Source organism: Pseudoxanthomonas sp. GW2, from assembly GCF_000283075.1.
In the GTDB taxonomy this organism is placed as follows: Bacteria; Pseudomonadota; Gammaproteobacteria; order Xanthomonadales; family Xanthomonadaceae; genus Pseudoxanthomonas.
The window spans coordinates 1-52,484 of record NZ_ALIP01000124.1 but is presented as its reverse complement, the minus strand read 5'-3'; the positions used below and the strand labels follow the sequence as shown (position 1 = coordinate 52,484).

Below are 52,484 nucleotides of genomic sequence, written 5' to 3'. Positions count from 1 at the left end.
CGTTCGATCGAGGGGAAGTAGGACGCGGGCCCGGTGGCCCCTGCTGGATTGCCCATGGCGTGCTCCGTGCGCGGGGATGTCGCCGGTACGACGTCCCGGGCGCGCCCCGATCGACATTGCGGGCGCGCCGCCTAGCGCAGTCCGTAGTGGGCGAAGTACAGCAGCGGTGGCAGCAGGGCCAGGACCAGCAGGAAACCGATCCCGAACCACCCCGGACGCACCAGGAAGGCGCGGTGGTGGCGGGTCGGGTGGTGCAGCACCCGCACCCGGTCGCCGTCCGCGTGCACGCCCAGGCGCTGCAGCTCGAGCAGGCCGCGGAGGGCGCCGGAGGCAGCCAGCGGCCAGGCCGTCACCCGCGAGCCACGGTAGCGACGGCCGTCCACTTCGTACTCATAGTCGGCCTTCATGCGGTAGGTACGCTCCGCCCGGAGCAGGGCCACGCCGATCTGGCGCTGTTCCAGCATGCGCAGGGTGCCGGCCACCGCGGGCCAGCGGCGGATGCGCAGCAGGTACCACGCGCCGTAGCCGCAGCACAGCGAGGCGTACATCCACATCCAGAACAGCAGCGCCTGCCTGTCGCCGGCGGCCGCGCCGTGCCACATGCGCACCAGGTACTCCGCCACGCTCACGTGCCGGCCTCCGCGGCCGGGCGCACCCTGCGCCACGCGCGCCGTTCCAGGTACAGGCACAGCAGGCCAAAGCCCATGAACGCCAGCCCGCCGAACAGGGGCAGGCGGGCGGCCGCGGTAATCCCCGGCTGCAGCACCGCAAGCTCCGGCCGGGCGGGGTGGTGGAACACGGCCACCTTCCGCCCCAGTGCCAGGCCGGCAAGCATGGCTTCGGCGCCCTTGCGGTCGCTGGAAACCGGCAGGCCGGAGAAGTACAGGCGGGTGGACTCGTAGGACTGCCCGCGCACCTGGTAGCGGTAGTGCACGCGCGGGAGGAAGGTGTGGGAGCGGCGGACGTCCAGCCCGGCATCCAGCACCACGCCTTCCACGGCCGGCCAGTCGCGCGAGGCCGCGGCGTGGTACAGCCCGTGCAGGCCCGCGGCCAGCAAGGCCGCGCCCAGCAGCACGAACAGCGCGCAGAACAGCTGCTTCAACACCTGTGTTGCCCGTCCCCTTGTGGCCCCGGGCAGGCGACCACCAATCCCGTGGCGGGGCAACTCCCCCCGCCCCGCGCCTGCCCTGTCGGCGTCGGATCATCCGGCACCACGGCGGCCGCTGGCAACGGCCGGGGATGCTCAGTGCAGGGTCAGGACGATGGGCGCGTCGCGGGTGATGACCAGGGTGTGCTCGTACTGGGCCGAGCGGTTGCCCGGCGCGCCCAGCAAGGTCCAGCCATCGCCGGCTTCCTCGACCACGCGGGTGCGGGTGGAGATGAAGGGCTCGATGGTGATCACCATGCCCTCCTCCAGCACGCGCGCGTCGGTCGGGTCGTAGTAGCCGGGGATATGGTCCGGCTCCTCGTGCAGGCTGCGGCCCACGCCGTGGCTGCCCAGGTTCTCGATCACCCGGAAGCCGAACCGGCGCGCAGTGGCCTCGATGGCCTTGCCGATCAGGTTCAGCGGCTGCCCGGCGCGGGCGACCTTCAGCGCCTCCGCCAACGCAGTGCGCGAGGCGTGGCACAGCCTGGTATCGCGCGCCGAGGCCTTGGGCAGCACGCGGGTGCCGCCGGTGTCGGCATAGTAGCCACCCAGCTCGGCCGAAACGTCCACGTTGAGCACGTCGCCGGCGCGCAGCACGCGCGGGCCCGGCACGCCATGCGCGGCCTCCTCGTTGACGCTGATGCAGGTCGCGCCCGGGAAACCGTAGACCGCGCGTGGCGCCGGCGTCGCCCCGGCGTCGGCCAGCATGCGTTCGCCGATGGCGTCCAGTTCCGCGGTAGTCATGCCCGGAACGGCCGCCGCCAGCATCGCCTCGCGCACCCGCGCGACGATGCCGCCAATGACTTTCAGGCCCTCAAGGTCGGCAGGAGATCCGATGGTCATGCGCGGAGTCTACTCCTGGCGTGCGGCGGGGAATGGAACAGCGCTGCCGCGCGGGAGCGACCGGCCCTGCTGGTGGTGCAGGCCGCCCAGGCGGGGACCGGGCTGCACTTCAGGCCGCTTCGATGCGGTTGCGGCCGGATTTCTTGCCGCGGTAGAGCGCGGCGTCGGCGGCCTGCATGGCCTGTTCCAGGGCGGCGGTGCTGGCGAAGCTTCCGGAGATGCCGATGGTGACGGTGCAGCGCAGGGCTTGATGGGCCGGGTCATGGCCCAGGGCCTCGGCCTCGACCGTGCCACGGATGCGCTCGGCCAGGCTCCACGCGGCCTTGGCGTCGATGCCCGGGCAGACCACCGCGAACTCCTCGCCGCCCATCCGGCAGACCAGGTCGCCCGGGCGCACGGCACCGCGCAGCACCGTGGCCACCGCGCACAGCACCGCGTCGCCGGCCTGGTGGCCGTGGCGGTCGTTGATGCGCTTGAAATGATCCACGTCGATCATCAGCAACCGCGCATCGGCGCCCGGGCGCTGGAAGCAGGCCTCCAGCGCCTCGGCCAGGCCGCGGCGGTTGAGCAGCCGGGTCAGCGGATCGCGCGCAGCCATCCCGCGCAACTGGTCGGTCAGGCGGCGCAGCACCAGCCATACGAACGACGGCGGCATGATCGTCGCCAGCGAGCACATGTAGATGTAGAAGACCATCTGGAAGCGCGCGTCCATGTCCAGCGCCTCCAGGCCGCCGTCCACGAGCTTGCCCAGCTTCATCAGGTTGAGCACGAGGATGCCGCCGATCAGCAGCACGAACAGCACCACCTCTCCGCGCAGGTTGCGCGCGTAGCTGCGCAGGCCCAGCAGCAGGGCCACGATCATGAAGGCGAAGCACAGCGAGCACACCGCCGACAGCAGGGCATAGCGCGCCACCGCGCCCAGGCCCCAGTGCACCACCGCCTGCAGCGCGGCATATCCCAGCACCACCGCGCACAGCGGCAGCAGCAGGGGCACGCGCTTGCCGAAGAAGCGCGCGCCGCCGATGCAGTACGCCACCAGCGCGCCGAGGGTGAAGCAGTGGTTGACCACCCCCATCCAGCCCCATCCGGGCGACTCCATCAGCTGCAGCACGTAGGCCACGCCGAGGATGAGATTGCCCGCCGCGAACGCATCCATGCCCATGCGGTCGCTTCCCAGGCGCCGGCCGATGAGCAGGAACATCACCGCGAAGCTCAGCGAGTAGACACACAGCATGCCTACGAGGACGGTGGCAACCATCGGTCAGTCCCTGGACGGATGTGGACGCGCGAACCATCGGGCTGCCAGCTCCGGACCCGCGCTGGCGCGGGCCCCTTCCGGCGCGCGGGAGGTCGGGCCGTGTCGTGGCAACGGCCACCCCGGGGTACGGGACACCCGTGCCCCGGTGTAATGCAACGCAGCCGGATCCGGCCGCGCGGCTGCCTGCGGTCAGTTGCTGGGCAGCCAGCCCTTCTCGGTCTTCTCGAAGTTGTGCCAGGCGTGGCGCTCGACGCCGTCGCCGACCTGGAAGTCGTCGGCGAACTGCATCTGCTCCAGGTGGTTCCAGGCGACGATGAAGGACACCCGCCGCAGCTCGGCCTGCTCCGGCGCATCGGCGCTTTCCCAGAACGCACGGCACGGCGCACAGGCGGCCAGCATCGCGTCGCGACGCGGCGCGAATCCGTCGCCCTGGGCGTTGATCCACTGCGAGGCGACCATGACGGACTGCATCAGGTTGACCCCGTCCTGGAGCGCGCCGAAGTCCATGTCCGACTGCGCCTGGCGCGCCGCCGACTGCTGCAGCTCCTCGTTCAGGCCGCGGGCCAGGCCGAGGATGACCTCGCCGTAGGGCTTGGCCAGCTGCAGCTTGTAGGTGTAGGTCACCCGGTAGCGGTTGGCCGAATCCGGATCCAGCTGGCCATTGCTGCGCTGGAAATCCACGATTTCCAGGCCATCAGCCAGGTCGGTCTCGGCCAGCTTGCGCACCACTGGCTCGGCCACCTTGTCACTGGGCCGGTCCTCGCCGCAGCCGGCCAGCAGCAGCACCATCAGCGCCGCCGCCGCGGCCTTGGACAGAATTCGCTTCACGGATCACCTGCATTGGGGGGACGCCCTGCGCGCGGGCAGGGACAAGGCATCCGTTATCGGCCGGGCGGAGGCAAACCTTAGCCATGGCTAACGCCGCCGCTCGACCCGGAAGCGGAACACGTAGTCCTCGTCGTTCCAGTGCGCGACCACGTCGACCTCGTACGGCGCCCGGCCCCTGGCCTTGCCGACCACGATCTGCCCGCCCCAGGACTCCTGCGGGCCGACCGTGGTGGTCTGCAGGATGGTATTGCCGAGCCGTTCCAGGGTCGCGTGCAGCTCGCGGTCGATCAGGTAGATGCCGCCGGCGGCCAGCGCCGTGGCCGCGGCGGTCCCGGCGGCGGCCGCCGCCGGGTCGTACCAGGTGGTGCGCGCCAGGCGCGGACCGCGCGGCGTGTAAACCGTGGTGTCCACGCTGGTATAGGCGTTGTTGGTGGCCGCCACCGCCGTGGCCACCCCGGCCAGGGCCACGGCGACCGCCGCCCAGGTCGCCGCCGACTCCGCCTCCCGCTCCAGGTCCTCGTACGAATAGACCGGCACCCAGGCCCCGCCCACCCGCGCGGTGAAGTTCCCGGGCCCGAAGTCCGAAGGCATGTCCAGCTTGTTGTAGCCGGCCACGGCAAAGCTGATCCGCCCGTTGACCTCCACCCCCAGCGGCGTGACCCGCACCGCCCCGTTGCGCAGCTCCAGGTCGGCCGTCGGCCGCCCGTTGTAATAGCTCAGCTGTGCCGCGCCGGTATCGACCGGCGTGATCGTGTACTTCGTCGTCGCGCACGCAGTCAGCGCGAGCGCCGTCATGGCGCAAACCAGTGCCTTTCCAGCCATCCCCCTACCCCCCCACTCTGGCGCGTTCCGCCATGGGGACTCTATTACCTGGCCGGGCCGCTTGAAACGGACCACGGATGGCACCGTTGGGCGGCCAGACAGCCAGGACATCAGCCGGCAAACGGGGTGGCAAACACGGCAGACGGGGTCAGGTTCGCCTCCTGCAAGGCCGGTTGGATCTTCCGGAACCGGCCGGACCCTTGCCGCGCCGGACCAGGTCCAGGCCGCGGAAGTGGACCTGACCCCGCTCAACCCCGTTCGCAATCCGGCCGTGCCTCCACCCCAGTGGCGGACCCGCACCACCCCGTTGCGCGGCTCCAGGCCGGCCGGCGGCCGCCGGCGCGCGGCGCCCGCCGCACTGCCCCCGGCGCAAATAAGATGTATCCGGTGCCAGGGGCACCATCCCGGCCTGCCAGGATCGGCTCCCAATGGATCCCCGGCACGTCAGGGCCGACCTTTGCCGCACCGGTCGTTCCGCAGCGCGCAGGACCACGCCGCGCTGCTCCTGGCGCAGTTCCCGTTCCACGTTCCACGACCAAGGGAGTGAACGGATGTCACGCGTGCTGATGTGTGTCTTGCTGCTCTTCCTTTCCGGATGCGCCTCGGTGCCGAGGGAGGAAGCCCTGAAGCTCGGTGCTGCCGGACAGAAGGCCGCCGAAGCGGGCCAGGCCGCGCTGGCCGACCTGGCCGGCGAGGTCGGCGGGTTTCCCGAACGCAGCGCGGTGCTGCTGACGGTTGCCACGTGCACGGCGCCGGCAACACCCTCGCCGTGCGGGATCAGCCAGGCACCAGGCGATGTGCTCACGGCGGACGAAAAGCTTGCAGGGGTGATATCGCTGAGGGCCCGCGCCCTGTCCCAGCTGCATTCGGCCTATGGCGTCTTCCTGGAGGAAGCGGAGTACGACGCCGCGGTCGATATCGACCAGTCCCTCGGCGAGCTTGCCGACAGCGTCAACAACCTGGCCGGTGCCATGGCCTTGCTGTCGGGCGGGACCAGCTTGCTGGCGCTTCCGGCCACGAAGATCGCGCGCAAGGCGGCAGGGGAATCGGCCAGGACCGCGCAGAAGCGACGCCTGCTGGAAGCCAGCCGGGCATTGGGGGAGATAGACCAGCGGCTGCTCGAACTGCTGCGCGAGGAAGCGGAGGTCTACCAGGGCATCAGCGAAATCCTGCACTCCAACCGCCTGCAGCTGGCCGATGTCCTGCTGCAGGCCGGGCTCCTCGATCCCAGGCCGCTGGTCGACGATTTCCTTTCCCGCAACCGGCTGGGAGCGGCCATGGAACTGGAGGCCAGCGATCCGGTCGTCCTCGCCCTGGCGCGCACCGTCCACGCACACCAGGCCGGCCGCCTCGCCGCCGCGAGCCGCGCGGCCTACCAGTCGCACATCAGCGCCTTCGAAGCCCTTATCGCCCTGCACGAGGACTTCGAGGCCGGCAAGCCGCTATCGCTGGACGACGTCGCCAGGGCCCTGGGCGAGATCAGGCTGTGGGCTGAACTTCTCGAGGAACCCGACGGGCAGGCCGCGGAGGAAGCGCCGTGACGATCAAGGACACCAGGCTCAGGGAATTCCAGCGCGCCCTGCAGGACGCCACCGAAAACCTTGCCGCGGACATTGCCGCCGCCCAGGGCAACGCGGAGCTGATCCAGAAGATCCAGGCCAACTACTGGAAGCACCACGCCAACTGGTCCATGGCCGCCACCGCCGCGCTGGAAAAGAACAACGACAGGATCCAGGCGCTGTTCGACGACGCCAAGGCTGCGAACAAGGCGATCAGGGAGGCGCGCAAGAAGGCGGAGGACATCGCCACCATCGTCCGCTCCTCGTCCAACGTCGCCACGGCGCTCACGCAGCTGCTGGAGAACGTGGCCAAGGCCTAGGCACCCGCCCGCCACGCTTCCTGGATGACGAGGATCGCGTGCGCTACCGCCCCGGAACAAAAGGGCCAGAACCGGAGGAAACCCGACCCTGGCCCCTGTTTCCCATCTGAACCACCCGGGCCACGCCACGCAGCCCGGGTGGCACCGTTACACAATGCGCAACGGCGTCAGCCTTCGATGCCCATCTTCGCCTTGACCAGCTGGGCGGACTGCGCGCCGTGGCGGTCATACGGACGGGTCAGGAAGTACTTGTCGGCCGGGAAGCCGGCCGGCAGGATCTTCTTGTCCAGGGTCACCAGCACCTCGCCGGTGCCCGGCACCAGCAGGTCGAACGCATCCGGGAACACGACCGCTTCCAGCCGGGCGCTGTTGACGGTGGCCTTCTCGCCGCCGTTGTCGGACATGGCCGAGGCCAGGAACACGTACCCCTTCACGACCAGCGGCACGTCCGCGTTGCCGTTGCCGTCGCGCTTGCCGGCCAGCTTGGCTTCGACCTCGCGTGCGGCGGCCTCGTCCATCGGCAGCCAGAATTCCGAACTGTTGGCCAGGTCCATCGACGGCACACCACCAAGGCCTGGGTGACGCAGGGCGGGCGGCAACGAAGGGGCCGCCCCATCGATCAGCAGTACATCTTTGCCCTGCTGCGCAACCGGATCTACCTGGGTGAGATCCGCAACAAGGGTGTGTGGTACGCCGCTCAGCACCAGGCCATCGTCCCGCAGGAACTGTGGGAGGCGGCCCACGCCTTCATCGAGCGCCGCAAGCAGGCACCGCGTGAGCACCGCGCCAAACATCCGGCCCTGCTGGCCGGGCTGCTCTTCGCGCCCGATGGCCAGCGCATGTTGCACACCTTCGTCAAGAAAAAGAACGGGCGCATGTATCGCTACTACGTGCCCTACCTGCACAAGCGCCGCAATGCGGGCGCGAACCTGACGCCGGATGTGCCCGACATCGGCCACCTGCCCGCAGCCGAGATCGAGAACGCAGTGCTGACGCAGATCCACGCGGCGCTCTCGGCGCCGGAGGTGCTGATCGGCACCTGGCGCGCCTGCCAACGTCACCCCGCTGGCGCGGCTCTCGACGAAGCCCAGGTGGTCGTGGCGATGCGACGCATCGGCGCCGTGTGGGCGCAGTTGTTTCCGGCCGAGCAGCAACGCATCGCGCGGCTGCTGATCGAGCGGGTCCAACTGCATGAGCATGGGCTCGACATCCTTTGGCGCGATGACGGATGGATCGGACTCGGCCCGGACATCGCGGCACATCCCCTCGTCGAGGAGGCGCGCGCCAAGCCCGAGGAGACCTGTGTATGACCGACAAGCGCACCACTGTCGTTGGCAACCCGCGCCTCCTCACCGTCCGCATCGAGGTCGGGGCCGAGACCCGCAGCTACGTGAGCGGCCGCCAGCGCGTGACCCTGGTGCCGCTCACGATCAAGCGCCGTCAGAACCGCAAGCTGCTCATTCCCCCGGCGGCCGGGGATGCCGCGCGGGCATCGGGCGGGCTCGACGTCCCGATGATCAAGACCGTGGGCAAGGCCTTCTACTGGAAGCGCCTGCTCGACGAGGGGCGCTACCCGACCGCCACCGATCTCGCACGGGCACTGAAGCTGGAGCCCGGTTGGGTGGCCGAGGTGCTGCGGCTCACGATGCTGGCGCCCGACATCATCGAAGCCATCCTCGATGGCCGGCAGCCGCGACACCTGAACTTGCAGACCCTGCGCGGCCGGCACGATCTGATACCACGGGATTGGTCCGAACAGCGCGAAGTCTTGGGGTTTGCGAAGGAAAATGATCGCAGTTTTCATCATTTCACTGGAAACGGGTGAGGGCGCAAGCACTGCGGGCGCAATGGGGCACCCACTCCGCTTCGACAAAAGTGGCCTGAGGAACCTGTCAGCGGTGAAAATATGGCAATCGTCCTGCCGCACTCATCACCCCGCATGTCAACCCCAATGAAGCCCCAGTGGTGGTGTCGCACCTGGCCCGTGGCCCTCGTGGGCTGGGTGGGCGTGCTCGCCTTGCTGGGCCAGCCACTGCCCACCGTGCCCGCGGACCTCGCCGCACAGTGGGCCGCGCTGCCGCATTGGGCCCAGCGGGCGGTCTTGATCGTCCAGCCCGGGCTGCTGGTGCTGGCCGCCAGCGCGGTGGGGGCGGCCTTGGCCCATCGGGTGGGCTTGCGCAGCGCGCTGGCCGGCACAGGCACCTGCCCGCCTGGCCAGACATGGGCAGGGGTCTTGCTGCTCGGTGCGTGCGTGGGCGGTCTCGTACGCGGGCTTGATCGGATCTGGGCGCCGCACTTGGGCACCGCCTGGCAGGCCTTGGTGCACGCCCAGTCGGCCCAACCCAGTTCCCGTGGTGGATCGGCCCGCTCTACGGCGGGCTGGCCGAGGAGGTGATCGCGCGCTGGGGCGTGATGAGTTTGCTGGCCTGGGGATTGGCCCGCGTGTGGGGTGAGCGCCGCCAGCGGCTGGCTCTGGTGCTGGCGGTGGTCGTCTCAGCGCTGGCGTTCGGCGCGGCCCACCTGCCGATGCTGGCAGCACAGATCGACTTGAGCCCCGCCATCGTGGCGCGCACGCTGGTGCTCAATGCCTTGGGCGGCGTGGTGTACGCCGTCGTGTTCATCCGTCACGGCCTGGAAGCGGCCATGGCCGCGCACGCCAGCACCCACTTGGGGCTGCTGGCGGCCCGCGCCTGGGGATGATGCCCGCCATGCCAGCGGCCTTCACCCTGCTGCCTGGTGCCTTGAAGGGCGTGCGCGCCGTCGTCGGCGACACGGCGCGGTCATTTGCGCGCCACACGCATGACGAGTTCGGCATCGGCCTGATCGACCGCGGCGCGCAACGTTCGGCCTCAGGGCGGGGCCCCGTCGAAGCATGGGCGGGTGATGTGATCACGGTCAATCCGGGTGAGGTGCACGACGGCGCGGCGCTCACCCCTGCCGGGCGGCGCTGGCGCATGCTGTACCTAGACGTCGGCGTTTTGCGAGCCTGGGCTGACGACATGGGCGCCGATGGTGTGCGCCTTGCCGCCGAGTTCACCCAGCCGGTGCTTCGAGACGCCCGCCTGGCAGCCGGTTTTCGGCAGGCTTTCGCGTGCGTGACCGGCCCCACACTGCCCGAGCAGGCACCTGCCCAGGCCATGGCTGCCCACGAGGCCTTGCTGAGTCTGTTGGGCGCGCGCTTGGCTTTCACGCAACGCTGAAAGCGTCGTCTGATTCATGTTCATCATGCAAGGATCTGCCATGGAACTTCACACCACCCCGGTCATCCCCGTGCTGCGCCGTCGCCTGACCGTGCGGCTGCCGCAAGTGGCGCAGATGGCAGGGCCCTGCTGCGCCGAGCTCGAAGCCCTGGCTCGCGCCCAGGGCCGTACCGTGCAAGGACCGCCCATCTTCGCGGCGCACGGATTGCCGCACGACGGGCACACCCCCTTTGATCTCGACATCTGCCTGCCGGTGTCCGGCCCGGGCACCGAGGAGTTGCCGGCGCTGTCTTGCATGCGCACGGTTTACTGCGGGCCATTGGAGGGCTTGTTTACGCAGGGCTACCAAGCCCTGCTGGACGCCATCGCGGCAGCAGGGCGAACCCCCAGCGGACAGACCCGCGAGGTCTACCACGCCTGGCACGGCCCCGACTCGTCCGACAACCGCATCGAACTCCAGATTGGCCTCGCCCCGTGACGCCCGAACCCAAGCTTGAAGTGCGACGCTTTGCCGCCGAGGACTTCCCCACCTACCGCTCCTGGTACGCCGACGCGCGCTTGAACCGGCATCTGGGCCCGATGGACGAGGATTGGCTGGCCCATGTCCTGGCCGACACCGAGGGCGAGCAATGGGCGGTGCGATCCGATGCGGCGCTGGTCGCCGTCATCGGCCTCACCCCCGATCCCGAGCAGAGCGCTTGGGTCATCACTGACTTTGCCGTCGATCCGACGCGCCGCGGCCAAGGCTGGGGACGGCGGGCCTGGGCGGCCTTGCTGGCGCAGCCTGCGCTGCGCGAGCGCCGATCCTTTCGTGCCTACGTGGCCGAGGACAACCCCGAGGCCCTGGCCTTCTTCGAGGTGCTGGGCTGGCAGCGCCTGGCCGCGCCGAGCCGCGAGGATCCATTCTGGGCCTTGGCCTGGACGCGATGAGGCCCGGTGCGTCGAGCGGCCGGCGTCGTGCCGAAGACCTCGCGGAACACGGTAATGAAACTGCTGCCTCAGTCCTCGACGCTGGATATCCTTGCCTTGCCGTGCTTTCAGGTTTCGCACCTACGCCACCCATTTCTGCAGCCGCTTGCCAGGCAATAGCTCGTACGGCGACTTCCAGCCTGGCACTTGCGCCAGCCGATCCAGCCAGGCCGCAATGTTCGGATATGAGGCCGTCAGGTCGATCCCTGTCTCATCCTCTGGGTAAGACAGGTAAGCGCACATCGACATATCTGCAATGGTCAGGCGTCCGCACGCCACAAAGGGGGTCGCGCCAAGGTGTTGCTCAAGGATGCCCAGAAAATCCTTCACCCGGGCCAGGTGCCAGGCCAGCACGGCCGGATCACTCTGTGGCGTGAATGTGCGCAAGAAGCGATAGGTCGCCATTCCACCGGATAGCTTCTGGTTGTCCCAGAAGAGCCAGCGAAGAAGCTCGTAGGTCTCCTCGTCATTGATCGCCCCGAACTTCTCATACTGGGCCGCAAGCTGCAGCAAGATTGGCGCTGTCTGCGTCAATTTGCGGCCATTGACCTCCAGCACCGGAATTTCACCCATCGGATTGACCGTGCGCCGCCACTGCGGCGTCCACGTCACGCGCGATCCGAAATCCGTCCAGACGGGCTCAAAGGTTTGGCCGCAGAGCGTCAGCATCAGCGCCAGTTTGTAGCTGTTGCCTGACTCGGGGAAGTAATGGAGGCGATACGTGTCCATCGCAGTTCCTTCTTTGGCGGGGCGACTGGTGAATAGCAGTTCTAGGCCGGCTTCACGATCGCCAAGATGGCGATGACCAACATCGCAACGACGATGCCGAGTTCAGCACCAGGAATTTTCTCTACAGATGCTCCAGTTCGAAGGCAACGTCGTATTCGACCGGAACGTACGCCGTGAAACGCCGATAGGGCGACGACGAAGATCAGCTTGACGATCAGCCATGGGGATGACAGCCATCCCGCGCCGAGCGCCAATGACAATCCGAAGATCCAGGTCAACAGCAATGCGGGCGTGGTGACGGTACGTTCAAAACGCTGCAGCGCGGCCAACATCCCCGCTTGTTCTTCTGGTGGTGACAGCGAGATGGCGTTCACCATCCGTTCTTGCGCAAGCAAGCCGCCCACCAGAAATACCACCGCCGTGACGTGTGCTGCCACCAAATAAGGGTAAATCGCTGCCAAGCTCATCGAGCCTCCTTGCCATCGGCGAGCGTTTTCGCCCGTTCGCGCAGCCACCGGAGATTGGCGTACCCGCCGAATGGCACAAACGCGACCAGAAACAATCGAGCCACTTCACGGCCATGCCAGCCGCCGCCGGACACGGTTTGCAGTACCGTCCAGATGTACGCCAGAAATGCGATCCCATGTATGGGCCCGAGGAACTTCGAGCCATACGGCCAGCCCCAGAGATGGCGCAGAGGGACCGCAACGAACACCAAAAGAACCAGCGTTGTTGCCTCGATGATCGAGGCCATCTCAAGGCGCTTCAGTTGCTGGCTCTCAAGAGCCGCGATGGGTTCATGTGGATGACGCGGGTCCTTTTCTGCTTGTCCGTCTTTGACCATGTGGTTTCTCATGAAAGGCTCGCATTCATGAAAGTCACGTCGGGCATTTCTCACCGGGCCGCAAGGTCAGGACCCGGGCACCGTGAGCCGTGACGGCAACGGTATGTTCGAATTGAGCCGACAATTGCCCATCGCAGGTGACCACCGTCCAACCATCCTCCTCGGTTCGAACGGTGCGCCGTCCTTGATTCACCATCGGCTCGATGGTGAACACCATCCCTTCGCGCAGTACTAGCCCCGTTCGCGGTTTGCCCCAGTGCAGCACTTGTGGCGCCTCGTGCATCTCACGACCGATGCCGTGGCCACAGTATTCCCTGACGATCGAATAGCCATTCCTGCGGGCATGTCGCTCGATGGCGTGGCCCACGTCGCCAAGCGTGGCACCTGGGCGCACGGCCTGAATGCCTTTCCACATCGCCTCATAAGCCACGTGCACGAGCCGCCGCGCCGGCTGCGACACCTCGCCCACCAGATAGGTTTTGCTGGAATCGGCGATGTAGCCGTTCTTCTCCAGTGTGATGTCGAAATTGACGATGTCCCCGTCTTGCAAGATGTCTTCGGCAGAAGGAACGCCATGGCAGACCACTTGATTGCGCGAGGCGTTCAGCGCATAGGCGTACCCGTATTGCCCCTTGCTGGCCGGGCGCGCGACGAGCTCGTGGACGATGAATGCATCGACCAGATCGTTGACCTGCAGGGTCGACATGCCGATCAGGTTCAGCCGATCGAGATAGTCGAACACCAGCGCCAGCAGTCGGCCCGACTCCGCCATCAGCGCGATTTCTTCGGGTCGCTTGGTCATGTCGAACCCATCTTGATGGGTTGCGCCACTACACCCGCGGCCCGCAGTTCACGCGTGACGATGTCGTTGAAGCTCAGTGTCGGGTTCATTTCGCACAGCATGCCGATCCGGATCCAGAAGGCCGCTTGCGCGTTGATCGACCGGCACGACACCGCGCTGGCCTTGCGCAGTTGGTCATGCAAATCGTCGTCGATGTTCACGATGCCCATATGCCGTCCACTTTATACGAAACATATACGTATCATATACTTTTCTGACTGCGGCGCAAGGGAGCCGCAGGCCTGCCCGCGCCCGTCAAAACAGCGTCGAGCGATGCGCGGCCAGGCCCGCCAGTGCGCCGTCGCCCACGGCCAACGCCACGCTGCCCGCCGCTCTTGCGGCATCGCCACAGGCGAAGACCCCTGGCACGCTCGTCTCCTGTGCAGCGTTGACCTTGATGAACTCGCCCAGCGGACCTTTCTCGATCTCGCAGCCCAGTTGTTGCGCCACAGGGCTGCTGAGGTGGGCTCGTGTCTGGGTGAACAGGCCATTCATCGACAGGATGCGTCCGTCTGCCAGCACCACGTCAGCCTCGCCTTCGATGCGCTCGATGGGCGTTGATTCGACACGCGTGCCCCTCCTGGCGAGCGCGGCCAGATCCTCTGGCGTCGGCGCATAGGCGTCGTTGAGGAACAGTGTCGGCTTGCCCCAGTCGGGCAGCATGAGGCCGTGGTGCTGCGCCATCGGCGACGCGGCCACGATGCCGATGGGCCCGGCGTCCAACTCGTAGCCATGGCAGTAGGGGCAATGGAATACGCTGCGGCCCCAGCGCTCGGCCAGGCCCGGCACCGGTGGCAGCTCGTCGCGCACGCCAATGGCTAGGATCAATCGACCGGCGCTGACCACTTGGCCTGAGACGCAGAACTCGAAGCGGCCATCCGGGCCGCGACGCGCCTCCTCGGCCAGAGCGTCCAGCCAGCGCACGTTCGGGTAGCGCAGCAACTGGCTGCGGCCCTCGGCCGCCATCGCGCCCGGGGACTGGCCGTCGCGCGTGAGGAATCCATGCGAATGCCCTTGCGCCTCGTCAACGAAGCGGTTGCGGCGCTGTCCGGCATCGACCACCAGCACGTCGCGGCGCGCCCTGGCGAGCTGAAGCGCGGCGGACAGCCCCGCATAGCTGCCACCGATGACCGCGAAATCAACCTTCATGGACGTGCTCCACAAGCCGGTGCGGGGCATGGCGATGAGCCTTCAAGCGTCGCCGGAAGTCGCTGGCGAGATCGGCCAGCGTCACCTCACCGAGTCGCTCCAGCAGCAATCGCTCGGCGTCCTGCACCGCCACGCCCAAGGCTTCGTTGACCGCCTGTGCGACGAGGCACTGCGGGTGGTTCTCCCGGAAACCCAGCGAGACGAGGGATGGCTCGCCGAGCGCTTCGTAAACGCTGCGCAGCGTGACCGCCTCCAGCGCGCAGGACAGCACCCAGCCGCCGCCGTGGCCTTTGGATGATCGGACGAAGCCCTTGTCCCTGAGCCCGGCCATCAAGCGGCGCAGCACGACGGGGTTCGTCTGCATGGCCGCGGCAAGCAACTCCGAGGTCGCGGGCCCTTCGGCTTGCGCCATATGCAGGAGGACATGCAAAACGTCCGAGAGTTGGCTATTTTTCGTCATGCAACATTATGAGTTGCATGATATGCCTTTTGTCAAGCAACGAACTTCGCCTGATCAACCTGGAAGGGCGTGAAGTGGACGCTGGCTTTCCTGCGTGATGCTCAAAGGCACGCCGGAACGCATCGGCGAACCAGAAGTTCCCGCGTGGTTCGCCATTGCGTCCCTCGTATGTTCGCCACCCGAAGCCTGCAATGACACCTGTTCCTCAACAGCGTCATAGGAGGCTTCCATGCCGACAACGGCAAGCACCATCACCCGGTCGCCGGTCGATGCGATCAATAGTCTGTCTCCCGGCGACCGTCGGGGCCTCAACGAGAACGAGCTCGCGCAGCGCTGGGGCCTGAGCCCCAAGACCCTGCAGCGCTGGCGCAGCGAAGGTCGCGGCCCGCGCTACCTGAAGCTGTCCAAGCGCGTCAGCTACCCCCTGGAGTCGGTCATCGAGTTCGAGCGTGGCGCCCTGCACGACTCGACCTCCGAGCGCGTGGCGCGCTGAAGGGGGGGGGGGCGATGAGCGATTTGACCCTTTACCCCGCCGACATCGCCGCGATGTCGGTGGCCCAACTCGCCGCGCTGCCACCCGAGCAGAAAGCCGAGATCAGCCGCCATCTCGATGAGGCGATCGCCTGGCTCAAGCAGTATGGCCATAGGTTTCTTGGGCCTGGCTCTCACAGCGTGCGCGTCATCATCCGTGCTCGTCGGAAATGCGCGCCGAGCGATTGACCCAAAGGATGTCAAAATTTATCTGGAAGCGCCTACAAAATATGAAACAGTAGCGCTACTGGAAGCATCCGATATCGACGCAAATGGATTCTCCGCCCAAATCCGAATAAACAAGGTTATGAAGCGCCTGAAATATGAGGCCGCGGAGCTCGGTGCGAACGGCATCCTCTTGCAAGGCATAGACACGCAGTACACCGGCTCGATAGGCAGCGGCGTTGCAAACGCCACAATTAATGGGAATAGGGCTTTTGTCTCCGGTTTTGGATACTCCGCAGCTCAGCACAGCAAGGTAGGTCGCGCCATTGCAATATATGTCCCTGCAGGCGACACAACTGCCACTATAACTTCACCCATTCCGGAAGAGCATCAGAATCCGGCGCCAGAACCACGGCAGCTAGCTCCTCATGGAAATGTACAGAAATCACCTGAGACCACCCCACACACCCCAAAATCTGGCACGAAAAGCAACTGGAGAGAATGGGGGAAAAATTAGAGATACCCTACCCCTACACAGCGCAAATAAAAGGCGGCCCTTCGGGCCGCCTTCTTGCTCTAGCTCCTGTTAATAAAGGGTCAAACCCCGATCGGGTTCGCCTTCTCCGGGTCGATCTTGTACAGCTTGATCGCCCTGGCCACGTCCTTGCCGGTCATCTTGCCCTCCTTGGCCAGGGCCGCGATCGCCGCGTGGGCAATGTAGTAGCGGTCCACCTCGAAGAAGCGGCGCAGGTTGGCGCGGGTGTCGGAGCGGCCGAAGCCGTCGGTCCCCAGCACGGTGTAGCTCATCGGCACGAAGCCGCGGATCTGGTCGGCGAACACGCGCACGTAGTCGGTGGCGGCGATGGCCGGGCCCTGGCGGCCCTCCAGCAGCTGGGTGACGTACGGCTTGCGCGGGGTCTCCTCCGGATGCAGGCGGTTCCAGCGCTCGGTGGCGAAGCCTTCCTTGCGCAGCTCGTTGAAGCTGGGGCAGGACCAGATGTCGGCGGTGACGCCGAAGTCCTTGTCCAGCAGCTCGGCGGCGGCGATGGCCTCGCGCAGGATCGTGCCCGAGCCCATCAGCTGCACGCGCAGCTCTCCCTTCTTGGGCTTGCCGGCGTCCTTCAGCAGGTACATGCCCTTGATGATGCCCTCGGCCGCACCCTCCGGCATTTCCGGATGGGTGTAGTTCTCGTTCATCAGGGTGATGTAGTAGTACTCGTCGATCTGGTCCTCGAGCATGGCCTTCATGCCGTGCTGCATGATGACCGTGACCTCGTAGCCGAAGGTCGGATCGTAGCTGCGGCAGTTCGGGATGGCGCCGGCCAGCAGGTGGCTGTGGCCGTCCTCGTGCTGCAGGCCCTCGCCGTTGAGGGTGGTGCGGCCGGAAGTGCCGCCGAGCAGGAAGCCGCGGGTACGCATGTCGGCCGCCTGCCAGGCGATGTCGCCCACGCGCTGGAAGCCGAACATCGAGTAGTAGATGTAGAACGGCAGCATCGGCACGTCGGACACCGAGTAGCTGGTGCCAGCGGCCATCCACGACGCGATCGCGCCCGGCTCGCTGATGCCCTGCTGCAGCACCTGGCCGGACTGGTCCTCGCGGTAGTACATCAGTTGGTCGGCGTCGACCGGCTTGTACTTCTGGCCAAACGGGGCGTAGATGCCAATCTGGCGGAACAGGCCTTCCATGCCGAAGGTGCGGGCCTCGTCGGCCACGATCGGCACCAGGCGCGGACCGATCTCCTTGTCGCGCAGGGCGATGTTGAGCGTCTGCACGAAGGCCATGGTGGTGGAGTAGGCGCGGTCGCCGCTGGACTTGAGCAGGCGCTCGAACTTGTCCAGGCCGGGCACGGCGAAGGACTTGCTGGCCTTGCGGCGGCGCTGCGGCAGGTAGCCGCCCAGCGCGGCGCGGCGCTCCTTGAGGTACTGCACTTCCGGCGAGTCCTCGCCGGGGTGGTAGAACGGAACCTGCTCGGCCTCGGCCAGCTGCTTGTCGCTGATCGGGATGTTGAAGCGGTCGCGGAACGCGCGCACGGCGTCGTCGTCCAGCTTCTTGGTCTGGTGGGTCGGGTTCAGCGACTCGCCGGCGCTGCCCATGCCGTAGCCCTTGACCGTCTTGGCCAGGATCACGGTCGGCATGCCCTTGGTGTTCACCGCGGCGTGGTAGGCGGCGTAGACCTTGTGCGGGTCATGGCCGCCACGGTTCAGGCGCCAGATGTCCTCGTCGGACATGTTGGCGACCATGGCGCGGGTCTCCGGGTACTTGCCGAAGAAGTGCTCGCGGGTATACGCGCCGCCGAAGGCCTTGCAGTTCTGGTACTCGCCGTCGACGGTTTCCATCATCAGCTTGCGCAGGACGCCGTCGGTGTCCTTGGCCAGCAGCGGATCCCAGTAACTGCCCCACAGGACCTTGATGACGTTCCAGCCGCCACCGCGGAACACGCCTTCCAGCTCCTGGATGATCTTGCCGTTGCCGCGCACCGGGCCGTCCAGGCGCTGCAGGTTGCAGTTGACCACGAAGATCAGGTTGTCCAGGCCCTCGCGGCCAGCCAGGGCGATGGCGCCCAGGCTCTCCGGCTCGTCGGTCTCACCGTCGCCCAGGAAGCACCAGACCTTGCGGTCGGACGGCTCGATCAGGCCGCGATGCTCCAGGTACTTCATGAACTGGGCCTGGTAGATCGCCGCCAGCGGGCCCAGGCCCATGGACACGGTCGGGGTCTGCCAGTAGTCCGGCATCAGCCAGGGGTGCGGGTAGGAGGAGATGCCGCGGCCGTCGACTTCCATGCGGAAGTTGTCCAGCTGGCTCTCGCTGATGCGGCCTTCCAGGAACGAGCGGGCGTAGATGCCCGGGGCGCTGTGGCCCTGGATGTAGAGCAGGTCGCCCGGGTGGTGGTCGGACGGGGCACGCCAGAAGTGGTTGAAGCCCACGTCGTACAGGGTCGCCGCCGAGGCGAAGGAGGCGATGTGGCCGCCCAGGTCGCCCGGCTTGCGGTTGGCGCGCACGACCATCGCCATGGCGTTCCAGCGGATGATCGAGCGGATGCGCCACTCCAGCTCCGCGTTGCCCGGGCTCTTGGCCTCCTGGTGCGGCGGGATGGTGTTGACGTACTCGGTGGTGGGCGAGAACGGAAGGAACGCGCCGGAGCGGCGGGTCAGCTCGACCATGTCCTCCAGCAGTGCATGCGCACGCTCCGGGCCGTCACGGTCGATCACCGCCTTGAGCGATTCGATCCACTCGCGGGTCTCTACCGGATCCGGATCGTTGTGCAGCACATCGTTCAGCCAGTTCATATCACTCCCATTGCCGCGCGTGGGGGGCCGCGGCGTGACGTTCTTGTGGACCCCGGAGTTTACCGCACGGGTGGCACCGGCCGCTTCGCTACGGGTGCGTATGTGCGGTGGGACAGGCTTTTTCACCGGTGTGAATTGCGAGGGGGAGACAGGCCGCCGGACCGCAACAAGGCCCGCCTGGCGGCACGTCTGGCGGATAGTCTCCGTTGCAACCAGTGGCGGCCGCGGCTGACAGGGCTGTTGCCGGGCGACGCGCTGCACGCCCACCGGATCGCAGCCGGAGCAGGTTTTGTTGCGTCGCAAAAAACGCCAGCAAACGACCGTGTGTGGGGTCGGGGCACCTACATATCTATATGGGGTCGCGACTGATGGCCCTGATCCAGGTCAGATCGATGGGCGTTGGCCGTGCCGGGCGGGCGATGCGGAGGCACGCCTGATCCAGCTCCGATGCGGGTGCCGCCGGACACACACATGCTTGCCGGGTTGCTCCCGCGCCCGGCGGGTAGGAGCCGGGACGAAAGCGTCGACCGCGACCATGCCGCTGTGGGAGCCCACCCGGGCAGGTTGGCCTGCAATGCCGGCGACCTGGTCGCTGGAGCGACTGCGGCATGGTCCCACCGCCGCCGGGTGCCTGAAGAACCGTTCAGGCATGGCCTCCGATCACCACGTGGCCTTTGCATCCGCCCCCATACGATCCAGTACTGGCAGCCCGACCCCCGGGGCGCCTCCGCAGGCCGCCGTATCCCTGCGGGACTGGAGACCGACGCAATGAGCCAGCTCAGGATCGACCCCACCCCGCCGCACAACGGCGTCCAGCGCATTGCCGTCAGCGGCCGCCTGGACGCGGGCAGCTATCCGGAGCTGGACCAGGCGCTGGATCCGCTGCTGGCCGACGACCGGGTGTCGTCGGTGGTGCTGGACCTGGAAGGCCTCAACTACATCAACAGCGCCGGCATCCGTTCGCTCGAGCGGGTGCGCCGCGCCCTCGCCGCCCGCCATCGCGCCGTGCTGCTGGTCAACCCGCAACCCCAGGTGCGGAAAGTCCTCGACGTGGTCGAGGCGGTACCGGTCGAGGAGGTGTTTGCCTCCTACGAGGAGGCCGACGCGTACTTCGACGTCATGCAGCGCCGACTGGTGTCCAAGGTGGCGGCGCACGCGCCGGAAGCCGGCGCGGACGGCTGATCCCTCGGCCCTCAGCGCCGTCCCGTTCCGTTGCTTCCCTGCCTGCGCTGCGTTATCCGGGCCGGCAGAACACCGAACCTGCCCACCTCGCTGCAGCCACGACGGTCTAGCTGCACTCCTGCGAAAGCTTGACGTGGGTGTCGTACGCCGCGTGGGCAATCGTCATCAGGCTTGCGCGGTTATGCCATGTCCAAGCGAAGGCAAGGAAGGCGAACAGCATCAGCGGCAGACTGTTCCTGGTCTTCATAGCGGCAACCGAATGTGTACGTCCATCACGCGGGCACGCATGTTTCACGCGCCCCCCAATGTCATCCCGTAGTACGCCACCGACAGGACAAGCAGGGCATTGGATGCAAGATGCAGCATCCAGGTATGGAAGAAGGCGACCTTTGCCCCGTCCTTGCGTGCCAGGCAATACATGACCGAAAGGGATATACCTCCGGGCAGTCCGTACACCAGGCCATTGAAAGGGCCATTCATCACAAGGTGCAGGACGAAGAAGACAAGCCCCGCCAAGGCACCGCCTACATAGAGGGCCACGGGCTTCCCCCTGCCCAGCTTCAAGCTCGCCTCGACAAGAAGCGAATGAATGAGGGCCGTTTCAAGGAACGGCATCACCAGGATGACTGGAAGCAGGTTAGGCAGCTCGAGGAACCTGGCAGGATTCACCGGGCCAGCCAACAAGTCGCGGCACAACAGGCCAAGACTCAGGTTTGCGAAACACTTTAGCAACAGGATGAGCGGCAGGTACTTCATACACTGCTCTCAGAGGTAGGGGCGCGGGCATCCGCGCCCCTGATCGTTACTCACCGCGGAAGGTTTCCCGGAGAGACCGGTACGCGTCCGCCACGGTAAACATCACGTGGGCGGTGAAATCCACCAGGCCATCGTAGAGCCTGGTAAGGGTATCGCCCAGCTTGCCAGGATCACCTTCGACGCTGACCTTGGCACAGAGGTCGCCCTTGCAGACCTCGCCCGCCATCTTCATGCCCCCGCAAACATACGGGACTTCGTCGACTTTCAAGATACGCATCATCCACTCCTTGGATTCTGCGTGCGGACCACCCCTGGCCCGCACGGCCGGCCCCTGCCGGCCATCGCTATTTTTCATATCCGGCAGGGCGCCGCCAGAGCCCACGCCCTGAATCTCGGGTCAGAAAACTCCGACCCGATCCGTCGCGTCGGCAGGCTGGCGTGTGGACGGCGACGACCTGCCCGAATGCGCGGCACCCGTCGCCATGCACGCCAGCGGGGCTCAATCCCCCCCACCCCGCTCCAGCTGCTGGCGGATCTGCGCGTCGACCGCGGCGATGGCGGTCATGTTGAGGATGCGGCGCGGGGTGGCGCTGGTGGTGAGGATGTGCACCGGCTTGCTGATGCCCATCAGGATCGGGCCGATGGCGACGCCGTCGGTGAACACCCGCACCAGGTTGTAGGCGATGTTCGCCGCCTCCAGGTTGGGCATCACGAACAGATTGGCGCGGCCCTTGAGGGTGCTGTTGGGCATGATCTTGCCGCGCAGCAGCTCGTCCCAGGCGGTATCGGCCTGCATCTCGCCGTCCATGTTCAGGCGCGGGCTGCGCTTGCGCAGCAGTTCGCGCACCTGGCGCATCTTCAGCGCGTCCTTCGATTCGTGGCTGCCGAAGTTGGAGTGCGACAGCAGGGCCACGTTCGGCTCGATGCCGAACAGGCGCATGCGGAACGCGGCCTGCAGCGTGGCCTCGGCGATCTGCTCGGCGGTCGGGTCCTCCTGCACGTGGGTGTCCACGAAGAAGAACACGCCCTGCTGGTTGATCACGCCGGTCATGGCCGAGGTGGACTGCACCCGCGGCTCCAGCGGGATCACGCTGCGCACGTAGCCCAGCTTCTTGTGGAAGCGGCCGACGATGCCGGTGAGCAGGGCGTCGGCTTCGCCGCGCGCCACCATCACCGCGCCGATCAGGGTCGGGCGCGAGCGCATCAGGCTCTTGGCCGCTGCCACGGTCACGCCGCGGCGCTCGGTCAGGGCGTGGTAGTGCTGCCAGTACTCGTTGAAGCGCGGGTCGTCGTCCTGGTTGGTGATCTCCACGTCCACGCCGGGGCGGATACGCAGGCCCAGGCGCTTGATCCGGGTCTCGATCACCTCCGGGCGGCCGATCAGGATCGGGAACGCCAGGCCCTCGTCGACCACGGTCTGCACCGCGCGCAGCACCACTTCCTCCTCGCCCTCGGCGTAGGCCACGCGCTTGAGGTCGGAGCGGGCGCGGTCGTAGACCGGCTTCATCATCAGGCTGGAGCGGTAGACGAACTGGCCGAGCTTCTCGCGGTAGGCGGCCAAGTCCTCGATCGGGCGCTGGGCGATGCCGGAATCCATCGCCGCCTGCGCCACCGCCGAGGACAGCTCGACCAGCAGGCGCGGGTCGAACGGGCGCGGGATCAGGTAGTCGGGGCCGAAGCTGGGGATCTCGTCGCCGTAGGCGCTGCCCAGGTCGGAGGCTTCCTTGCGCGCCAGCGCGGCGATGGCGTGCACGCAGGCGACCTTCATCGCCTCGTTGATGCCGGTGGCGCCGACGTCCAGCGCGCCGCGGAACAGGTAGGGGAAGCACAGCGCGTTGTTGACCTGGTTCGGGTAGTCCGAACGGCCGGTGGCGATGATCGCGTCCGGGCGCACGCGGCGCGCTTCCTCCGGCAGGATCTCCGGATACGGGTTGGCCAGCGCCAGGATGATCGGGCGCTCGGCCATGGTGGCGACCATCTCCGGCTTGAGGATGCCGCCGGCCGACAGGCCCAGGAAGATGTCGGCGCCGGCGACGATCTCCTCCAGGGTGCGGGCGTCGGTGTCGCGCGCGTAGCGGCGCTTGTCCGGGTCCAGGTCGGCACGGCCGGTGTGGATCACGCCGCCGCGGTCGAAGGCCAGGATGTTCTCCGGGCGCAGGCCCAGCGAGACCAGCATGTCCACGCAGGAGATGCCGGCCGCGCCCATGCCGGTGGTGGCCAGCTTCACGTCCTCGATCTTCTTGCCGACCACGTGCAGGGCGTTGACCACCGCGGCGCCGACGATGATCGCGGTGCCGTGCTGGTCGTCGTGGAACACCGGGATGTTCATCCGCTCGCGCAGCTTGCGCTCGACGATGAAGCACTCCGGCGCCTTGATGTCCTCCAGGTTGATGCCGCCGAAGGTCGGCTCCAGCGAGGCGATGATGTCGACCAGCTTGTCCGGGTCGGTCTCGTCGATCTCGATGTCGAACACGTCGATGCCGGCGAACTTCTTGAACAGCACGCCCTTGCCTTCCATCACCGGCTTGCCGGCCAGCGGGCCGATGTTGCCCAGGCCCAGCACCGCGGTGCCGTTGGAGACCACCGCCACCAGGTTGCCGCGCGCGGTCAGCTCGCTGGCCTGCCGCGGGTCCTCGACGATCGCCTCGCAGGCATGGGCCACGCCCGGCGAATAGGCCAGGGCGAGGTCGCGCTGGGTGAGCATGGCCTTGGTCGGCGAGACCTTGATCTTGCCGGGGCGCGGGAAGCGGTGGTAGTCGAGGGCGGCCTGTTTGAAATCTTCCTGTTCGGACATCGATCGGCTTCGGCGCGGCGCAAGGGGGCTCGATTCTAAGCCCTCCGGCGACGCAGCGACCCCCCTTGCAATCGCGGCCGCAGCGGCGCCGGCGCGACGCACGTGCTTCGATGCAGTGCAGCAATCGGCGTATCGGCGCGGCGCTTGCGGCATGACAGCGTTGGCCAGCGCCCTCAGCGCAGGCCTTCGCCGATGTGGTCGATGCGGATGCGGTTGGCGAACAGCGAGAACGCCAGCAGCCCGGCCAGGCCGCCGGCGCGTTCGATCCATGGCGGCAGCCACTGCGGCGGCTCCAGGGTGCCGTCGGCGAACAGCGGCTCGAAGCGGACCACGTCGTCCAGGGTCATCTTGCCGGCCAGCAGCCAGCGGCACAGGCGCAGGCGGTCGCGTTGCAGGGCCAGGCGGAAGAAGGTGTACACGCCGACCAGGCCGCGCGGGTACACCGTGTCCTTGGTGAAGGCGCAGCCCCCGGAGAGCGGCACGCCGCGGAACACGCGCTGGGCCGAGGCGAAGCTCTCCTCCTCGCCCTGCCCGGCGCCGAGGAAGTCGCCGAATACCTGCAGGAAGTCCGCGCCGTCCAGGGCCATGGCCACCGCCTCGGTGCGCAGGCTGATGCGCTTCATCCGGCCGATGTCGATGCTGCCGGTGATCAGCTCGGCCAGGGTGGCCAGGCCCTCCTGGGTGGCGGTGACCCGCGGCGAGGCCAGGGCCAGGCTCGGCAGCACCTCCTGGTTGCGGCCGTTGAGCGCGGTCAGCGAGTGCACCAGGGCCTCGTGGTGGAACAGCTGGCGGCGGTCGTAGTCGCTGAAGGCGGCGCCGGCGCGCAGGCGGATGCGGGTGGCGCCGGCGGCGGCCTTGGCGATCAGCTCCGGGTCCAGTTCGACCTGGACCACGCGCCGGCCGAAGAACTCGTCCAGGTCGCCCTGCAGCTGCAGCGCCAGCGCGGTCGCGGAGACGGGCACCTGTTCGGCCGGGGAGAACAGCTCGTGGTCCAGCTCGCCGGCGATCTGGATGAAGTGGTGCGCGGCCTCGCGGGTGGTGGGGCCGTCGCCGGGCAGCGGATCGTCCGGACGCCCGAACAGGGCCACCGCCTCGGCCCCGGCCCGGGCCGTGCCCAGCGCCTCCAGCAGCCGCGCCGCGCGCTCCCAGCTGGCGGCCGACTCGCGCAGGTAGATGCCCAGCGGGTGGCCGGGGTCGGCGGCGGCGGCCACCGCGCGCAGTTCGGTGCGGGCGGCGGCGAAGTCCAACTTCGGGTACTCGACCCGGGGCAGCACCGCCCGACCCTGGCGCCAGGCGGCCAGGAAGGTGTGCTGCACCGCGGCCGGCCAGCTGGCCAGGCCGAGCAGGCGGATGCCGCGCGCAGCCCGGACCAGGCGCCGGTCCAGTGCGGCATGGCGGGCGATGGCGTCGGTCATCGGCGGCTCGGCGGCGCATGGGGCCCGGGTGCCCCGCCCGCTCCGTACCGCAAACCCGGCTAGCGCCGCGGGCGCGGGGCCGGACGCCTGCGCCCGGCGGGGCCGCGGGCCTCGTTCTTCTGCGCCAGGCGTTGGGCCAGGCGCGCGGCGGCACCGGCCACCTCCTCGCGCAGCTTGAGGTAGTTGGCCAGGCGCTTCGGGTCCAGGGTGCCGGCCTCGATCGCGGCCAGCACCGCGCAGCCGGGCTCGTTGCGGTGGCTGCAGTCGTTGAAGCGGCACTGGGTGGCCAGCTCCTCGATGTCGCCGAACCCGCCGTCGGCCAGCTCCTCCTCGCCGGTGGGCTTGAGCTCGCGCATGCCGGGGGTGTCGACCAGGCAGGCGCCGGAGGGCAGCGCGATCAGCGCGCGGTAGGTGGTGGTGTGGCGGCCGCGCGAGTCGTGGGCGCGCACCTGGCCGGTCTTCATCCGCTCCTCGCCCAGCAGGGTGTTGGTGAGGGTCGACTTGCCGGCGCCGGAGGAACCGACCAGGACCACGGTCAGGCCTGGCGCCAGCCACGGCGCCAGCTGTGCCGCGGCGCCGCCGTCGCGGGCGTTGAGCGCCAGCACCGGCACGCCCTGGGCGCGCACGCCGGCCAGCGCTTCCAGCGCGGCTTCCGGATCGGCCCCTTCCAGGTCGGCCTTGGTCAGCACCACCACCGGTTGCACTCCGCCGCCGCCGACCAGCAGCAGGTAGCGCTCGATCCGGCGCGGGTTGAAGTCCGCGTCCAGGCCGCAGACCACGAAGGCGGTGTCGACGTTGGCCGCGATCACCTGCTGCTGGTAGTGCTCGCCGGCGGCGGCGCGCTTGATCGCGGTGCGCCGCGGCAGCAGGGCGAGGATGCGGCGGCCGTCGTGCAGCACCCAGTCGCCGACCGCGGCGCGCTCGTGCGCCGGCACGCCATCGGGGCGGAACACCGGGCGGCGCATCCATTCCGGCGGTGACTCGGCGCGGAAGCCGGCGTCCGGCGCGTCGGCCAGCACGTAGCCGGTGCGGTGCTGCTCGCTGACCCGGGCCGGGCGGGCCTGCGGATGCGCCTGGAACAGGGCCTGCCAGGCCGGGTCCTCGGGCGGGCCGGCCCAGGGCCAGCCAATCCGTTGCAGGGCGGTGTAGTCGGGTCCGGGGAGGTTCATCGGCAGGCATTGTAGTGCCCGGCCGGTTGGCGGCAGTGGCGGCGCGCCGGGTTGCTGGCGCTGCCAGCTTCCGTTTCGACCGAAACGGCCGCCAGGACTGGGCTTGCGGTCCCACCGGGGGGCGTTTTTTTCGATACCATGCCAGACCTTGCCACGCCCGCTGGGCCCTGCCATGCCGTCCACTGAAAAAACGCTCGCGGTGCGCGAGCGACTGTCGGAAGTCCGCTACGAGATCCGCGGCGAGCTCAACCGGCGAGCGCATGCGCTCGAGGCAGCAGGACGCAAGCTGATCAAGCTCAACATCGGCAACCCGGGCGCATTCGGCTTCCGCGCGCCGGAGCACCTGCAGCAGGCGATCATCCGCGACATCGACAACACCGACCCGTACACCCACCAGCTGGGCCTGCCGGCCGCGCGCGAGGCGCTGGCCGCGGCCTACCGCAAGCGCGGCGCGCCGCACGTGGATACCGAGCGGGTGTTCGTGGGCAACGGCGTGTCCGAACTGATCGACATGACCCTGCGCGCCCTGCTCAACCCGGGTGACGAGGTGCTGGTGCCCTCGCCGGACTACCCGCTGTGGTCGGCCGCCACCATCCTCAACGACGGCCGCCCGGTGTACTACCGCTGCACGCCGGAGAACGGCTTCATGCCCGACCCGGTGGAGGTGGAGGCGCTGGTCTCCGCGCGCACCCGCGCGATCGTGCTGATCAACCCGAACAACCCCACCGGCGCGGTGTACCCGCGCGCGCTGCTGGAGCGGCTGGTGGACATCGCCCGCCGCCACAACCTGCTGCTGCTGGTGGACGAGATCTACGACCAGGTGCTGTACGACGGCGCCGAGTTCGTGCCGACCGCGCCGATCGCCGGCGACCACCCGTGCATCACCTTCTCCGGCCTGAGCAAGGTGCACCGCGCCTGCGGCTGGCGCGTGGGCTGGGCGGTCCTCACCGGTTCGCACGCCCGCACCGCCGAGTACCGCAATGCGCTGGACCTGCTGTCCGGCCTGCGCCTGTGCGCCAACGTCGGCGGCCAGTACGCGATCGAGGCGGCGGTCAACGGTCCGGACACCATCAGCGCGCTGTGCGCCCCGGGCGGACGCCTGTACGAGACCCGCCGCGCGGTGGTCGAGGCCTGCGCCGCCAGCGAGCACCTGCGCCTGATCGAGCCCAAGGGCGCGCTGTACGCCTTCCCCTCGGTGGTGGGCGCGGCCGCGCGCGGCTTCGACGACCACCAGTTCGCACTGGAGCTGCTGGAGACCGAGGACGTGCTGATCGTGCCGGGCAGCAGCTTCAACGTCCCCTACCGCGACCACTTCCGCGTGACCCTGCTGCCGGAGGCCGGGCTGATGCGCGAGGTGTTCGCGCGCATCGACCGGGCGCTGTCGCGGCGCGCCGAGCTCAACACCAAGGTCGTGCCGCTGAAGGCGCGGAACGCGGCGGCGTAAGCGTGGCGCAAGGCTTCCTCGCCCTGGGCGATTCCTACACGATCGGGGAAGGCATCGCGGCGGACGGGCGCTGGCCGGTGCAGCTGGCCGCGCTGCTGCGCGCCGAAGGGCTGGACGTGGGCCAGCCGCGGATCATCGCCACCACCGGCTGGACCACGGATGAGCTGGACGCCGGCATCGATGCCGCCCACGCGCAGGCGCCGATCCCGGCCGACCACGCCCTGGTCAGCCTGCTGGCAGGCGTGAACGACCAGTACCGCGGGCTGGAGCCGGATGGCTTCCGCACCCGCTTCGCCGCCCTGCTGCGGCGCGCGGCCGGCTTCGCCGGCGGCGATCCGGCGCGGGTGCTGGTGCTGGCGATCCCGGACTGGGGCGTGACCCCGTTCGCCTTCGCCCAGGGCCGCGACCGCGCCCTGGTCGCCGCCCAGATCGACGCCTTCAACGCCATCTGCCGGGAAGAAGCCGCGCGCGCGGGCGCGCACTGGGTCGACATCGGCCCGGTCAGCCGCGCACGCGGCGCCGAGCCTGGCATGCTGGCCGACGACGGCCTGCACCCCTCGGCCGCCCTGTATACCCTGTGGGCACGGCTGGCATTGCCGGCCGCCCGCGCCATCCTGCAAGGCAGGAGTACCCCGTGAACGCGATGCCCCGACCCCAGCCGCGACCGCTGTCGCGGGACACCGCTGCGCGTATCGCCAGCAGCTTCCTGCCCGGCACCCTGCTGGGCAACCGCTACCACTACTACTACGCCCGGGCGAAGCTGCGCAGCGACCCGCTGTACCCGGGCGTGTGTGCGGCCCTGCGCGACGCCGCCGGCCCGCTGCTGGACCTGGGCTGCGGCATCGGCCTGCTGGCCCACGCCCTGCAGCACGAGGGCATCGCCCTGCGCTACTTCGGCGTGGACAACGACCACCGCAAGATCGCCTCGGCGCGCCGCGCCGCCGCCCGCGCCGGGCTGGTCGACGCCGGCTTCGAGGCGCTGGACCTGTCGCAGGCGCTGCCGCCGCACCGCGGCAGCGTGGCGATCCTGGACGTGCTGCAGTTCCTGCAGCCGCAGCGCCAGGCCGAGGTGGTCGACGCCATGGTCGCCATGCTCGAGCCGGGCGCGAAGCTGGTGATCCGCACCGGCCTGGACGACGGCAGCCGCCGCGCCCGCATCACCCGCACCACCGACGTGTTCGCGCGCCTGGTGGGCTGGATGAACGCCGCGCCGATCCACTACCCGGACGCGGACATGCTGAGGAAGCGTTTCGACGCCGCCGGCCTGCGCAGCGAGTTCTCGCCGCTGGCCGGCGACACCCCGTTCAACAACTGGCTGGTCGTCGCCACGCGCGACTGAGCCCTCGCCGGCAGCCGCCGCCCGCGACGGCGGCGGCCGGGCGCTCACTCCGGGATGACGCTGGCGTAGCCCTGCTCGCGCAGCAGGCACAGCGCCGCCTCGACGATCTCCACGCTGCGCCCGTGCGGCGCGCCCTCGTGCAGCAGCACGATCGCGCCCGGGCCTAGCCCGCGCTGCAGCCGCTGCAGCACCCGCACCACGTCGCCGTCCACCGCGTCGTAGCCGCGCACGCTCCAGGCCGCGCGCGCCAGCCCCAGCCGCCGCAGCGGCGCGGCCAGGAACGGATTGGTGTGGCCGGCCACCGCGCGGAACCAGCGCGGCGGCTGCCCGGCCAGTTCGCCGAGCACGGCCTGGGCGCGTTCCACCTGCGCGGCCATGGCGCGCGGGCCGAGCGCCCAGAACCAGGCCTGCGGATGGCTCCAGGTGTGGTTGGCCACGCCGTGGCCGCGGCGCAGGATCTCGCGCACCAGCTCCGGCCGCGCCTGGGCGCGCTGCCCGACCAGGAAGAAGGTGGCCTGCATGCCGTGGCGGTCCAGCGCGTCGAGGATCGCCGGGGTGTCGTCCGAGGGGCCGTCGTCGATGGTCAGCCAGACCTGGCGTTCGTCGCCCGGCAGGCGCGACAGCGCCGGCGCGTACAGCGTGGCCCGCGGCAGGAACACCGGCACGATGAAGGCCGCGTGCGACAGCAGCAGGGCCGGCAGGCCCCAGCGCCAGCCGGCCACCCCCCACAGCCCCGCCCCCGCCAGCTGCGAGGCGGCCAGCCAGGCCAGCCAGGCATGCGGCCGGTGCGGGGTGCGATGCAGTGTTGCCGGGCGGCTCATCGCCGCATCATGCCACGCGGCGTAGAATGCAGGCCCCTGAAAAATCCGTGGTGAGCCCCCGCATGTCCCTGGATCCCGCCCTGCGTTCGCGCATCGAGTCGCTGCTGCAAGCCAACCGCGTCGTGCTGTTCATGAAGGGCCAGCCGGGCATGCCGCAGTGCGGCTTCTCGGCCAAGGCCAGCGGCATCCTGGAGGACCTGGGCGTGGAGTACGCCCACGTCAACGTGCTGGCCGACCAGGAGATCCGCGAGGGCATCAAGGTCTACGGCAACTGGCCGACCATCCCGCAGCTGTACATCGACGGCGAGCTGGTCGGCGGCAGCGACATCATCGAGCAGCTGGCCTCCAGCGGCGAGCTGTCGCAGATGCTGGGCCTGCCCGCGCCGGACCGCACCCCGCCGCAGGTCACCGTGACCGAGGCCGCCGCCGAGAAGCTGCGCGGCGCCCTGGCCAGCGAGCCGGGCGCGGCGCTGGCGCTGTCGATCGACGCGCGCTTCCAGCCGCGCTTCCAGATCGTGCCGCGCAACGACAGCGCCATCGCGGTGGAAACCCAGGGCCTGCGCATCCAGTTCGACCTGTCCAGCGCGCGCCGCGCCAACGGCATCACCATCGACTGGGTGGACGACTTCCGCGGCCAGGGCCTGGCCATCGACAACCCCAACGCGCCCAAGCCGGTGCAGGCGATCACCCCGGCCGAGGCCGAGCGCCAGGTCGGCACCGGCGAGCTGGTGCTGGTGGACGTGCGTCCGCCCGAGGAACGCGCGATCGCCTCGCTGCCGGTGCCGCACCGCACCCTGGACGGCGACGGCCGCCCGGCGCTGGAAGCCCTGCCCAAGGACACCCGCCTGGCCTTCATCTGCCACCACGGCGGCCGCAGCGCGCAGGCCGCGGAGGAGTTCCGCGCCAAGGGCTTCACCGCGGTGTTCAACGTGGAAGGCGGCATCGACCGCTGGGCACAGGAAGTCGACGGCGGCATCCCGCGCTACTGAGCGCGCGGCGCCAGCCAGCTGGCGGCGGCCCCGGCCGCCCTTTTCCGTTTGCGCCGCCGCTAGAACCCGCCGCCGGCGTCGAGCCAGGCCTGCTCCTCCGGCGTGCTGGTGCGCCCCAAGGCGCGGTTGCGGTGCGGGAAGCGGCCGAAGCGCGCGATCACCTCGCGGTGGGCGATGGCGTAGTCCAGGTAGAGCTTGTCGCCGAGGGCGGTGAACAGTTCCACCGAATGGTCCTGGTCGGCCGGGTCCTCGGAGTGCTCCAGGGGCAGGTAGAAGAACGCGCGCAGCGCCGGTTCGACCTGCCGGTCGTGGCCGGCCTGCAGCGCGCGCAGCGCGTAGTGCCGCGCCAGGCCGTCGGTGGCGAAGGCGTGGCCGCTGCCGCGGAACACGTTGCGCGGGATCTGGTCGAGCAGGATCAGCAGGGCCAGGGCCCCTTCCGCCGTCCCCAGCCAGTGCTCGCACTCGCCGCGCGCCGCCGCCAGGTGCGCCTGCAGGAAGCGCGCCTCGCACTGGCGGTCGAACGCCTCGCCGCCGTTGAACCACGCCTGCTGCCCGGCCTGGCGCCAGAACTCCACCACTTCGCCCGCGCTTGCCATTGCATCCTCCTCGGTCGTCGCCCCCCGAGCATGCGCCATCGGCCATGCACGCGGCGACAGCACCGCGGCAACGCAGCGTGGCGCCGGGCGCTGCTGCCGGCATCATCATGCGCACGTCCCGCAGGAGCCGCCCGATGACGCCACGCTGGTACTTCGACTTCGTCTCCCCGTTCTCCTACCTGCACTGGCAGAAGATGCGGCCGCTGGTGCAGGCGGGCCGGGTGCAGCCGGTGCCGGTGGTGTTCGGCGCGGTGCTGGCCGCGCTGGGCAACCTGGGGCCGGCGGAAATCCCACGCAAGCGCGAATTCATCTACCGCCAGGTGCTGTGGCAGGCGCGGCGCGAGGGGGTGCCGCTGGTGTTCCCGCTGGCGCATCCGTTCAATCCGTTGCCCGCATTGCGCTTGTGCGTTGCGGCAAACATCCGCCCCGAGGCGATCGACGCGATCTTCGACGCGATCTGGCGCCAGGGCCTGGATGGCAGCCCGGCGGCGCTGGCGGAGGCCGGGCGCCGGCTCGGCATCGAGGACGTGGCCGCGGCGATCGGGGCGCCCGCGGTGAAGCAGAAGCTGCGCGAGCTGACCGATTCAGCCCTGGCGGCCGGCGTGTTCGGCGTGCCCACGCTGGAGGTGGACGGCGGCCTGTTCTGGGGCAACGACAGCCACGAGCTCATGCTGGCGGTGCTTGAGGACCCCGGACTGCTGCGCGAGGGCCCTCTGGCGGAGATCGGGAAGCTGCCGGTGGGGATCCTGCGCAAGCGCTGAACACCCCGCTTCCGGCAGTCGCAAGCCGCCGGATTCTGCGATAGGGTTCACGCCGCTCCGCGTGCAGGACGTCTGGGAGGGCCCAATGCGCATAGGGATAGTCGTCGATTCGGCCTGCGATCTGCCGGCCTCGTTCATCAGCGAACACGGGATCGTGGTCATGCCGATCACGGTCCGCATCGGCAACGCCGTGCTCGAGGACCGGCGCGACGAGAAGGCCACCCTGGCCTTCCTGCACGCGCACGTGGCCGAGCGCGGCCACGAGGCGGAGACCACGCCGCTGAGCGTGGAACAGATCCGCGACCTGTTCCTGCAGCGCCTGGTGATCGACTACGACCACGTCTTCTGCCTGACCATCTCGCGCCTGCGCAGCCAGATCCACGACAACGCGCTGCAGGCCAGCTACGCCATCCTCAACGAGTACAAGCCGGTGCGCCAGGCCGCCGGGATCACCACCCCGTTCGCGCTGCGGGTGATCGACTCGCTCAACCTGTTCGTCGGCCAGGCGATCACCGCGGTGGAGGCGGTGCGCATGCGCGCCGCCGGCGCCGGCGTGGCGCAGATGCGCGCGCGGCTGGAGGAAATGGCGCAGCACACCTGCGGCTTCATGATCCCGCGCGACCTGTACTACCTGCGCAACCGCGCCCGCACCAAGGGCGACCGCAGCGTCGGCCTGCTCAGCGCCGCGCTGGGCTCGGCGCTGGACATCAAGCCGGTGATCCGCGCCTGGCGCGGCACCACCGAGCCGGTGGGCCGGGTGAAGGGCTTCGAGGCGGCCACCGAGAAGATGTTCGAGATGGCCTGCCAGCGCGTGCGCAGCGGCCTGCTCACCCCGACCGTCAGCGTCTGCTACGGCGGCGACCTGGCCGAGCTGCACGGCCTGCCCGGCTACGCCCGCCTGCTCGACACCTGCCTGGACCACGGCGTGGAGGTGTTCGAGAGCATGATGAGCCTGACCGGCATGGTGAACGTGGGCAAGGGCGCGGTGGCGGTGGCCTACGCCTCCACCGACGCCAGCTTCGGCTGAGCCGGCGGCCACGGCCGCTTCGCGCCGGCGCTGCTAGATTGTCCGCTCCCGCCCGCAGGAGCCGCCGATGCCCGTCCGTTACGTGATCCGCCTGCCCGAGCCGGCCGCCGCGCGCGGCAGCGAGCCGTCGCTGTCGTTCACCGCCAACGGCTACGAAGCCTTCGCCGAACAGCTGCAGGATGCGCTGCGCTCGCCGGCGCTGTTCGAGCGCTGGCGGCAGATGCAGCCGGAACCGGACGAGGTGGACCCGGCGCTGGGCGCGACCGATCCGCAGGCCACGGTCGAAGGCCGGCGCGAGGACATGTCGGTCTACCTCACCGCCACCACCTCCCTGCCCGGCGAGATCCTGCGCCACCGCCTGCGCCTGCTGGCCGGTTCGCGCTGGGAACTGCGCGACGTGCGCTGAGCCTGCCACGGCGATGGCGGCACGCATCCCGGTCCTGCTGGCCTGGAGCGGCGGCAAGGACGCGGCCTGGACCCTGCACATGCTGCGGCAGTCGGCCACCCACCAGGTGGTCGGCCTGCTGTCGACCGTCAGCGCTGGCCGCGCTTCGATGCAGGGAGTACGGGTGGAGGTACTGCGCGCGCAGGCCGCGGCCGCCGGCCTGCCGCTGCTGGAGGTGGAACTGCCGCCGGCCTGCGAGAACGCGGCCTACGGCGCGGCCATGGCCGGCGCGCTGGACGCGGCCGCGCGGCGCTGGCCCGGGCTGCGCACCATGGCCTTCGGCGACCTGTTCCTGGAGGACATCCGCGCCTGGCGCCGGCAGCAGCTGGAAAGCCTGGACTGGGAGCTGCTCACCCCGCTGTTCCGCTTCGACACCGCGTTGCTGGCGCGGCGCATGCTCGACGCCGGCCTGCGCGCGCGGGTGTGCTGCGTGGATACGCAGCAACTGGACGCGCGCTTCCGCGGCCGCGCCTTCGATGCGGCCCTGCTCGAGGAACTGCCGGCGGGAGTGGATCCGTGCGGCGAGAACGGCGAGTTCCACACCTGCGTTTGGGCCGGGCCGATGTTCGCCACGCCGCTGGAGCTGGAGCACGCCGGCGACAGCATCGAAGCCGGGCGCTTCGCGCGCACCGACTTCGCGCTGCGGGAGTGACGCTCAGAAGCCCGTGGCCGCGGCCGGATCGCACTCGCGGCGCAGGAAGTCCAGCGCCGCGTGCACCCGCGAAGCCATCTCACTGCCTTCCAGGTGAAGCACCGCGTCGTGCTGCTCGCCGGCAAAGCGCAGGTACACGCGCGAGCCGTCCTGGCGCAGGGCGCGGATCGAGCCGAAGTGCAGGCCATCCGGGCTGCCGACGTGGTCGTCGCCGGCCATCGCCGCGAAGCCGGCCTCGGTCGCCTCGCCGGTGGCCGGGTCGCGCACGGTCAGCCAGGTGTTGGCGATCTCGCCGATCAGGTAGGAGCGGCAGTGCGCCACCGGGTCGGCGTCGACGATCGGCGGCAGCGGCTCGAACTCGGCGCGCAGGCCGTCGCGGCGGGCCTTGGCCAGGACCTCGCTCATCATCGTCGACAGATAGCGGTTGCCCGGCAGCACCTGGCGCAGGAATTCCTGCGCGCCGGCCACCGTGCGCTGCGGCGCGGCGCCGCCCTCGGCCGCGGCCGCGCCGGCGGCCGTGGCCAGCAGCGCCACCGCCAGTGCATACCCGTAATGACTCCTGCCCCGCATGCGTCTCCCCCCTGGTCGGCGTCCATGTGGCGCAACCATGCCACACGGCCGCCGCGGGGGTCATGCTGCGGCGCCGGCGCGCTCAGCCGCGCGGCACCCCGGCCTGGCCGCGCAGGGCCGCGGCATGGTGCGCCAGGTGCTCGCCGATGAAGCTGGCGATGAAGTAGTAGCTGTGGTCGTAGCCCGGATGCATGCGCAAGGTCAGCGGATGCCCTGCCGCCGCGGCCGCGGCCTGCAGCAGCTGCGGGCGCAGCTGGAGCTCGAGGAACTCGTCGTCCGCGCCCTGGTCCACCAGCAGCGGCAGCTTCTCCGCGGCGCCGCCCAGCAGCTCGCAGGCGTCCCACTGCTTCCAGGCCGCGTGGTCCGCGCCCAGGTAGGCGCCGAACGCCTTCTCGCCCCACGGCACCTGGCTGGGCGCGACGATCGGCGAGAACGCCGAGACGCTGCGGTAACGCCCGGGATTGCGCAGCGCGCAGACCAAGGCGCCGTGGCCGCCCATCGAATGGCCGCTGATGGCGCGTTCGCCGGTCACCGGGAACTGCGCCTCGACCAACGCCGGCAGCTCGTGCACCACGTAGTCGTGCATGCGGTAGTGGCGCGCCCAGGGCTCGCGGGTGGCGTTGAGGTAGAAGCCGGCGCCCTTGCCCAGGTCGTAGCCTTCGGCATCGGCCACGTCCTCGCCGCGCGGGCTGGTGTCCGGGCAGACGATGGCGATCCCGTGCTCGGCCGCGTAGCGCTGCGCGCCGGCCTTGGTGATGAAGTTCTGCTCGGTGCAGGTCAGGCCGGACAGCCAGTACAGCACCGGCACCCGGCGTTCGGCCGCCTGCGGCGGCAGGTAGATGGCGAAGCTCATCGTGCAGCCGAGCACGGACGACGCGTGGCGGTAGACGTCCTGCCAGCCTCCGAAGCAGGCGCGGTGTTCGATGCGTTCCATGGTTACCTCTCCTTATGCGTTCCGGTGCGGCGCGGCGGATGCGCCCTGCATGCGCGCCGATCCGAGGATGGTGTGGCCGCTTGCGCGCGGCACTTCGGCGGCCAGCGCGGCAGCGACGTCTTCGGCGGTGATGGCACGCAGCTGCCCCGGCAGCAGCGGACGCAACCAGCGGTCCAGGCGCGCGGCCAGGTGCTCGCCGCGGCGATGCGGCTGGCCCAGGCGGGCGCGGTCGCCCAGCAGCAGCGCCGGCCGCGCGACCACCAGTGCATCCAGCGGCAACGCGGCCAGCGCCTGCTCCAGTTCGCCCTTGGTGCGGTTGTAGAACACCGGCGACCGGGGATTGGCGCCCATCGCGCTGACCAGCCCGATGCGGCGCACGCCGGCCTCCAGCGCCGCGCGCGCCACCGCCAGGCTGGCGTCGAAGTCCACCGCCCGGAACGCCTCGCGCGTGCCGGCCACGGCAATGGTGGTGCCCAGTGCCAGGTAGGCCTCGCCGGCTGCCGGCAACGGCGGCAGGCGCGCGAAGTCGACCACGTGCAGCTGGAGCTTCGGGTGCCGCAGTTGCAGCGGGCGGCGGACCAGGGCGTGCACCGCGGCCACCTGCGGATCGGCGCACAGGCGCGCGAGCAGCGCGCGCCCGACCAGACCGCTGGCACCGGCCACCAGCGCGATCCTCGCGCCGGTGGCCATGGCATTGGCGCCCGCCGGCTGCATCGCTCAATAGTGGATGACGGTGCGGATCGACTTGCCCTCGTGCATCAGGTCGAAGGCCTCGTTGATCCGCTCCAGCGGCAGGGTGTGGGTGATGAAGGGCGCCAGCTCGATCTTGCCGGCCATCGCGTCCTCGACCATGCCCGGCAGCTGGCTGCGGCCCTTCACGCCACCGAAGGCGGTGCCCATCCACTTGCGGCCGGTCACCAGCTGGAACGGACGGGTGCTGATCTCCTTGCCCGCGCCGGCCACGCCGATGATCACGCTCTGGCCCCAGCCGCGGTGCGCGCATTCCAGCGCCGCGCGCATCACCTCGACGTTGCCGATGCACTCGAAGCTGTGGTCCACGCCCCAGCCGGTCATCTCCACGATCACCTGCTGGATGGGCTTGTCGTGGTCCTTCGGGTTGACGCACTCGGTGGCGCCCATCTGCCGCGCCAGTTCGAACTTGGCCGGGTTGGTGTCGATGGCGATGATGCGGCCGGCCTTGGCCTGCCGGGCGCCCTGGATCACCGCGAGGCCGATCGCGCCGAGGCCGAACACGGCCACCGAATCGCCTTCCTGCACCCTGGCGGTGTTGTGCACGGCGCCGATGCCGGTGGTCACGCCGCAGCCCAGCAGGCAGGTGTGTTCCGGGTTGGCCTGCGGGTTGACCTTGGCCAGCGAGACCTCGGCGACCACGGTGTACTCGGAGAAGGTCGAGCAACCCATGTAGTGGTAGATCGGCTGGCCGTTGTAGGAGAAGCGGGTGGTGCCGTCGGGCATCACGCCCTTGCCCTGGGTGGCGCGCACCGCCACGCACAGGTTGGTCTTGCCGCTCTTGCAGAACAGGCACTGCCCGCACTCGGCGGTGTACAGCGGGATGACGTGGTCGCCCGGCTTGACCGAGGTCACGCCCTCGCCCACCTCGACCACGATGCCGGCGCCCTCGTGGCCCAGCACCGCCGGGAACACGCCTTCCGGGTCCTCGCCGGAGAGGGTGAAGGCGTCGGTATGGCACAGCGCGGTATGGGTGATCTTCACCAGCACTTCGCCGGCCTTGGGCGGGGCGACGTCGATCTCGACGATCTGCAGCGGCTGGCCTGCGGCGAAGGCGACGGCGGCACGGGACTTCATGGGGAAACTCCTTTGGGACGGCGACGAACGGATCCGCCGGCGCTCCGGCGGAGGGGGAATCACTTGAGGTAGGAACGCACCAGCGCGGTCATCTCCGCGACCCGCGCCTGGCGCTGCTCGTCCGAGCCGGCGGCGTGGCCGAAGGTCTCGCGGATATGGGCCTCCATCACCTCGGACATCAGCCCGTTGACCGCGCCGCGGATGGCGGCGATCTGCTGCAGCACCGGGGCGCAGTCGGCGCCGGCCTCCAGCGCGCGCTCCAGCGCCTCGGCCTGGCCGCGGATGCGGCGCACGCGGGCCAGCACGCGCCGCTTTTCCTCGGGACTGTGGGGCATGGCCGGCCTCCTCTGATACTGGGGGATAGTATCAGCCAGGCCGCCGGCCGGCGAGCCGCCGCGGTGCTCAAGCCAGGCCACGTCCGGCCGATATGGCCCCCGGCACCCTGTCCCCCCAGAGCCGCCGGTCCACGATGCAGCGCACCATCCCCGTCCACCAGCTCCGCCCGGGCATGTACGTGCAGCGGGTCAACGGCGCCTGGCTCAAGCATCCGTTCTGGCGGACCTCGTTCCTCGCCACCGCGCGCGACATCGAGCGCCTGCAGGGCAGCGGGATCGAGACGGTGGACATCGACCCGGAGCGCAGCCTGCCGGAGGAAGACCCGGCCGAAGCGGCCGCGGAACCCGCCGCGGAACCCACGCCGCCTCCCGGCGCCGCCGGGACGACCGCCGGCGCGGAGGAAAATCCTGGCCCGCGCGGCGCGAGGGTGGCGCCGAAGGTCGACCTCGACGCCGAACTGACCCGGGCGCGCCGCATCTGCCAGGAGGGCCGCGAGGCGGTGGAGGCGATGTTCCAGGAAGTGCGCATGGGGCGCATGGTCGATGCCGCCTCGGTGCTGCCGCTGGCGCAGGAGATCTCCGCCTCGGTCGGCCGCCATCCCGGCGCGCTGATCGGCATCGCCCGGCTCAAGACCGCCGACGACTACACCTACCTGCACTCGGTGGCGGTCGGCGCGCTGATGTCCGCGCTTGCCCGCCAGCTGGGCCTGGACGAACAGGCCTGCCAGGCCGCCACCGTCGGCGGCCTGCTGCACGACCTGGGCAAGGCCTGCGTGCCGCTGGAGATCCTCAACAAGCCCGGGCGCCTGGAGCCGGAGGAGATGGAGGTCATGCGCACCCACCCGGAGCATGGCGCGCGCCTGCTGCGCGAGGGCGGCGAGCACGACGACCGGATCCTGCACATGGTGCTGCACCACCACGAGCGCATGGACGGCACCGGCTACCCGGCCGGCCTGGCGGCCGCGCAGCTGCCGCTGCTGACGCGGATGAGCGCGGTGTGCGACGTGTACGACGCGATCACCTCCAACCGCCCCTACAAGGAAGGCTGGGATCCGGCCGAGGCGCTGCGGCGGATGGCCTCGTGGAAGGGCCACTTCGACCCGGTCGTGCTCAAGGCCTTCATCGCCAGCCTCGGCATCTATCCGGCCGGCAGCCTGGTGCGGCTGTCCAGCGACCGCCTGGCGGTGGTGCTGGACCAGCGGCCGGGCGACCTCACCCGGCCGCTGGTGCGGGTGTTCTATTCGGCGCGGCTGCGCTCGCACCTGCTGCTCGCCGACGTGGACCTGTCGGCGCCCGGCTGCAGCGAGCGCATCACCGGGATCGAATCGCCCCGCGAATGGGGCTTCCGCGACCTGCACAAGCTGTGGGCGCCTTGACCGCCGCGCCCGCGCGCGGGCGTTCGCCAATGCGCAAGAAAGTGTTCCGCCAGGTTGCCTGAGCAACCTTCGCCGGATCGCTATAGTCGTTGCTCCCCCGACCGCCACACTGCATGGAGCAACCGTGAGCGATTCCCCCCGCCCACCATCCGTCCTCCCGTTCCTGTGCGGCGCGGCCGCGGCGCTGGCCTTCGCCGCCGGCAGCAACACGCTGCCCAGCCGCGCCCCCGTGCCGGCCACGCCGCTGCCGGCCCCGGCGCCGGCGCGCGGCCAGGCCGGCCGCTTCGATGGCGCGGACCTGTGCCTGCGCGAAGCCGCCGCCCTGCTCCCGGCCGATACCGCGTTCCCGGAGATCGCCTCCTACTTCGACCAGAACGGCAGCCTGCAGCTGTGCACGGTCGACTACCAGGACCCGGCCGATCCGCAGCGGCGGATCGGGCACCGTTTCGACGTGGCCGGCGGCCGCTTCGGCCAGCCGTATGCCGGCGTGCTTCCGGGCCGGCACGAGCCCGGCCTGGCCCTGCCCGCGCTAGATGCAGGCAGGTAAGCGCGGCGCGGGCCTCCACGGCCCGCCCCGCCTTCAGTAGGCGAATTCGGCGAACACCCGGTCGATGTCGCCCTGCCACGGGCCGTGGAACAGTTCGAGCTTGCGCTCGGCCGGGGTCAGCCCGGACTCGGCGATTTCCATCAGGGTGTCGAGGAAGCGCGATTCGTCGATGCCGTCGGCATTGCGCGCGGCGCGCCGGCGCAGGCCGGCGGCGGAGATCTCCAGCGCCGCCAGCGCCAGCTCGCGCACGGTGGCGCCGCGGAACGGCAGCTTCAGCGCGTGCCTGGGCACGCCGTAGCGCAGGGCGTGGCGCTCCTCGCCGGTGAAGTCCTTGACCAGGTCCCAGGCCGCGTCCAGCGCCGCGTCGTCGTACAGCAGGCCGACCCAGAACGCCGGCAGCGCGCACAGCCGCGCCCACGGGCCGCTGTCGGCGCCGCGCATCTCCAGGTACTTCTTCAGCCGCACCTCGGGGAAGGCGGTGGTCATGTGGTCGGACCAGTCGCGCAGGGTCGGCAGCTTGCCCGGCAGCGCCGGCAGGCGGCCTTGCATGAAGTCGCGGAAGCTCTGCCCGCTGGCGTCGACGTAGGTGCCGTCGCGGTAGCTGAAGTACATCGGCACGTCGAGCAGGTAGTCGACGTAGCGCTCGTAGCCGAAGCCGTCCTCGAACACGAAGTCGAGCATGCCGGTGCGGTCCGGGTCGGTGTCGGTCCAGATGTGCGAGCGGTAGCTGAGGAAGCCGTTGGGCCGGCCCTCGCTGAACGGCGAATCGGCGAACAGCGCGGTGGCCACCGGCTGCAGCGCCAGCGACACCCGGAACTTCTTCACCATGTCCGCCTCGGAGGCGAAGTCCAGGTTGACCTGCACGGTGCAGGTGCGGGTCATCATGTCCAGGCCGAGGCCGCCGACCTTCGGCATGTAGGCGCGCATGATCCGGTAGCGGCCCTTGGGCATCCACGGCATGTCCTCGCGCCGCCACTTCGGCTGGAAGCCCATGCCGAGGAAGCCCAGCTGCAGCTCGTCGGCGACCTGGCGCACCTCGTCCAGGTGGGTGCCCAGCTCGACGCAGGTCTGGTGGATGGTCTCCAGCGGTGCCCCGGACAGCTCCAGCTGCCCGGCCGGCTCCAGGGTCACCGAGGCGCCGTCGCGCACCAGCGCGATCACCCGCTCCGGCTGCCCGTCCACGCTCTCGCGCACCGGCTGCCAGCCGAACCGGGCCAGCCCGGCCAGCAGCGCCTCGATCCCGCGCTCGCCGTCGAACGCCGGCGGCCGCAGGTCGTCCAGGCGGAAGCCGAACTTCTCGTGCTCGGTGCCGATGCGCCAGTCCGCGCGCGGGCGTTCGCCGCCGGCCAGGTATTCCACCAGCTGGTGGCGGCCGGTGACCGGGGTGTCGGCGACGTGGCTGGGACTCGACAAGGCTGGCACTCGCGCGGGGGAACTGTAGGGACCCGGCGCTGGCCGGAACGGGTGCGAACTATAGCGTGCCGCGGCGCACACCGATGTCGTACCGGTGGGCGTGCAGCTTTCCATGGCCGGGCTGGACTGGCATAAGCTGCCGCTATGCCACAGCCCCCGCAGCGCCACAGCCGCCAGCCCGAACTGCACCGTACCGACCGGGTGGGCTGGTTGCGCGCGGCGGTGCTCGGGGCCAACGACGGCATCGTCTCGGTATCCGGCGTGGTGGTGGGCGTGGCCGCCAGCGGCGCGGCGCCAGGCGCGATCCTGACCGCCGGCATCGCCGCGACCGTGGCCGGGGCGATGTCGATGGCCGCCGGCGAGTACGTGTCCGTGCAATCGCAGGCCGATACCGAGCAGGCGGACATGGCGATCGAGCGGCGCGAGCTGCAGGAGGACCCGCAGGCCGAGCTGGAGGAGCTGGCGCGGATCTACCAAGCGCGCGGGCTGGAACCGGCGCTGGCGCGCCAGGTCGCCGAGCAGCTGACCGCGCACGACGCCCTGGCCGCGCACGCACGCGACGAACTGGGCATCAGCGAGAGCCTGCGCGCCCGCCCGGTGCAGGCGGCCGGGGCCTCGGCGGCGGCGTTCTGCGCCGGCGCGGCATTGTCGATCCTGGCCACGATCCTGGCGCCGCCGGCCAGCACCGGCCTGGTGGTCACCGCGACCACCCTGGTGGGCCTGCTGCTGTCCGGGGCCTGGGCCGCGCACATGGGCGGCGCGCCGCTGCTGCGCGGCGCCTTGCGCGTGGGGTTCTGGGGCGCGGCGGCGATGGCCGCGGCGCACCTGATCGGCGGGCTGTTCGACGTGCCGGTCTAGCCGGCGCAGTCCCGGCTCAGGCCAGTTCCAGCCAGCCGGCGACCACCGCGCGGGCTTCGTCCACGCCCTGCTTGCTCTCGCTGGAGAACGCTTGCACCCCGACCTGGCCGGCACCGGCCGCGGCCAGCTCGCGCCGAACCGCGGCCACCGCCTGCGCCTGCTGGCCACGGCCGAGCTTGTCGGCCTTGGTCAGCAGCGCGTGCGCGGGCAGGCCGCGGGCGATGGCGTAGTCGATCATCTGCCGGTCGTAGTCCTTGAGCGGATGGCGGATGTCCATCACCACCACCAGCCCGCGCAGGGCCTGGCGGCTGCGGAACCAGCCGTCGAGGAAGCGCTCCCAGTGCGCCTTCATCTCCATCGGCACCTTGGCGTAGCCGTAGCCGGGCAGGTCGACCAGGTAACGCTCCGGTGCGACCTCGAAATAGACCAGCTGCTGGGTGCGGCCGGGGGTCTTGGACACCCGGGCCAGGGCGTTCTGCCGGGTCAGGGCGTTGAGCGCGCTGGACTTGCCCGCGTTGGAGCGGCCGGCGAACGCCACTTCGAAGCCGCCATCCGGCGGCAGCTGCGCGGGCGTGTGCGCCGAGCCCAGGTAGCGGGCCTTCTCGAGGGGATTGGACATGGGCATAGGATCGCATGCCCGGCCCCGGGTCGGGGCCGGGCGCGGTCCGGGCGGGGGTTTCGTTGACCGTCGCTGCCCGGCGCGGGGATAATCCCGACGTTTCGCGGCCGTCCAGGCCGCGCCGAATCGGGTTCCCGGAGCTCTAGCATGCGCCACGCTCGCGTTATCGCCCTTGCCGGACTGGCCGTCGCGGTCACCGCCGTCGCCGCCTACGCTGCACAGACCACGGTGGTGCCGATCCCGGACAACGAGCCGGTGCAGGAACAGCCGCTGGAGGTGGACCTGAGCAAGACCCACTGGGGCGATGCCGAGGCCGGTGCCACCGCCGCCACGACCTGCGCGGCCTGCCACGGCGCCGACGGCAACCCGTCCGATCCCATGTACCCGCGCCTGGCCGGCCAGAGCGAGCGCTACATCGCCCGCCAGCTGGCCCTGTTCGCCAGCGGCGAGCGCCACAGCGGCCTGGCCGCGGTGATGGTGCCGTTCGCCCAGTCCCTGACCCCGCAGCAGATGCGCGATGTCGGCGCCTACTTCGCCCGGCAGAAGTCCGGCGCCGGCGTGGCCGACGACGCCGAGATCACCACCGGCCCGTACGCCGGCATGAAGTTCTACGAGGTCGGCGAGAAGCTGTACCGCAGCGGCGACGCCGAGCGCGGCATCCCCGCCTGCATGGCCTGCCACGGCCCCAGCGGCGCCGGCAACCCGGGCCCGGCCTACCCGCACGTCGGCGGCCAGATGTCCGAGTACACCGCCCGCCGCCTGGAGGAGTTCCGCGCCGGCGTGACCAGCGAGCGCGACCCGGCCCTGTTCAACATCATGGCCAAGGTCGCCTCGAAGCTGACCGACGAGGAGATCGGCGCCCTGTCCAGCTACCTGCAGGGCCTGCACGACCGCGCCGACGACGTGGCCGCCGCCGGGGCCGCCGGCCGGCAGTGAACTTCCGCCACCGGCCGCGGTCGGAGTAAGCGTGGTCCCTCTCTGATTACCTTGCGCCGGCCCCCGAGGCCGGCGTCTTTATTTCCGCCAGGCGCCCAACCGGCGCCGCGAGGAAGCCCGCGATGAAGCCCCTGCTCACTGGACTGCTGTTGCTTTTCCTGGCCCGGGTGCCGGCCGCGCCGGCGGCCACCCCGGAGCTGCAGGAAGGCGTGGACTACGTGCGCATCGAGGCCGGCCCGCTTGACCCGCGCGCCGGCCGGATCGAGGTGGCCGAGGTGTTCGCCTACACCTGCCCGCCCTGCGCCAGCTTCGAGCCGCGGCTGCAGGAGTGGAAGCGGCGCCTGCCGGCGGACGTGGACCTGGTGCAGGTGCCGGCGGCCTTCGGCGGCGCCAGCGACACCTGGGCGCGCACCTACTACGCTTCGCGGCAGCTGGGCGTGGCCACGCGCAGCCACCCGGCGCTGTTCGAGGCCCTGCACCAGCGCCACAGCCTGCCGCGCAACCCCACCCCGCAGGAACTGGGCGAGTTCTTCAAGGACTTCGGCGTCGACCCGGAGCGGCTGCGCGCCGCGCTGGCCGACCCGCAGGTCGGCGAGCAGGTGCGCAAGGCCGGCGCCTGGATCCGCACGATCGACCTGGAAGGCACCCCGAGCCTGGTGGTCAACGGCCGCTACCGGGTGCGCGGCCGCGACTTCGACGACATGCTGCGCATCGCCGGGGCCCTGGTCGCGCGCGAACGTGCCGCCATGCGATCCCAGACTTCCCGTTGACGGCCGCTGGCCGATCCTCATCCTCCCTGGAGACCTGAAATGAATATCCGCCCCTTCCTGACCCTGCTCCTGCTGGCCAGCCTGGCGGCCTGCTCCGGCCAGGATGCCGCCCCGCAGGACAGCCAGCCCGCGCCCCCGGCCACCGAGGCCCCGGCGGGCGACGCCGCCGCCGAGCCGGCGGTGGACGCGGGCGCTGACCCGGCCACGGAAGCGGCGGACGGCGGCGAGGCCGCCGCTCCCACGGCGCCGGCCCCGGCCGCACCCTCCGGTCCGGCCCCGGTCGCCGGGGTGGACTACCAGGTGATCGAGAACGGCCAGCCGTTCCAGCCGGTGGCCGGCAAGATCGAGGTGGCCGAGGTGTTCGGCTACACCTGCCCGCACTGCGCCAACTTCGACCCGATCCTGGAGGCCTGGGCAAAGCGCCAGCCGGCCGACGTGAACCTGGTCCTGGTGCCGGGCGCGTTCGGTGGCTACTGGACCCCGTACGCGCGCGCCTTCTACACCGCCGAGGCCCTGGGCGTGCTGCCGAAGACCCACGCGGCGACCTTCCGTGCCATCCACCTGGAGCGCAGCCTGCCGGTGAACGCCAACGTCGGTGCCGCCGAGCTGGCCCCGTTCTATGCCCAGTACGGCGTGGATGCCAAGCGCTTCGCCGATACCTTCAACAGCTTCGGCGTGGAGGCCAAGCTCAACCGCGCCCGCCAGTTCGCCGCGCGCGCGCGCATCGAGGGCACCCCGGCGCTGGTGGTGGCCGGCAAGTACACGATCAACGCCGACCAGTACGGCTTCGAGAAGATGCTGGCCACCGCCGAGTGGCTGGTCGCGCAGGAGCGCGGCGGGGCGCGCTGAGCGCCCCGATGGTTTCGCGCATGGACACGCCTCCCCTCCCCGAGCTGGCACCCGGCGAGCCGGGGGGCACCATGCTGGAGGCCGGCGCGCCGCCCACGCGCCGGCTGCGGGTGCTGTCGGCCAACATCCAGGCCGGCTCCAGCACCCGCCGCTACAGCGACTACGTGACCCGCAGCTGGTCGCACGCGCTGCCGGCCGGGCGCAAGCGCACCAGCCTGGATGCGATCGCCAAACTGGCCGCGGAGCACGACATCGTCGGCCTGCAGGAGGCCGACCCGGGCAGCCTGCGTTCGGGCTTCACCAACCAGACCCACTACCTGGCCCAGCGCGCCGGCTTCCACTACTGGACCCACCAGCCCAACCGCAGCGTCGGCGGCGTGGCCTCCAGCGCCAACGGCCTGCTGAGCAAGCTCGAGCCGGTGCGCATCAGCGACTACCCGCTGCCCGGCCGGATCCGCGGCCGCGGCGTGCTGCTGGGCCACTTCGGCGACGGCCGCGAGGGCCTGACCGTGGCGGTGGCGCACCTGTCCCTCGGCGCCAGGTCGCGCCTGGCGCAGCTGTCGTTCATCGCCGAACTGCTGCAGGACCATCCCAACGCGGTGCTGATGGGCGACTTCAACTGCCTGCCCGACGTGCCGGAGATGGAAGTGCTCTACCGCAACACCAGCCTGCGCCCGCCGGAGTGCATCGTGCCGACCTTCCCCAGCTGGAAGCCGCAGCGCGCGATCGACCACATCCTGGTCAGCGGCGAACTGCGCTGCGCCGGGGCACAGGCGCTGCCGGCGGCCTTCTCCGACCACCTGGCGCTGGCGATGGAAATCGAGGTGCCCGAGCGCAGCCTGCGCACCTGAGCGCGCGCCGCCTCAGAACCCGTAGCGCAGGAAGCCGCCGTCCACCGCGATGCACTCGCCGGTGACGTACGAGGACGCCGGCAGGCACAGGAACGCGACCGCCGCGGCCACTTCCTCCGGCTCGCCGATGCGCCGCATCGGGGTGCGTTCCAGCACCTGGTCGTAGTAGTCCGGGTCCGAGAGCGGGCCGGAGGTGCGCCGGGTGCGGATGTACCACGGCGCCACCGCGTTGACCCGGATGCCATCGGCGGCCCATTCGCAGGCCAGGTTGCGGGTCATCTGGTGCATGGCCGCCTTGGTCATGCCGTAGACCACGCCGGAACGCACGTGGGTCAGGCCGGACACGCTGCCGACGTTGACGATGCACGAGGCGGCGTGGCGCGCCAGCAGCGGGTGCGCGTAGCGCGACAGCTCGAAGGCCGAGAACAGGTTGGTCTCGAAGATCGCGCGCCACTCGTCCTCGGTGTAGTCCACCGCCGGGCGGGTGACGTTGCCGCCGGCGTTGTTCACCAGGACGTGCAGGCCGTCGCCGTGGTCCTCGGCCCAGTCCAGGATCGCCTGGCGGTCCTCGTCGTCGGCCACGTCCGCGGCCATGCCATGGAAGGACTGCTGCGGGTACAGCTCCTCCAGCTCCTCGCAGGCGTCCTGCAGCGGATCCTCGTTGCGCGCCACCAGCAGCAGGTCCGCGCCCAGCGCGGCCAGCTCGCGCGCGATCGCCAGGCCGATGCCGGCGCTCGCGCCGGTCACCAGGGCCAGCTGTCCATCCAGTCGCCAGCGGTTCGTGCTCATGGGCGCTAGGATAGCCTGCGGTCCCTGCCACCGGGAGCGAACAATGCGAAGCCAACCGAGCCGCCTGGCCGCAGCCGTCGTCCTGCTGGGACTGGCCGCGTGCCGGCCCGAACCGCCGCAGCCCGAGCGGCCACCCGAGCCGCGGGCCACCGCCCTGCGCGATGCGATGCAGGCCCCGCTGCAGGAAGCGCGCACGGCCGACCAGGCCTTGCAGGACGCCGCGGCCCGGCGCGATGCCGCCGCCGCGGCGGCCACGGCCGACGACTGACGCCGGCCGCGGCCCGCCGGGCTACAGGCCGCAGAAGCAGTAGGCCAGCGACTTCACCGGCGCGCCGTCGCGGTCGCGCATGGCTTCCTCGACGAAGCGCAGCTGCGCCTCGGCCTCCGGCATGGTGCGCGCCAGCAGCGCGCTGTCGTCCAGCAGCGCGGCCGCCAGGCGGCTGCCGGCCAGGCCGGCCATGAACTGCGCCAGCGGCGAGGGATCCTTCTCCACGTAGCGCAGGCGGAACTTGCCATCCTCCAGCCCGGCGCGGGTGGCGGCGTCGGCGACCGCGTCCGACAGCCCGCCCATCGCGTCGACCAGGCCGCGCTCCAGCGCCTGGGCGCCGCTCCACACCCGGCCGCGGGCCACCGCATCGATTTCCTCGACCTTGCGCTGGCGCGCCTCGGCGACCTTGCCGATGAAGTCGGCGTAGCCCTTGTCGATCACCGCCTGGATCACCCGCGCCACGTCCGGGTCCAGCGGGCGGGTGACGTCGAACGCGCCGGCGTAGCGGGTGGTGCCGACGCCGTCGGTGTGCACGCCGATCTTGTCCAGCGTGCGGGTGAAGTTGGGCACCAGGCCGAAGATGCCGATCGAGCCGGTGATCGTGGACGGGTCGGCGTAGATGCGGTCGGCGTCCATGCTGATCCAGTAGCCGCCGGAGGCGGCCAGGTCGCCCATCGACACCACCACCGGCTTGCCGGCCTGCTTCAGCAGCGCGACCTCGCGCCGGATCTGCTCGGAGGCGAACACCTCGCCACCGGGCGAATCCACCCGCAGGACCACGGCCTTGACGTCGTCGTCCTCGCGCGCCTGGCGCAGCAGCGCGGCAGTGGATTCGCCGCCGATGCGGCCGGCCGGCTGGTCGCCGCCGATGATTTCGCCCTCGGCCACCACCACCGCCACCTGCGGGCGCTTGTCCAGCGGCAGGGCCTTGCGGTCCAGGTGCTGCAGGTAGGCGCCCAGGCCGATGTTGCGGAAGCCCAGGTCCTCGTCCTCGTCGGCCACGCCGCGCTCGGCCAGCAGGTCCAGCACTTCCTGGCGGGTCTTCAACCCGTCGACCAGCTTCAGTTCCAGCGCGTGGCGGGCGACGTCGCCACCGGCCGCCTCGATGCCCGCGGCCAGCTGGTCGATCTGCGCGGCCAGCTCGGCCCGGTCGAGCTTGCGCGCCGCGGCCACGTCATCCAGGTAGCGGCCCCAGATGTCGTTCATCCAGAACAGGTCCGCTTCCTTGGACTCGGCCGAGGCGGCATCGAGGACGTAGGGCTCGGCCGCGGACTTGTACTCGCCCACGCGGAACAGGTGCACGTCCACGCCCAGCTTGTCCTGCAGGCCCTGGCGGAAGTACTGGCGGTAGCGGCCGATGCCCTGCAGCAGCAGGCTGCCCATCGGGTCCAGGTAGACCTCGTCGGCCTGCGCCGCCAGCAGGTACTGGCCCTGGCCCAGGTTCTCGGAGAACGCCACCACCTGCTTGCCCGACTCGCGCAGGCTGGCCAGCGCCGCGGCCAGTTCGCGCAGCGAGGCGTAGCCGGACGGCTGCAGGCCGTCCAGGCGCAGCAGCACGCGCTCGATCTTGTCGTCCCCGCGCGCGGCCTCGATCGCCCGCAGCAGGTCGCGCAGCTGCACCTCGCCGGCGTCCTGGCCGCCCAGGGCCCGGCCCAGCGCGCGGCTCACCGGGTCGGTGGTGTACTGCTCCACCAACCGCCCCTGCGGCGCCAGCACCAGGGTGGTCCGCTCCTGCATCGGCTGTGCGCCGCCGCCACCGCGGCCCACCGCGACCACGAAGACCAGCAGGAACAGGAACAGCAGCCCGAAGAACAGCAGGTTGAGGACCAGCCGCCGGACGAAGTTCATCACGTCCCACAGCCCCACGAAGAACGTGGCGATCGGGTTGCGGGGGCGGGGCAGCGGGGGTGGGATCATCGGGAGCTCCGGCAGGGGACGTCGGTCCGGTGGCGATTAGGGGACAGCATAACGGCGCCGCCGGGGGTATTCATGCGCCTGAAGTAACCGTGCCGGAGGGCGCGGCCACCGGCGGCGGCAGGCGGCGCAGGCTGTGGTGCAGGCGCCAGCCCATCAGCACCGCGGCGGCGGCCAGGCCCAGGATCAGGCCGGTCCACATGCCCTGCGGGCCGCGGCCCAGGCCCAGGCCCAGCCAGGCGCCCAGCGGCATGCCGATGCCCCAGTACGAGACCATTGCAAGGAACATCGGCACGCGGGTGTCGCGCAGCCCGCGCAGGGCGCCGGCGGACATCACCTGCACGCCGTCCGGGAACTGGAAGGTGGCCGCGTACAGCAGCAGCACCGAGGCGGTGGCGGCCACCGCCGCGTCGCGGGTGTAGATGGCGACGATCGCGTCGTGCCCCAGCAGCATCACCAGCGCCGAGCAGGCCTGGGTGGCCAGGACGATGGTGTATCCGGCACGCGCGGCGCGGCGCACGCCCATCGGGTCGCCGGCACCCAGCGCGCGCCCCACCCGCACCGTGGTCGCCTCGGCCAGGCCCATCGGCACCATGAAGCACAGCGCCGAGACGTTGATCGCGATCTGGTGCGCGGCCGCCGGCACCTCGCCCAGGCGCGCGATCAGCAGCGCGGTGGCGATGAACAGGCCACCTTCCATCAGCACGGTCACGCCGATCGGCAGGCCGGTGGCGAGCAGGCCGCGGATGTCGGCCCAGCGCGGCGGATCGAAGCGCGCGAACAGCCCCAGCGGCGCGAACCGGCGCGAGCGCGCCAGGTAACCGGCAAAGCACAGCGCCTGCAGCCACATCACCACCGCCGAGGCCGCTCCCAGGCCGGCCGGCCCCATCTCCGGCAGCGGGCCGAGGCCGAAGGTCAGCACGTAGCCCAGCGGCGCCAGCACGCCCAGCCCGGCGAAGCCCAGGACCATGGTCGGCAGGGTCCAGTGCAGGCCCTCGCTGAGGTAGCGCATGCAGAAGAACAGGATCAGCGCCGGCACGCCCCAGCGGATGGCATGGGCGAAGGCGGTGGCGCCGGGCACGATTTCCGGGGCGATGCCGAACGCGGCCAGCGCCAGCGGCGCCAGGCTCAGGAACGCGAACATCAGCAGTCCCAGGCCCGCGCCCAGCCACAGCGCCTGGCGGAACAGCGGCGCGATCGCGTCGCGGCGGCCGCTGCCGTCCAGCTGCGAGACCGAGGCGGTGAGCGCGATCAGGGTCCCGATCGGCACCATCATCGGCAGCCACAGCAGGGCGGTCCCGACCGTCACCGAGGCCAGGGTCAGGGTGCCGTGGCGTCCGGCGATGACGTTGTCGACGAAGCTGATCAGGCCGGTGGACACGTGCCCCAGCACCAGCGGCAGGGCGAGCGTGATCGTGGCGAGCAGCTCCGGGCCGAGGCGGCGCCCCGGCGGGGAGGATGCGGACATGGGGGATCGGCGGGGAAGCTGCGGTCGTGCCGGGGGCACTGGCACCGGGCTCCGCGGGCTGGCTATGTTACCCCTCCCCACACCACGCCACCACGCCGTGCACGAAGGCCATCCGCGCGCCTGCGCCAACTGTTCCACCGAGCTCCACGGCGAGTACTGCCACCACTGCGGCCAGCACGCGCACAACCCGGTGCGCAGCTTCGCCCATGCCGTGGAGGAGGTGTTCGAATCGTTCTGGCACCTGGACGGGCGCATTTTCCTGACCCTGCGCCGGCTGCTGGTGCCCGGGCGCCTGGCGCTGGACTACCTGCAGGGCCGGCGCGCGCCCTACGTGGCGCCGATGCGGCTGTTCGTGGTGCTGGGCGTGCTGACCTTCTTCGTCGGCCGCCTGGTGATCCACCTGGGCGACGAGCCGGACGGCCAGGGCCCGAACCTGTCGGTGGAGGCGATCGACCGCTCGCTGGAGGAAGCCACCACGGTGGAGGAAGTCGAGCGCATCCGCAGCCAGCGCGTGGCCGACCTGGAGGAGGCGCGCGAGGCGCTGCCGCCCTACCTGGAGCCGGCGCGGGTCGGCATGGACCGCACCATCGCCGGGCTGCACGCGCAGTCCGACGCGCGGGTGCGGGCGCTCGGCGGCACGCCCGCGCCGCGCCCGGCCCAGGCCACGCCGCAGGCCGAAACCCGGCGCGAGCCAAGCACCTGGATCGAGCGGATCGGCGCGCGCATGGCGCGCAACGCCGAGCGCCTGCAGGATGATCCGGACCTGCTGACCAACGCCTTCCTCGGCAGCGTGCCCACCGCGCTGTTCCTGCTGGTACCGGTGTTCGCGCTGCTGCTGAAGCTGGCCTACCTCGGCAGCGGCCGGGTGTACCTGGAGCACCTGGTGGTGGCGCTCTACAGCCACGCCTTCCTGTGCCTGGCCCTGCTCGGGGAGATGTTGCTGTCGCTGCTGGCGGACTGGACCAGCACCTTCGTGCCGCTGGTGGCCGCCGGCATGGGCGTGGTCGCGCTGGCGCTGTGGCTGTGGATGCCGACCTACCTGCTGCTGATGCAGAAGCGGGTCTACGGCGACGGCTGGGTGGCGACCCTGCTGCGCTTCGGCGCGATCGGCACGGTCTACTCGGTGATGATGCTGTTGGCGGCGGTCGTGGTGCTGCTGCTGAGCCTGGTGCGGCTGTAGCGCTCAGCGCCGCGCCGCCTCCTCCAGCCAGGAGCCGCGCCGCGCCGGCGGCAACGCCAGCAACTCGCGGCGCAGCTCGATCCGGCCGGCCGGGGACTGCCGCCGCAGCACCTCGGCCAGCTGCGCGCGCTGCGCCCCGTCCATGCGGCGCAGGACCTGCAGCAGCCGCGCGCGTTCCTCCTCCGGCACGTAGCCCAGCCACGGCTGCAGCCGCGGCCAGTCGTTGCCCAGCTCCGGGCCGAACAGCCAGCCGCGGCGTTCCATGCCGTCCAGCGCGGCGAAGCGTTGCCGCAGCCGCTGCTGCTCGTCCGGCGGCAGGGACAGGAAGCGCGCGCCGGCCTCGCGCAGCCGCGCCTGCTCGTGCGCCGGCAACCCGGCCCAGGCCTGCTGCGGCGGCGGCCCGCCTTCCGGCGCGGTCGGCGCCTGCACCGGCGCCAGCCCGTCCTCCTCGCGCTCGATCCGCGACTCCGGCGCACCGGCGGCATACCAGGCCAGCAGCGCCAGGTCCGCGACCACCGGGTCGGCCGGCAGTTCCTCCAGCGGCCGCGGCATCGGCTCGGCCGGCACCGCCGGCGGCCCGGGATCCGGCAGCGGTTCGACCAGGATCGGGCCGGGATCGTGCACCCGCAGGTCATCC

At 70.4% G+C, this 52,484-nt stretch carries 62 protein-coding genes and 1 pseudogene (1 of these 63 running past the window's edge); 28 read left to right on the top strand and 35 right to left on the bottom strand.

The annotated features are described in order from the left end of the window. The 7 genes from B351_RS0110815 to B351_RS0110785 form a co-directional block, all read right to left on the bottom strand. A protein-coding gene (locus tag B351_RS0110815) for a DUF4287 domain-containing protein (RefSeq protein ID WP_019399062.1) crosses the window boundary here: on the bottom strand, window positions 1-56 show its 5' portion. 166 nt of this gene lie to the left of the window's left edge; only the first 56 of its 222 coding nucleotides appear in the window; its start codon is at window positions 54-56; its stop codon lies beyond the left edge, outside the window. A gap of 75 nt (window positions 57-131) precedes the next feature. Next, window positions 132-629 carry a DUF3592 domain-containing protein gene (locus B351_RS0110810; protein ID WP_125108905.1) on the bottom strand — a complete coding sequence of 166 codons (498 nt, stop codon included), beginning with the start codon at window positions 627-629 and terminating at the stop codon, window positions 132-134. Continuing rightward, entirely contained in the window at window positions 626-1,102 is a 477-nt protein-coding gene (locus B351_RS17125; RefSeq protein ID WP_019399060.1) for a DUF3592 domain-containing protein, read from the bottom strand. Before B351_RS17125 ends, B351_RS0110810 begins: the two co-directional genes overlap by 4 nt. Window positions 1,103-1,243: 141 nt before the next feature. Then, window positions 1,244-1,990: a type I methionyl aminopeptidase gene (gene map, locus B351_RS0110800; protein WP_019399059.1), complete on the bottom strand. Its 747-nt coding sequence runs from the start codon at window positions 1,988-1,990 to the stop codon at window positions 1,244-1,246. 109 nt (window positions 1,991-2,099) lie between these two features. After that, a complete protein-coding gene (locus B351_RS0110795; RefSeq protein WP_026010618.1) occupies window positions 2,100-3,248 on the bottom strand; it encodes a diguanylate cyclase in 1,149 nt (382 codons plus the stop codon). Window positions 3,249-3,437: 189 nt separating this feature from the next. After that, window positions 3,438-4,076, bottom strand: a complete 639-nt coding sequence (locus B351_RS0110790) for a hypothetical protein (RefSeq protein ID WP_125108907.1) — start codon at window positions 4,074-4,076, stop codon at window positions 3,438-3,440. A gap of 87 nt (window positions 4,077-4,163) precedes the next feature. After that, window positions 4,164-4,871, bottom strand: coding sequence for a hypothetical protein (locus tag B351_RS0110785; protein ID WP_019399056.1), 708 nt, complete (start codon window positions 4,869-4,871; stop codon window positions 4,164-4,166). 578 nt (window positions 4,872-5,449) lie between these two features. Here B351_RS0110785 and B351_RS0110780 point away from each other — a divergent pair. Together B351_RS0110780 and B351_RS0110775 are read left to right on the top strand one after the other, a co-directional pair. Beyond that, the gene (locus B351_RS0110780; RefSeq protein ID WP_019399055.1) at window positions 5,450-6,439 is read left to right on the top strand and encodes a hypothetical protein; all 990 of its coding nucleotides are present in this window, start codon (window positions 5,450-5,452) and stop codon (window positions 6,437-6,439) included. Then, window positions 6,436-6,777 (top strand): hypothetical protein, encoded by a 342-nt coding sequence (locus B351_RS0110775; protein ID WP_019399054.1) that lies wholly within the window; start codon window positions 6,436-6,438, stop codon window positions 6,775-6,777. The genes B351_RS0110780 and B351_RS0110775 overlap by 4 nt, the downstream gene beginning before the upstream one ends. Window positions 6,778-6,944: 167 nt before the next feature. On the opposite strand, the gene B351_RS17815 is transcribed toward B351_RS0110775, so the two are convergent. Beyond that, entirely contained in the window at window positions 6,945-7,331 is a 387-nt protein-coding gene (locus B351_RS17815; protein ID WP_019399053.1) for a hypothetical protein, read from the bottom strand. A gap of 12 nt (window positions 7,332-7,343) precedes the next feature. Between B351_RS17815 and B351_RS16665 the strand changes: the two are divergent. From B351_RS16665 to B351_RS0110745, 6 genes and pseudogenes are all read left to right on the top strand, one after another. After that, window positions 7,344-8,087, top strand: a pseudogene (locus B351_RS16665) (recombinase family protein); the annotation flags it as partial. Continuing rightward, complete coding sequence (locus tag B351_RS0110765; RefSeq protein WP_019399051.1) at window positions 8,084-8,602, top strand: hypothetical protein; 519 nt, start codon at window positions 8,084-8,086, stop codon at window positions 8,600-8,602. The pseudogene B351_RS16665 and the gene B351_RS0110765, both read left to right, overlap by 4 nt. A 458-nt stretch (window positions 8,603-9,060) precedes the next feature. Next, the gene (locus B351_RS16655) at window positions 9,061-9,477 is read left to right on the top strand and encodes a type II CAAX prenyl endopeptidase Rce1 family protein (RefSeq protein WP_083852437.1); all 417 of its coding nucleotides are present in this window, start codon (window positions 9,061-9,063) and stop codon (window positions 9,475-9,477) included. A gap of 8 nt (window positions 9,478-9,485) precedes the next feature. Further along, entirely contained in the window at window positions 9,486-9,977 is a 492-nt protein-coding gene (locus B351_RS16650) for an AraC family ligand binding domain-containing protein (RefSeq protein ID WP_050992198.1), read from the top strand. Between the two features lie 40 nt (window positions 9,978-10,017). Then, entirely contained in the window at window positions 10,018-10,455 is a 438-nt protein-coding gene (locus B351_RS0110750; protein WP_026010617.1) for a transcriptional regulator, read from the top strand. Next, window positions 10,452-10,907, top strand: a complete 456-nt coding sequence (locus B351_RS0110745; RefSeq protein WP_019399046.1) for an N-acetyltransferase — start codon at window positions 10,452-10,454, stop codon at window positions 10,905-10,907. The genes B351_RS0110750 and B351_RS0110745 overlap by 4 nt, the downstream gene beginning before the upstream one ends. Window positions 10,908-11,027: 120 nt before the next feature. Here the strand turns inward: B351_RS0110745 and B351_RS0110740 are convergent, their stop codons facing one another. The 7 genes from B351_RS0110740 to B351_RS0110720 form a co-directional block, all read right to left on the bottom strand. Then, window positions 11,028-11,675, bottom strand: coding sequence for a glutathione S-transferase family protein (locus B351_RS0110740; protein ID WP_019399045.1), 648 nt, complete (start codon window positions 11,673-11,675; stop codon window positions 11,028-11,030). Between the two features lie 41 nt (window positions 11,676-11,716). Next, window positions 11,717-12,142, bottom strand: coding sequence for a CopD family protein (locus B351_RS17360; RefSeq protein WP_083852436.1), 426 nt, complete (start codon window positions 12,140-12,142; stop codon window positions 11,717-11,719). Next, window positions 12,139-12,519 (bottom strand): DUF3817 domain-containing protein, encoded by a 381-nt coding sequence (locus B351_RS16645; protein ID WP_083852435.1) that lies wholly within the window; start codon window positions 12,517-12,519, stop codon window positions 12,139-12,141. Before B351_RS16645 ends, B351_RS17360 begins: the two co-directional genes overlap by 4 nt. A 34-nt stretch (window positions 12,520-12,553) precedes the next feature. Next, window positions 12,554-13,321: a type I methionyl aminopeptidase gene (gene map / locus B351_RS0110735; RefSeq protein ID WP_019399044.1), complete on the bottom strand. Its 768-nt coding sequence runs from the start codon at window positions 13,319-13,321 to the stop codon at window positions 12,554-12,556. Then, window positions 13,318-13,530, bottom strand: a complete 213-nt coding sequence (locus B351_RS0110730) for a ParD-like family protein (protein WP_019399043.1) — start codon at window positions 13,528-13,530, stop codon at window positions 13,318-13,320. The genes map (B351_RS0110735) and B351_RS0110730 overlap by 4 nt, the downstream gene beginning before the upstream one ends. An 85-nt stretch (window positions 13,531-13,615) precedes the next feature. Further along, the gene (locus B351_RS0110725) at window positions 13,616-14,509 is read right to left on the bottom strand and encodes an NAD(P)/FAD-dependent oxidoreductase (protein WP_019399042.1); all 894 of its coding nucleotides are present in this window, start codon (window positions 14,507-14,509) and stop codon (window positions 13,616-13,618) included. Next, on the bottom strand, window positions 14,499-14,969 hold the full coding sequence (locus tag B351_RS0110720; RefSeq protein WP_019399041.1) for an Rrf2 family transcriptional regulator: 471 nt from the start codon (window positions 14,967-14,969) through the stop codon (window positions 14,499-14,501). The genes B351_RS0110725 and B351_RS0110720 overlap by 11 nt, the downstream gene beginning before the upstream one ends. Window positions 14,970-15,198: 229 nt before the next feature. On the opposite strand from B351_RS0110720, the gene B351_RS0110715 reads away from it, so the two are divergent. Together B351_RS0110715 and B351_RS0110710 are read left to right on the top strand one after the other, a co-directional pair. Then, a complete protein-coding gene (locus B351_RS0110715) occupies window positions 15,199-15,462 on the top strand; it encodes an AlpA family transcriptional regulator (protein WP_019399040.1) in 264 nt (87 codons plus the stop codon). A 14-nt stretch (window positions 15,463-15,476) separates the two neighbouring features. Then, window positions 15,477-15,689, top strand: a complete 213-nt coding sequence (locus tag B351_RS0110710) for a hypothetical protein (protein WP_019399039.1) — start codon at window positions 15,477-15,479, stop codon at window positions 15,687-15,689. A gap of 573 nt (window positions 15,690-16,262) precedes the next feature. On the opposite strand, the gene aceE is transcribed toward B351_RS0110710, so the two are convergent. Then, window positions 16,263-18,953 (bottom strand): pyruvate dehydrogenase (acetyl-transferring), homodimeric type, encoded by a 2,691-nt coding sequence (gene aceE / locus B351_RS0110705; RefSeq protein WP_019399038.1) that lies wholly within the window; start codon window positions 18,951-18,953, stop codon window positions 16,263-16,265. 768 nt (window positions 18,954-19,721) lie between these two features. Here aceE and B351_RS0110700 point away from each other — a divergent pair. Further along, complete coding sequence (locus tag B351_RS0110700; RefSeq protein WP_019399037.1) at window positions 19,722-20,135, top strand: STAS domain-containing protein; 414 nt, start codon at window positions 19,722-19,724, stop codon at window positions 20,133-20,135. A 106-nt stretch (window positions 20,136-20,241) separates the two neighbouring features. Here the strand turns inward: B351_RS0110700 and B351_RS17665 are convergent, their stop codons facing one another. From B351_RS17665 to rsgA, 6 genes are all read right to left on the bottom strand, one after another. Beyond that, a complete protein-coding gene (locus B351_RS17665) occupies window positions 20,242-20,382 on the bottom strand; it encodes a hypothetical protein (RefSeq protein ID WP_019399036.1) in 141 nt (46 codons plus the stop codon). Between the two features lie 44 nt (window positions 20,383-20,426). Further along, window positions 20,427-20,891, bottom strand: a complete 465-nt coding sequence (locus B351_RS0110690; RefSeq protein WP_019399035.1) for a hypothetical protein — start codon at window positions 20,889-20,891, stop codon at window positions 20,427-20,429. A gap of 46 nt (window positions 20,892-20,937) precedes the next feature. Then, the gene (locus B351_RS0110685) at window positions 20,938-21,168 is read right to left on the bottom strand and encodes a hypothetical protein (protein WP_156810457.1); all 231 of its coding nucleotides are present in this window, start codon (window positions 21,166-21,168) and stop codon (window positions 20,938-20,940) included. Window positions 21,169-21,390: 222 nt separating this feature from the next. Beyond that, the gene (locus B351_RS0110680; RefSeq protein ID WP_019399033.1) at window positions 21,391-23,685 is read right to left on the bottom strand and encodes an NADP-dependent malic enzyme; all 2,295 of its coding nucleotides are present in this window, start codon (window positions 23,683-23,685) and stop codon (window positions 21,391-21,393) included. A gap of 173 nt (window positions 23,686-23,858) precedes the next feature. Continuing rightward, complete coding sequence (locus B351_RS0110675) at window positions 23,859-25,100, bottom strand: flavohemoglobin expression-modulating QEGLA motif protein (RefSeq protein WP_019399032.1); 1,242 nt, start codon at window positions 25,098-25,100, stop codon at window positions 23,859-23,861. A gap of 59 nt (window positions 25,101-25,159) precedes the next feature. Further along, window positions 25,160-26,269 carry a ribosome small subunit-dependent GTPase A gene (gene rsgA / locus B351_RS0110670; RefSeq protein ID WP_019399031.1) on the bottom strand — a complete coding sequence of 370 codons (1,110 nt, stop codon included), beginning with the start codon at window positions 26,267-26,269 and terminating at the stop codon, window positions 25,160-25,162. Window positions 26,270-26,441: 172 nt separating this feature from the next. On the opposite strand from rsgA, the gene B351_RS0110665 reads away from it, so the two are divergent. From B351_RS0110665 to B351_RS0110655, 3 genes are read left to right on the top strand one after another with little or no spacing between them, the layout of a single operon-like run. Continuing rightward, a complete protein-coding gene (locus B351_RS0110665; RefSeq protein ID WP_026010616.1) occupies window positions 26,442-27,713 on the top strand; it encodes a pyridoxal phosphate-dependent aminotransferase in 1,272 nt (423 codons plus the stop codon). Between the two features lie 2 nt (window positions 27,714-27,715). Then, window positions 27,716-28,351, top strand: a complete 636-nt coding sequence (locus B351_RS0110660; RefSeq protein ID WP_019399029.1) for an SGNH/GDSL hydrolase family protein — start codon at window positions 27,716-27,718, stop codon at window positions 28,349-28,351. A 29-nt stretch (window positions 28,352-28,380) separates the two neighbouring features. Then, on the top strand, window positions 28,381-29,052 hold the full coding sequence (locus B351_RS0110655) for a class I SAM-dependent methyltransferase (RefSeq protein WP_026010615.1): 672 nt from the start codon (window positions 28,381-28,383) through the stop codon (window positions 29,050-29,052). A 44-nt stretch (window positions 29,053-29,096) separates the two neighbouring features. Here the strand turns inward: B351_RS0110655 and B351_RS0110650 are convergent, their stop codons facing one another. Continuing rightward, complete coding sequence (locus tag B351_RS0110650) at window positions 29,097-29,873, bottom strand: polysaccharide deacetylase family protein (RefSeq protein ID WP_019399027.1); 777 nt, start codon at window positions 29,871-29,873, stop codon at window positions 29,097-29,099. 62 nt (window positions 29,874-29,935) lie between these two features. Between B351_RS0110650 and grxD the strand changes: the two genes are divergently transcribed. Then, complete coding sequence (gene grxD, locus B351_RS0110645; protein ID WP_019399026.1) at window positions 29,936-30,862, top strand: Grx4 family monothiol glutaredoxin; 927 nt, start codon at window positions 29,936-29,938, stop codon at window positions 30,860-30,862. Between the two features lie 59 nt (window positions 30,863-30,921). Here grxD and B351_RS0110640 read toward each other — a convergent pair whose 3' ends face one another. Next, window positions 30,922-31,458, bottom strand: coding sequence for a DUF924 family protein (locus B351_RS0110640; protein ID WP_019399025.1), 537 nt, complete (start codon window positions 31,456-31,458; stop codon window positions 30,922-30,924). A 134-nt stretch (window positions 31,459-31,592) separates the two neighbouring features. Here B351_RS0110640 and B351_RS0110635 point away from each other — a divergent pair, with 134 nt between their 5' ends. The 4 genes from B351_RS0110635 (at window position 31,593) to B351_RS0110620 (ending at window position 34,343) form a co-directional block, all read left to right on the top strand. After that, window positions 31,593-32,219: a 2-hydroxychromene-2-carboxylate isomerase gene (locus tag B351_RS0110635; protein WP_019399024.1), complete on the top strand. Its 627-nt coding sequence runs from the start codon at window positions 31,593-31,595 to the stop codon at window positions 32,217-32,219. Between the two features lie 85 nt (window positions 32,220-32,304). After that, entirely contained in the window at window positions 32,305-33,246 is a 942-nt protein-coding gene (locus tag B351_RS0110630; RefSeq protein WP_026010614.1) for a DegV family protein, read from the top strand. A 67-nt stretch (window positions 33,247-33,313) separates the two neighbouring features. After that, window positions 33,314-33,652, top strand: coding sequence for a hypothetical protein (locus tag B351_RS0110625; RefSeq protein WP_026010613.1), 339 nt, complete (start codon window positions 33,314-33,316; stop codon window positions 33,650-33,652). A 13-nt stretch (window positions 33,653-33,665) separates the two neighbouring features. Beyond that, entirely contained in the window at window positions 33,666-34,343 is a 678-nt protein-coding gene (locus B351_RS0110620; RefSeq protein ID WP_019399021.1) for a hypothetical protein, read from the top strand. 3 nt (window positions 34,344-34,346) lie between these two features. Here B351_RS0110620 and B351_RS0110615 read toward each other — a convergent pair whose 3' ends face one another. From B351_RS0110615 to frmR, 5 genes are all read right to left on the bottom strand, one after another. Next, window positions 34,347-34,913, bottom strand: coding sequence for a hypothetical protein (locus tag B351_RS0110615; RefSeq protein WP_083852434.1), 567 nt, complete (start codon window positions 34,911-34,913; stop codon window positions 34,347-34,349). Between the two features lie 82 nt (window positions 34,914-34,995). Then, window positions 34,996-35,847, bottom strand: coding sequence for an S-formylglutathione hydrolase (gene fghA / locus B351_RS0110610; protein ID WP_019399019.1), 852 nt, complete (start codon window positions 35,845-35,847; stop codon window positions 34,996-34,998). A 12-nt stretch (window positions 35,848-35,859) separates the two neighbouring features. Then, window positions 35,860-36,561, bottom strand: coding sequence for an NAD(P)H-binding protein (locus B351_RS0110605; RefSeq protein WP_019399018.1), 702 nt, complete (start codon window positions 36,559-36,561; stop codon window positions 35,860-35,862). Between the two features lie 3 nt (window positions 36,562-36,564). Continuing rightward, a complete protein-coding gene (locus B351_RS0110600) occupies window positions 36,565-37,674 on the bottom strand; it encodes an S-(hydroxymethyl)glutathione dehydrogenase/class III alcohol dehydrogenase (RefSeq protein ID WP_019399017.1) in 1,110 nt (369 codons plus the stop codon). 59 nt (window positions 37,675-37,733) lie between these two features. Then, window positions 37,734-38,009: a formaldehyde-responsive transcriptional repressor FrmR gene (gene frmR / locus B351_RS0110595; RefSeq protein WP_019399016.1), complete on the bottom strand. Its 276-nt coding sequence runs from the start codon at window positions 38,007-38,009 to the stop codon at window positions 37,734-37,736. A gap of 134 nt (window positions 38,010-38,143) precedes the next feature. Between frmR and B351_RS0110590 the strand changes: the two genes are divergently transcribed. Both B351_RS0110590 and B351_RS0110585 read left to right on the top strand, forming a co-directional pair. Next, on the top strand, window positions 38,144-39,385 hold the full coding sequence (locus B351_RS0110590; RefSeq protein WP_026010611.1) for an HD-GYP domain-containing protein: 1,242 nt from the start codon (window positions 38,144-38,146) through the stop codon (window positions 39,383-39,385). 124 nt (window positions 39,386-39,509) lie between these two features. Continuing rightward, window positions 39,510-39,932 carry a hypothetical protein gene (locus B351_RS0110585; protein WP_019399014.1) on the top strand — a complete coding sequence of 141 codons (423 nt, stop codon included), beginning with the start codon at window positions 39,510-39,512 and terminating at the stop codon, window positions 39,930-39,932. A 33-nt stretch (window positions 39,933-39,965) separates the two neighbouring features. On the opposite strand, the gene B351_RS0110580 is transcribed toward B351_RS0110585, so the two are convergent. Continuing rightward, the gene (locus B351_RS0110580; protein ID WP_019399013.1) at window positions 39,966-41,345 is read right to left on the bottom strand and encodes a glutamate--cysteine ligase; all 1,380 of its coding nucleotides are present in this window, start codon (window positions 41,343-41,345) and stop codon (window positions 39,966-39,968) included. Between the two features lie 144 nt (window positions 41,346-41,489). On the opposite strand from B351_RS0110580, the gene B351_RS0110575 reads away from it, so the two are divergent. Then, window positions 41,490-42,203 (top strand): VIT family protein, encoded by a 714-nt coding sequence (locus B351_RS0110575; protein ID WP_019399012.1) that lies wholly within the window; start codon window positions 41,490-41,492, stop codon window positions 42,201-42,203. 16 nt (window positions 42,204-42,219) lie between these two features. Here the strand turns inward: B351_RS0110575 and yihA are convergent, their stop codons facing one another. Next, the gene (gene yihA, locus B351_RS0110570; protein ID WP_019399011.1) at window positions 42,220-42,822 is read right to left on the bottom strand and encodes a ribosome biogenesis GTP-binding protein YihA/YsxC; all 603 of its coding nucleotides are present in this window, start codon (window positions 42,820-42,822) and stop codon (window positions 42,220-42,222) included. 147 nt (window positions 42,823-42,969) lie between these two features. Here yihA and B351_RS0110565 point away from each other — a divergent pair, with 147 nt between their 5' ends. From B351_RS0110565 to B351_RS0110550, 4 genes are all read left to right on the top strand, one after another. Further along, window positions 42,970-43,758 (top strand): cytochrome c, encoded by a 789-nt coding sequence (locus tag B351_RS0110565; protein WP_019399010.1) that lies wholly within the window; start codon window positions 42,970-42,972, stop codon window positions 43,756-43,758. Between the two features lie 122 nt (window positions 43,759-43,880). Beyond that, entirely contained in the window at window positions 43,881-44,528 is a 648-nt protein-coding gene (locus B351_RS0110560) for a thiol:disulfide interchange protein DsbA/DsbL (protein ID WP_019399009.1), read from the top strand. Window positions 44,529-44,567: 39 nt separating this feature from the next. Next, window positions 44,568-45,377, top strand: coding sequence for a thiol:disulfide interchange protein DsbA/DsbL (locus B351_RS0110555; protein ID WP_019399008.1), 810 nt, complete (start codon window positions 44,568-44,570; stop codon window positions 45,375-45,377). Between the two features lie 71 nt (window positions 45,378-45,448). Then, window positions 45,449-46,228, top strand: coding sequence for an endonuclease/exonuclease/phosphatase family protein (locus tag B351_RS0110550; RefSeq protein WP_019399007.1), 780 nt, complete (start codon window positions 45,449-45,451; stop codon window positions 46,226-46,228). 12 nt (window positions 46,229-46,240) lie between these two features. On the opposite strand, the gene B351_RS0110545 is transcribed toward B351_RS0110550, so the two are convergent. Next, complete coding sequence (locus B351_RS0110545) at window positions 46,241-47,017, bottom strand: SDR family oxidoreductase (protein WP_019399006.1); 777 nt, start codon at window positions 47,015-47,017, stop codon at window positions 46,241-46,243. A gap of 43 nt (window positions 47,018-47,060) precedes the next feature. On the opposite strand from B351_RS0110545, the gene B351_RS16640 reads away from it, so the two are divergent. Further along, window positions 47,061-47,285: a hypothetical protein gene (locus B351_RS16640; RefSeq protein WP_039731413.1), complete on the top strand. Its 225-nt coding sequence runs from the start codon at window positions 47,061-47,063 to the stop codon at window positions 47,283-47,285. 21 nt (window positions 47,286-47,306) lie between these two features. Here B351_RS16640 and sppA read toward each other — a convergent pair whose 3' ends face one another. After that, window positions 47,307-49,202, bottom strand: coding sequence for a signal peptide peptidase SppA (sppA, locus tag B351_RS0110535; protein ID WP_019399004.1), 1,896 nt, complete (start codon window positions 49,200-49,202; stop codon window positions 47,307-47,309). Between the two features lie 70 nt (window positions 49,203-49,272). Further along, window positions 49,273-50,667, bottom strand: coding sequence for an MATE family efflux transporter (locus B351_RS0110530; protein ID WP_019399003.1), 1,395 nt, complete (start codon window positions 50,665-50,667; stop codon window positions 49,273-49,275). Between the two features lie 64 nt (window positions 50,668-50,731). Here B351_RS0110530 and B351_RS18155 point away from each other — a divergent pair, with 64 nt between their 5' ends. Further along, a complete protein-coding gene (locus B351_RS18155; RefSeq protein ID WP_198006217.1) occupies window positions 50,732-51,847 on the top strand; it encodes a DUF3667 domain-containing protein in 1,116 nt (371 codons plus the stop codon). Window positions 51,848-51,850: 3 nt separating this feature from the next. On the opposite strand, the gene B351_RS17120 is transcribed toward B351_RS18155, so the two are convergent. After that, window positions 51,851-52,484 (bottom strand): DUF3106 domain-containing protein (locus tag B351_RS17120; RefSeq protein ID WP_019399001.1); only part of this gene is annotated, 634 nt, incomplete at its 5' end.

Bases quoted from the DNA above. Each gene is read 5' to 3' on its own strand.
- B351_RS0110785 (WP_019399056.1), bottom strand. From the start codon at position 4,871: ATGACGGCGCTCGCGCTGACTGCGTGCGCGACGACGAAGTACACGATC.
- B351_RS0110630 (WP_026010614.1), top strand. From the start codon at position 32,305: ATGCGCATAGGGATAGTCGTCGATTCGGCCTGCGATCTGCCGGCCTCG.
- B351_RS0110710 (WP_019399039.1), top strand. From the start codon at position 15,477: ATGAGCGATTTGACCCTTTACCCCGCCGACATCGCCGCGATGTCGGTG.
- B351_RS0110620 (WP_019399021.1), top strand. From the start codon at position 33,666: ATGGCGGCACGCATCCCGGTCCTGCTGGCCTGGAGCGGCGGCAAGGAC.
- B351_RS0110750 (WP_026010617.1), top strand. From the start codon at position 10,018: ATGGAACTTCACACCACCCCGGTCATCCCCGTGCTGCGCCGTCGCCTG.
- fghA (WP_019399019.1), bottom strand. From the start codon at position 35,847: ATGGAACGCATCGAACACCGCGCCTGCTTCGGAGGCTGGCAGGACGTC.
- B351_RS0110780 (WP_019399055.1), top strand. From the start codon at position 5,450: ATGTCACGCGTGCTGATGTGTGTCTTGCTGCTCTTCCTTTCCGGATGC.
- B351_RS17815 (WP_019399053.1), bottom strand. From the start codon at position 7,331: ATGGACCTGGCCAACAGTTCGGAATTCTGGCTGCCGATGGACGAGGCC.
- B351_RS0110685 (WP_156810457.1), bottom strand. From the start codon at position 21,168: ATGCGTATCTTGAAAGTCGACGAAGTCCCGTATGTTTGCGGGGGCATG.
- B351_RS0110650 (WP_019399027.1), bottom strand. From the start codon at position 29,873: ATGAGCCGCCCGGCAACACTGCATCGCACCCCGCACCGGCCGCATGCC.
- rsgA (WP_019399031.1), bottom strand. From the start codon at position 26,269: ATGAACCTCCCCGGACCCGACTACACCGCCCTGCAACGGATTGGCTGG.
- aceE (WP_019399038.1), bottom strand. From the start codon at position 18,953: ATGAACTGGCTGAACGATGTGCTGCACAACGATCCGGATCCGGTAGAG.
- B351_RS0110700 (WP_019399037.1), top strand. From the start codon at position 19,722: ATGAGCCAGCTCAGGATCGACCCCACCCCGCCGCACAACGGCGTCCAG.
- B351_RS0110555 (WP_019399008.1), top strand. From the start codon at position 44,568: ATGAATATCCGCCCCTTCCTGACCCTGCTCCTGCTGGCCAGCCTGGCG.
- B351_RS0110740 (WP_019399045.1), bottom strand. From the start codon at position 11,675: ATGGACACGTATCGCCTCCATTACTTCCCCGAGTCAGGCAACAGCTAC.
- B351_RS0110715 (WP_019399040.1), top strand. From the start codon at position 15,199: ATGCCGACAACGGCAAGCACCATCACCCGGTCGCCGGTCGATGCGATC.
- B351_RS0110565 (WP_019399010.1), top strand. From the start codon at position 42,970: ATGCGCCACGCTCGCGTTATCGCCCTTGCCGGACTGGCCGTCGCGGTC.
- B351_RS0110725 (WP_019399042.1), bottom strand. From the start codon at position 14,509: ATGAAGGTTGATTTCGCGGTCATCGGTGGCAGCTATGCGGGGCTGTCC.
- B351_RS0110575 (WP_019399012.1), top strand. From the start codon at position 41,490: ATGCCACAGCCCCCGCAGCGCCACAGCCGCCAGCCCGAACTGCACCGT.
- yihA (WP_019399011.1), bottom strand. From the start codon at position 42,822: ATGTCCAATCCCCTCGAGAAGGCCCGCTACCTGGGCTCGGCGCACACG.
- B351_RS0110600 (WP_019399017.1), bottom strand. From the start codon at position 37,674: ATGAAGTCCCGTGCCGCCGTCGCCTTCGCCGCAGGCCAGCCGCTGCAG.
- B351_RS0110720 (WP_019399041.1), bottom strand. From the start codon at position 14,969: ATGACGAAAAATAGCCAACTCTCGGACGTTTTGCATGTCCTCCTGCAT.
- map (WP_019399044.1), bottom strand. From the start codon at position 13,321: ATGACCAAGCGACCCGAAGAAATCGCGCTGATGGCGGAGTCGGGCCGA.
- B351_RS0110530 (WP_019399003.1), bottom strand. From the start codon at position 50,667: ATGTCCGCATCCTCCCCGCCGGGGCGCCGCCTCGGCCCGGAGCTGCTC.
- B351_RS16650 (WP_050992198.1), top strand. From the start codon at position 9,486: ATGCCAGCGGCCTTCACCCTGCTGCCTGGTGCCTTGAAGGGCGTGCGC.
- B351_RS16645 (WP_083852435.1), bottom strand. From the start codon at position 12,519: ATGGTCAAAGACGGACAAGCAGAAAAGGACCCGCGTCATCCACATGAA.
- B351_RS0110615 (WP_083852434.1), bottom strand. From the start codon at position 34,913: ATGCGGGGCAGGAGTCATTACGGGTATGCACTGGCGGTGGCGCTGCTG.
- B351_RS0110640 (WP_019399025.1), bottom strand. From the start codon at position 31,458: ATGGCAAGCGCGGGCGAAGTGGTGGAGTTCTGGCGCCAGGCCGGGCAG.
- B351_RS0110590 (WP_026010611.1), top strand. From the start codon at position 38,144: ATGCAGCGCACCATCCCCGTCCACCAGCTCCGCCCGGGCATGTACGTG.
- B351_RS0110690 (WP_019399035.1), bottom strand. From the start codon at position 20,891: ATGAAGTACCTGCCGCTCATCCTGTTGCTAAAGTGTTTCGCAAACCTG.
- B351_RS17665 (WP_019399036.1), bottom strand. From the start codon at position 20,382: ATGAAGACCAGGAACAGTCTGCCGCTGATGCTGTTCGCCTTCCTTGCC.
- B351_RS16640 (WP_039731413.1), top strand. From the start codon at position 47,061: ATGCGAAGCCAACCGAGCCGCCTGGCCGCAGCCGTCGTCCTGCTGGGA.
- B351_RS0110680 (WP_019399033.1), bottom strand. From the start codon at position 23,685: ATGTCCGAACAGGAAGATTTCAAACAGGCCGCCCTCGACTACCACCGC.
- grxD (WP_019399026.1), top strand. From the start codon at position 29,936: ATGTCCCTGGATCCCGCCCTGCGTTCGCGCATCGAGTCGCTGCTGCAA.
- frmR (WP_019399016.1), bottom strand. From the start codon at position 38,009: ATGCCCCACAGTCCCGAGGAAAAGCGGCGCGTGCTGGCCCGCGTGCGC.
- B351_RS0110730 (WP_019399043.1), bottom strand. From the start codon at position 13,530: ATGGGCATCGTGAACATCGACGACGATTTGCATGACCAACTGCGCAAG.
- B351_RS18155 (WP_198006217.1), top strand. From the start codon at position 50,732: ATGTTACCCCTCCCCACACCACGCCACCACGCCGTGCACGAAGGCCAT.
- B351_RS0110765 (WP_019399051.1), top strand. From the start codon at position 8,084: ATGACCGACAAGCGCACCACTGTCGTTGGCAACCCGCGCCTCCTCACC.
- B351_RS0110545 (WP_019399006.1), bottom strand. From the start codon at position 47,017: ATGAGCACGAACCGCTGGCGACTGGATGGACAGCTGGCCCTGGTGACC.
- B351_RS0110625 (WP_026010613.1), top strand. From the start codon at position 33,314: ATGCCCGTCCGTTACGTGATCCGCCTGCCCGAGCCGGCCGCCGCGCGC.
- B351_RS0110675 (WP_019399032.1), bottom strand. From the start codon at position 25,100: ATGACCGACGCCATCGCCCGCCATGCCGCACTGGACCGGCGCCTGGTC.
- B351_RS0110795 (WP_026010618.1), bottom strand. From the start codon at position 3,248: ATGGTTGCCACCGTCCTCGTAGGCATGCTGTGTGTCTACTCGCTGAGC.
- B351_RS0110665 (WP_026010616.1), top strand. From the start codon at position 26,442: ATGCCGTCCACTGAAAAAACGCTCGCGGTGCGCGAGCGACTGTCGGAA.
- map (WP_019399059.1), bottom strand. From the start codon at position 1,990: ATGACCATCGGATCTCCTGCCGACCTTGAGGGCCTGAAAGTCATTGGC.
- B351_RS0110635 (WP_019399024.1), top strand. From the start codon at position 31,593: ATGACGCCACGCTGGTACTTCGACTTCGTCTCCCCGTTCTCCTACCTG.
- B351_RS17360 (WP_083852436.1), bottom strand. From the start codon at position 12,142: ATGAGCTTGGCAGCGATTTACCCTTATTTGGTGGCAGCACACGTCACG.
- sppA (WP_019399004.1), bottom strand. From the start codon at position 49,202: ATGATCCCACCCCCGCTGCCCCGCCCCCGCAACCCGATCGCCACGTTC.
- B351_RS0110560 (WP_019399009.1), top strand. From the start codon at position 43,881: ATGAAGCCCCTGCTCACTGGACTGCTGTTGCTTTTCCTGGCCCGGGTG.
- B351_RS0110550 (WP_019399007.1), top strand. From the start codon at position 45,449: ATGCTGGAGGCCGGCGCGCCGCCCACGCGCCGGCTGCGGGTGCTGTCG.
- B351_RS0110605 (WP_019399018.1), bottom strand. From the start codon at position 36,561: ATGCAGCCGGCGGGCGCCAATGCCATGGCCACCGGCGCGAGGATCGCG.